The 57,671-nt window shown below is 45.1% G+C and carries 51 protein-coding genes, 1 tRNA gene and 1 pseudogene (2 of these 53 running past the window's edge); 36 read left to right on the forward strand and 17 right to left on the reverse strand.

The window, feature by feature from the left end; all coding sequences use genetic code 11:
* The 7 genes from NL646_RS00800 to choV form a co-directional block, all read left to right on the forward strand.
* Positions 1-1,030 carry the 3' portion of a GGDEF domain-containing protein gene (locus NL646_RS00800; protein ID WP_024700722.1) on the forward strand. It extends 1,019 nt beyond the left edge of the window, so the window shows 1,030 of its 2,049 coding nt (coding positions 1,020-2,049); its start codon lies beyond the left edge, outside the window; its stop codon occupies positions 1,028-1,030.
* 593 nt (positions 1,031-1,623) lie between these two features.
* Complete coding sequence (gene betI / locus NL646_RS00805) at positions 1,624-2,223, forward strand: transcriptional regulator BetI (RefSeq protein ID WP_005463648.1); 600 nt, start codon at positions 1,624-1,626, stop codon at positions 2,221-2,223.
* A gap of 18 nt (positions 2,224-2,241) precedes the next feature.
* On the forward strand, positions 2,242-3,702 hold the full coding sequence (gene betB, locus NL646_RS00810; RefSeq protein WP_025790913.1) for a betaine-aldehyde dehydrogenase: 1,461 nt from the start codon (positions 2,242-2,244) through the stop codon (positions 3,700-3,702).
* Positions 3,703-3,722: 20 nt separating this feature from the next.
* Complete coding sequence (gene betA, locus NL646_RS00815) at positions 3,723-5,453, forward strand: choline dehydrogenase (RefSeq protein ID WP_253663720.1); 1,731 nt, start codon at positions 3,723-3,725, stop codon at positions 5,451-5,453.
* A gap of 48 nt (positions 5,454-5,501) precedes the next feature.
* Positions 5,502-6,440, forward strand: a complete 939-nt coding sequence (locus NL646_RS00820; protein WP_253663721.1) for a choline ABC transporter substrate-binding protein — start codon at positions 5,502-5,504, stop codon at positions 6,438-6,440.
* 54 nt (positions 6,441-6,494) lie between these two features.
* A complete protein-coding gene (choW, locus tag NL646_RS00825; protein ID WP_005487988.1) occupies positions 6,495-7,337 on the forward strand; it encodes a choline ABC transporter permease subunit in 843 nt (280 codons plus the stop codon).
* Positions 7,338-7,339: 2 nt separating this feature from the next.
* Complete coding sequence (gene choV / locus NL646_RS00830) at positions 7,340-8,524, forward strand: choline ABC transporter ATP-binding protein (RefSeq protein WP_025509673.1); 1,185 nt, start codon at positions 7,340-7,342, stop codon at positions 8,522-8,524.
* Positions 8,525-8,638: 114 nt separating this feature from the next.
* Here choV and NL646_RS00835 read toward each other — a convergent pair whose 3' ends face one another.
* Positions 8,639-9,295 (reverse strand): NAD(P)H-dependent oxidoreductase, encoded by a 657-nt coding sequence (locus NL646_RS00835; RefSeq protein WP_005499154.1) that lies wholly within the window; start codon positions 9,293-9,295, stop codon positions 8,639-8,641.
* A 314-nt stretch (positions 9,296-9,609) separates the two neighbouring features.
* Here NL646_RS00835 and NL646_RS00840 point away from each other — a divergent pair, with 314 nt between their 5' ends.
* On the forward strand, positions 9,610-10,038 hold the full coding sequence (locus tag NL646_RS00840; protein ID WP_218752408.1) for a globin: 429 nt from the start codon (positions 9,610-9,612) through the stop codon (positions 10,036-10,038).
* Positions 10,039-10,165: 127 nt separating this feature from the next.
* Here the strand turns inward: NL646_RS00840 and NL646_RS00845 are convergent, their stop codons facing one another.
* The 3 genes from NL646_RS00845 to NL646_RS00855 form a co-directional block, all read right to left on the reverse strand.
* Positions 10,166-10,951 carry a slipin family protein gene (locus NL646_RS00845; protein ID WP_005463674.1) on the reverse strand — a complete coding sequence of 262 codons (786 nt, stop codon included), beginning with the start codon at positions 10,949-10,951 and terminating at the stop codon, positions 10,166-10,168.
* 9 nt (positions 10,952-10,960) lie between these two features.
* Positions 10,961-12,340: a nodulation protein NfeD gene (locus tag NL646_RS00850; RefSeq protein ID WP_021449505.1), complete on the reverse strand. Its 1,380-nt coding sequence runs from the start codon at positions 12,338-12,340 to the stop codon at positions 10,961-10,963.
* 199 nt (positions 12,341-12,539) lie between these two features.
* Positions 12,540-15,263 (reverse strand): EAL domain-containing protein, encoded by a 2,724-nt coding sequence (locus tag NL646_RS00855; RefSeq protein ID WP_029853210.1) that lies wholly within the window; start codon positions 15,261-15,263, stop codon positions 12,540-12,542.
* A gap of 319 nt (positions 15,264-15,582) precedes the next feature.
* Between NL646_RS00855 and NL646_RS23335 the strand changes: the two genes are divergently transcribed.
* From NL646_RS23335 to NL646_RS00880, 6 genes are all read left to right on the forward strand, one after another.
* Entirely contained in the window at positions 15,583-15,705 is a 123-nt protein-coding gene (locus NL646_RS23335) for a hypothetical protein (protein ID WP_017447435.1), read from the forward strand.
* Positions 15,706-15,888: 183 nt separating this feature from the next.
* The gene (locus tag NL646_RS00860; protein ID WP_253663722.1) at positions 15,889-16,851 is read left to right on the forward strand and encodes a cytochrome-c peroxidase; all 963 of its coding nucleotides are present in this window, start codon (positions 15,889-15,891) and stop codon (positions 16,849-16,851) included.
* Positions 16,844-19,201, forward strand: a complete 2,358-nt coding sequence (locus NL646_RS00865) for an ATP-binding protein (protein WP_253663723.1) — start codon at positions 16,844-16,846, stop codon at positions 19,199-19,201. The genes NL646_RS00860 and NL646_RS00865 overlap by 8 nt, the downstream gene beginning before the upstream one ends.
* 89 nt (positions 19,202-19,290) lie before the next feature.
* On the forward strand, positions 19,291-19,764 hold the full coding sequence (locus tag NL646_RS00870; protein WP_029833911.1) for an OsmC family protein: 474 nt from the start codon (positions 19,291-19,293) through the stop codon (positions 19,762-19,764).
* Positions 19,765-19,943: 179 nt separating this feature from the next.
* Positions 19,944-20,954: a DUF2804 domain-containing protein gene (locus NL646_RS00875; RefSeq protein ID WP_193271652.1), complete on the forward strand. Its 1,011-nt coding sequence runs from the start codon at positions 19,944-19,946 to the stop codon at positions 20,952-20,954.
* Between the two features lie 8 nt (positions 20,955-20,962).
* Positions 20,963-21,820, forward strand: coding sequence for a sterol desaturase family protein (locus NL646_RS00880; protein WP_253663724.1), 858 nt, complete (start codon positions 20,963-20,965; stop codon positions 21,818-21,820).
* A 34-nt stretch (positions 21,821-21,854) separates the two neighbouring features.
* Here NL646_RS00880 and NL646_RS00885 read toward each other — a convergent pair.
* A tRNA-Gly gene (locus NL646_RS00885) sits at positions 21,855-21,929 on the reverse strand.
* 314 nt (positions 21,930-22,243) lie between these two features.
* On the opposite strand from NL646_RS00885, the gene NL646_RS00890 reads away from it, so the two are divergent.
* The 3 genes from NL646_RS00890 (at position 22,244) to NL646_RS00900 (ending at position 24,017) form a co-directional block, all read left to right on the forward strand.
* A complete protein-coding gene (locus NL646_RS00890; protein WP_005463686.1) occupies positions 22,244-22,762 on the forward strand; it encodes a DUF4136 domain-containing protein in 519 nt (172 codons plus the stop codon).
* A 110-nt stretch (positions 22,763-22,872) separates the two neighbouring features.
* On the forward strand, positions 22,873-23,289 hold the full coding sequence (locus NL646_RS00895) for a hypothetical protein (protein WP_253663725.1): 417 nt from the start codon (positions 22,873-22,875) through the stop codon (positions 23,287-23,289).
* A 50-nt stretch (positions 23,290-23,339) separates the two neighbouring features.
* The gene (locus NL646_RS00900; protein WP_020837984.1) at positions 23,340-24,017 is read left to right on the forward strand and encodes a DedA family protein; all 678 of its coding nucleotides are present in this window, start codon (positions 23,340-23,342) and stop codon (positions 24,015-24,017) included.
* Between the two features lie 114 nt (positions 24,018-24,131).
* Here the strand turns inward: NL646_RS00900 and NL646_RS00905 are convergent, their stop codons facing one another.
* The 3 genes from NL646_RS00905 to NL646_RS00915 form a co-directional block, all read right to left on the reverse strand.
* A complete protein-coding gene (locus NL646_RS00905) occupies positions 24,132-24,455 on the reverse strand; it encodes a hypothetical protein (RefSeq protein ID WP_025509265.1) in 324 nt (107 codons plus the stop codon).
* A gap of 81 nt (positions 24,456-24,536) precedes the next feature.
* The gene (locus NL646_RS00910) at positions 24,537-25,010 is read right to left on the reverse strand and encodes a hypothetical protein (protein ID WP_045587835.1); all 474 of its coding nucleotides are present in this window, start codon (positions 25,008-25,010) and stop codon (positions 24,537-24,539) included.
* Between the two features lie 284 nt (positions 25,011-25,294).
* Entirely contained in the window at positions 25,295-25,936 is a 642-nt protein-coding gene (locus NL646_RS00915) for a murein L,D-transpeptidase catalytic domain family protein (RefSeq protein WP_005499139.1), read from the reverse strand.
* A 1,283-nt stretch (positions 25,937-27,219) separates the two neighbouring features.
* Here NL646_RS00915 and NL646_RS00920 point away from each other — a divergent pair.
* Complete coding sequence (locus NL646_RS00920; RefSeq protein ID WP_005463697.1) at positions 27,220-27,978, forward strand: 5'-methylthioadenosine/adenosylhomocysteine nucleosidase; 759 nt, start codon at positions 27,220-27,222, stop codon at positions 27,976-27,978.
* 80 nt (positions 27,979-28,058) lie between these two features.
* Here NL646_RS00920 and NL646_RS00925 read toward each other — a convergent pair whose 3' ends face one another.
* A complete protein-coding gene (locus tag NL646_RS00925; RefSeq protein WP_005463698.1) occupies positions 28,059-30,422 on the reverse strand; it encodes an EAL domain-containing protein in 2,364 nt (787 codons plus the stop codon).
* Positions 30,423-30,897: 475 nt separating this feature from the next.
* Here NL646_RS00925 and rbsD point away from each other — a divergent pair, with 475 nt between their 5' ends.
* The 9 genes from rbsD (at position 30,898) to NL646_RS00970 (ending at position 39,060) form a co-directional block, all read left to right on the forward strand.
* The gene (rbsD, locus tag NL646_RS00930; RefSeq protein ID WP_015313345.1) at positions 30,898-31,317 is read left to right on the forward strand and encodes a D-ribose pyranase; all 420 of its coding nucleotides are present in this window, start codon (positions 30,898-30,900) and stop codon (positions 31,315-31,317) included.
* A 22-nt stretch (positions 31,318-31,339) separates the two neighbouring features.
* Positions 31,340-32,845, forward strand: a complete 1,506-nt coding sequence (rbsA, locus tag NL646_RS00935; RefSeq protein WP_015313344.1) for a ribose ABC transporter ATP-binding protein RbsA — start codon at positions 31,340-31,342, stop codon at positions 32,843-32,845.
* Positions 32,842-33,825 (forward strand): ribose ABC transporter permease, encoded by a 984-nt coding sequence (gene rbsC / locus NL646_RS00940; RefSeq protein ID WP_005463702.1) that lies wholly within the window; start codon positions 32,842-32,844, stop codon positions 33,823-33,825. The genes rbsA and rbsC overlap by 4 nt, the downstream gene beginning before the upstream one ends.
* Positions 33,826-33,910: 85 nt before the next feature.
* Positions 33,911-34,789 (forward strand): ribose ABC transporter substrate-binding protein RbsB, encoded by an 879-nt coding sequence (gene rbsB / locus NL646_RS00945; RefSeq protein ID WP_005463703.1) that lies wholly within the window; start codon positions 33,911-33,913, stop codon positions 34,787-34,789.
* Positions 34,790-35,017: 228 nt separating this feature from the next.
* Positions 35,018-35,935: a ribokinase gene (gene rbsK, locus NL646_RS00950; protein WP_020837978.1), complete on the forward strand. Its 918-nt coding sequence runs from the start codon at positions 35,018-35,020 to the stop codon at positions 35,933-35,935.
* 34 nt (positions 35,936-35,969) lie between these two features.
* Positions 35,970-36,977, forward strand: coding sequence for a substrate-binding domain-containing protein (locus tag NL646_RS00955; protein WP_025636529.1), 1,008 nt, complete (start codon positions 35,970-35,972; stop codon positions 36,975-36,977).
* Between the two features lie 229 nt (positions 36,978-37,206).
* On the forward strand, positions 37,207-37,425 hold the full coding sequence (locus tag NL646_RS00960; RefSeq protein ID WP_005499106.1) for a hypothetical protein: 219 nt from the start codon (positions 37,207-37,209) through the stop codon (positions 37,423-37,425).
* Positions 37,426-37,585: 160 nt separating this feature from the next.
* The gene (pnuC, locus tag NL646_RS00965) at positions 37,586-38,317 is read left to right on the forward strand and encodes a nicotinamide riboside transporter PnuC (protein ID WP_024700702.1); all 732 of its coding nucleotides are present in this window, start codon (positions 37,586-37,588) and stop codon (positions 38,315-38,317) included.
* Between the two features lie 11 nt (positions 38,318-38,328).
* Positions 38,329-39,060 carry a nucleoside phosphorylase gene (locus NL646_RS00970; protein WP_029843875.1) on the forward strand — a complete coding sequence of 244 codons (732 nt, stop codon included), beginning with the start codon at positions 38,329-38,331 and terminating at the stop codon, positions 39,058-39,060.
* A gap of 125 nt (positions 39,061-39,185) precedes the next feature.
* Here the strand turns inward: NL646_RS00970 and NL646_RS00975 are convergent, their stop codons facing one another.
* From NL646_RS00975 to NL646_RS00985, 3 genes are all read right to left on the reverse strand, one after another.
* The gene (locus NL646_RS00975; RefSeq protein WP_020837975.1) at positions 39,186-39,464 is read right to left on the reverse strand and encodes a hypothetical protein; all 279 of its coding nucleotides are present in this window, start codon (positions 39,462-39,464) and stop codon (positions 39,186-39,188) included.
* 316 nt (positions 39,465-39,780) lie between these two features.
* The gene (locus NL646_RS00980) at positions 39,781-40,077 is read right to left on the reverse strand and encodes a hypothetical protein (protein WP_005463715.1); all 297 of its coding nucleotides are present in this window, start codon (positions 40,075-40,077) and stop codon (positions 39,781-39,783) included.
* Between the two features lie 158 nt (positions 40,078-40,235).
* Positions 40,236-41,429, reverse strand: a complete 1,194-nt coding sequence (locus tag NL646_RS00985) for a DUF5666 domain-containing protein (protein WP_025628617.1) — start codon at positions 41,427-41,429, stop codon at positions 40,236-40,238.
* Positions 41,430-41,519: 90 nt separating this feature from the next.
* Between NL646_RS00985 and NL646_RS00990 the strand changes: the two genes are divergently transcribed.
* From NL646_RS00990 to NL646_RS01005, 5 genes and pseudogenes are all read left to right on the forward strand, one after another.
* A complete protein-coding gene (locus tag NL646_RS00990) occupies positions 41,520-42,188 on the forward strand; it encodes a response regulator transcription factor (protein WP_005463721.1) in 669 nt (222 codons plus the stop codon).
* Positions 42,160-43,401: a HAMP domain-containing sensor histidine kinase gene (locus tag NL646_RS00995; protein ID WP_005463732.1), complete on the forward strand. Its 1,242-nt coding sequence runs from the start codon at positions 42,160-42,162 to the stop codon at positions 43,399-43,401. The genes NL646_RS00990 and NL646_RS00995 overlap by 29 nt, the downstream gene beginning before the upstream one ends.
* A gap of 140 nt (positions 43,402-43,541) precedes the next feature.
* Positions 43,542-43,921 (forward strand): annotated as a pseudogene (locus NL646_RS23420) (SRPBCC family protein); the annotation flags it as partial.
* 168 nt (positions 43,922-44,089) lie between these two features.
* Positions 44,090-44,470, forward strand: coding sequence for a GyrI-like domain-containing protein (locus tag NL646_RS23425; protein ID WP_367618098.1), 381 nt, complete (start codon positions 44,090-44,092; stop codon positions 44,468-44,470).
* A gap of 131 nt (positions 44,471-44,601) precedes the next feature.
* Complete coding sequence (locus NL646_RS01005; RefSeq protein ID WP_253663726.1) at positions 44,602-45,891, forward strand: alkaline phosphatase; 1,290 nt, start codon at positions 44,602-44,604, stop codon at positions 45,889-45,891.
* Between the two features lie 116 nt (positions 45,892-46,007).
* Here the strand turns inward: NL646_RS01005 and NL646_RS01010 are convergent, their stop codons facing one another.
* The 5 genes from NL646_RS01010 to NL646_RS01030 form a co-directional block, all read right to left on the reverse strand.
* Positions 46,008-46,463 (reverse strand): hypothetical protein, encoded by a 456-nt coding sequence (locus tag NL646_RS01010; RefSeq protein WP_005463738.1) that lies wholly within the window; start codon positions 46,461-46,463, stop codon positions 46,008-46,010.
* Positions 46,464-46,475: 12 nt separating this feature from the next.
* On the reverse strand, positions 46,476-48,254 hold the full coding sequence (locus NL646_RS01015) for a S8 family peptidase (RefSeq protein WP_253663727.1): 1,779 nt from the start codon (positions 48,252-48,254) through the stop codon (positions 46,476-46,478).
* Between the two features lie 281 nt (positions 48,255-48,535).
* Positions 48,536-48,877: a hypothetical protein gene (locus NL646_RS01020; RefSeq protein ID WP_253663728.1), complete on the reverse strand. Its 342-nt coding sequence runs from the start codon at positions 48,875-48,877 to the stop codon at positions 48,536-48,538.
* A gap of 28 nt (positions 48,878-48,905) precedes the next feature.
* Positions 48,906-50,819, reverse strand: a complete 1,914-nt coding sequence (locus NL646_RS01025; RefSeq protein WP_253663729.1) for a diguanylate cyclase — start codon at positions 50,817-50,819, stop codon at positions 48,906-48,908.
* Between the two features lie 624 nt (positions 50,820-51,443).
* Complete coding sequence (locus tag NL646_RS01030) at positions 51,444-52,700, reverse strand: aromatic amino acid transport family protein (RefSeq protein WP_005499076.1); 1,257 nt, start codon at positions 52,698-52,700, stop codon at positions 51,444-51,446.
* 366 nt (positions 52,701-53,066) lie between these two features.
* Here NL646_RS01030 and NL646_RS01035 point away from each other — a divergent pair, with 366 nt between their 5' ends.
* From NL646_RS01035 to NL646_RS01050, 4 genes are all read left to right on the forward strand, one after another.
* Positions 53,067-53,504, forward strand: a complete 438-nt coding sequence (locus NL646_RS01035; RefSeq protein WP_253663730.1) for a GNAT family N-acetyltransferase — start codon at positions 53,067-53,069, stop codon at positions 53,502-53,504.
* Between the two features lie 307 nt (positions 53,505-53,811).
* Positions 53,812-56,475 carry a nitrate reductase gene (locus NL646_RS01040; protein WP_253663731.1) on the forward strand — a complete coding sequence of 888 codons (2,664 nt, stop codon included), beginning with the start codon at positions 53,812-53,814 and terminating at the stop codon, positions 56,473-56,475.
* A 20-nt stretch (positions 56,476-56,495) separates the two neighbouring features.
* The gene (gene cobA, locus NL646_RS01045) at positions 56,496-57,401 is read left to right on the forward strand and encodes a uroporphyrinogen-III C-methyltransferase (protein WP_025575340.1); all 906 of its coding nucleotides are present in this window, start codon (positions 56,496-56,498) and stop codon (positions 57,399-57,401) included.
* Positions 57,398-57,671, forward strand: the 5' portion of a protein-coding gene (locus NL646_RS01050; RefSeq protein WP_025575342.1) for a glycosyl transferase family protein. The gene runs 680 nt beyond the window's last position; the window shows 274 of its 954 coding nt (coding positions 1-274); it begins with the start codon at positions 57,398-57,400; the stop codon falls past the right edge of the window. Before cobA ends, NL646_RS01050 begins: the two co-directional genes overlap by 4 nt.

The raw sequence follows: 57,671 nt of genomic DNA on the forward strand, positions 1-57,671 counted from the left end.
TGAGATCATCGAGAGTCGCTATATCAAACAGCAGCAAATGGAGCTGTTAAAAGTCGCTGCTATGGCTTACGCCGGAGATCAAAACTTCGAATTGGCCTATCAAACCTACGGTCAATATCATGAAAAATTCATTCAATTTAGTAATCAGCGTGAAGTCGAGAACTTAGAGCGACAACAAACCTTGTTTGAGCTAGAGCGATTAGAGTACGAGAACGAAAACCTCAACTGGAACAATGTGCTACAGCGTCTAGAGCTGGAGAATAATCGCCGAACGTTCTATCTGTTGGGTGAAGTGTTATTGGTAATGATTGGTATTTTATTGCTTATGGCGTTGGTATTTTTGTACGTGAACCGTTCGCGTTTACGTATGCGTCGTTTGGCGAAAACCGACATGTTAACGGGCCTATTTAACCGCCGATTCTTGGAAGAGTGGTTTGCGAAACCTGCAGAGCAAAAGCCTAAGCTGATTGAAAAGCCAATTCCAGAAACGAAGAAAGGTAAGTTGGTTCACAAGCTAAACAAGCAAGTCATGCGTGTTCAATACGGCTATTTGGCGCTCAATCATTGGGTTGAAAGAAAGCTTGATAAGCAGAAAATGGTAGCGAAAAAGCCGGAAACAGGGCCTATCACGCTGGTTATGATGGATGTCGACCATTTCAAACAGGTCAACGATACCTATGGCCATGTGTTTGGTGACGTCGTATTAACTGGCGTAGCCAAAGTGCTCGATTCGTCAGTACGTGAGAGTGATATTGTGGCTCGTCTTGGTGGGGAAGAGTTCGTTATCGTTCTTCCTAATACTGATCTTGAAGAAGCAACCGCGCTGGCTGAACGACTGCGTATTGCGCTTTCTCAACGTGGCTTTGTAACGGAGAACAATCAAGCCGTGAATGTCACTTGTAGTTTTGGTGTGATCACTTCGGATGACGTCGACGTTGCATTTGAAGTGCTTTGTAGCCAAGCAGATAAGTTGTTGTACGAAGCCAAATCCAGTGGACGAAACTGTGTGAAAGCACTGTCGTTTAGCTGATCATTGCACAATAAGAGTCGCGCAACGCGGCTCTTTTTTTGCCAGTTTTATGTGCTCATCACGTCCCTCTTAGGTTCTGGCAGAACTCGACTTACTTATCTACCTGAATCTTATCAATTCGCCTTCCTGCAAGTGCAGCACTTGGATATGCGTCCATTTTGCCAGGTGCTCCCATCTTTCATTTAAATCTTCTAATTTACGTAGTTGTGGTTGGTAACAATCTAGCAACTCACGGGGCTGGGTAGTTAATTGGAATTACTTACCTATCATTCAGAAATGACACAGCACAAATAATTAGTGTTCGATGTAAATGTTTCCTAACACTTCTACGTTGCGTTGTTCGCTTCGTTGGTGTTGAAGTTCAATTTAACTGCTTCTGTTAATTAAATTGTTGAAACTAATTGCGTTAATTTGTTTTGTTTCTTCTTTTTGGGTGGTTCTTTGAATAGGTGATAGGGTGTAATTTGTCATCTCATGGCGTGTATTTAAATCTCATTATCACTATTTTTAACAATAAATGATTTGAGTTCGAACTAATTTTTTGGCATTTTATATTTAACTAACCGTTCAATTAAAAATAACAAGGACGCAAAATGCCAAAGGTGGGGATGCCTGAAATCAGAAAACCGCAGCTTGTAAAAGCGACCATGTCAGTGATTGACAGAGTCGGTTTACATGCTGCGAGCATCTCGTTGATCAGTAAAGAGGCTGGAGTATCAACGGGGATAATTAATCACTACTTCGGTGGTAAGCATGGGTTGTTAGAAGAAACCATGCGCGAGATCCTTCGTCAGCTTTCTTCAACAATCACTGGGAAGCTTCGTGCGTTGCCAGCAGATGCTCATCATCAGCGTATCAACGCCATTATTGACGGCAACTTTGTTGGTTATCAGGCAGAAAACAAAGTGGCTAAAACGTGGCTGGCTTTCTGGTCTTACTCTATGCACGACGAACAGCTCAAGCGTTTGCAGCGAGTAAATGAGCGACGTTTGTTATCCCATCTGAGAAGAGAACTAAAAGCACTATTAAGTGCGGAGCAAGCAGAACTGGTTGCTCACGGGATTGCGTCACTGATTGACGGTATATGGCTGCGCGGCACGCTCAACCCGCAAGGCATCGATGCTGATAAAGCGAGGATTATCATCAACGATTATCTCGAAAAGCAGCTAACGTTTTACTCTCATAAAATATAAAAGTCACAGGTCTTCACTATGGAAATGAAAACACATTACATCGATGGTGCAATGTATATCGGATGTTCTGAAGAGCATTTCACCACTTACAATCCGGCAAATGGTGAGCCATTGGCCAATATTAAACAAGCAAACCAGAGCGATATGGAAGCCGCTATTGAATCTGCAAAGCGCGGTTTTGAGGTTTGGTCTGCAATGACGGCCATTGAACGTAGCCGGATTCTTAACAAAGCGGTAGCGATTTTGCGTGAACGCAATGACGAGTTAGCCGCTTTAGAAGTGGCAGACACGGGTAAGCCAATTCAAGAAGCCATCGCTGTTGATATTACAACAGGCGCAGATGTTATCGAATATTACGCTGGCCTTGCACCAAGTTTGCAGGGTGAGCAACAACCTCTCAATGAAAGCCAGTTTTTCTATACGCGCCGTGAACCTTTGGGAATTTGCGCAGGTATTGGTGCCTGGAACTATCCTATTCAAATCGCAATGTGGAAATCAGCACCAGCACTGGCTGCGGGTAATGCAATGATCTTTAAGCCGTCGGAAGAAACACCGCTTACAGCACTTAAGCTTGCGGAAATTTATTCTGAAGCGGGCCTTCCTGATGGTGTGTTTAACGTCGTGCAGGGTGATTACCGGGTAGGGCAGATGCTAACGGCGCATCCGGATATTGCTAAAGTATCGTTCACAGGTGAGTCAGGTACTGGCAAAGTTGTTATGGGTGACAGTGCAAAAACGCTTAAGCAAGTCACAATGGAGCTAGGTGGCAAGTCACCACTGATCGTTTTTGATGATGCGAAGTTGAATGATGCGGTATCGGCCGCCATGGTCGCTAACTTCTACACTCAGGGTGAGGTATGTACCAACGGTACCCGGGTATTTGTTCATGAATCTATCTACGACGACTTTGTTGCACAGCTTAAAACTCGTACTGAGAAATTGGTTGTTGGCGACCCACTTGATGAAAATACACAAATCGGTGCCTTAATTTCAAAAGAACATGAAAGCAAAGTGCTGTCAGCGATTGAGAGCGCAAAAGCGAGCGGTGCCACTCTGCTGACCGGCGGTTACAAAGTAACAGATAATGGTCTGCAAAATGGTAACTTCGTTGCTCCAACCGTATTTATCGACTGTGACGACAGCATGAGCCACGTACAGCAAGAGATCTTTGGTCCTGTAATGTCCGTGCTTAAATTCAGCGACGAAGCTGAAGTTATCGAACGCGCTAATGATACGGATTATGGCCTAGCTGCTGGTGTCTTCACTCAGAATCTCTCTCGTGCTCATCGCGTTATTCACAAAATTCAGGCAGGTATCTGCTGGGTTAATGCTTGGGGTGACTCTCCGGCAGAAATGCCAGTTGGTGGCTACAAGCAATCCGGCATTGGCCGTGAGAACGGTGTCGAAACACTGAAGCACTACACGCAAACTAAGAGCGTGTTGGTTCAGCTTAGCGACTTCGAAAGCCCTTATCTCTAAACCCTCCTAGGAGACACAAAATGAAACAACACTACGATTATATTATCGTCGGTGCGGGTTCGGCCGGCTGTGTGTTAGCGGATCGTTTGAGTGAGAGCGGCCAGCACTCAGTATTATTGTTGGAAGCGGGTGGTACGGATAAGAGTATTTTCATCCAAATGCCAACAGCACTTTCGTACCCGATGAATACTGAAAAATACGCTTGGCAGTTCGAGACCGTACAAGAAGATGGTCTTGATGGACGCCAGTTACACTGTCCTCGCGGTAAAGTTCTCGGTGGTAGCTCTTCTATCAACGGCATGGTTTACGTCCGTGGCCATGCTTGCGACTTCGACCAGTGGGAAGAAGAGGGAGCAAAAAGCTGGAACTACCAGGCGTGTTTACCGTACTTCCGCAAAGCTGAATCTTGGGTCGGTGGTGCTGATGAGTACCGCGGTGACAGTGGTCCGCTAGGCACATGTAGCGGCAATGACATGAAGCTGAACCCGTTGTATGAAGCCTTTATTGAGGCTGGTAAAGAGGCGGGCTATCCAGAAACTGACGATTACAACGGTTTCCAGCAGGAAGGCTTCGGTCCGATGCACATGACCGTTGATAAAGGCGTACGTGCTTCAACCTCTAATGCATACTTAAGCCGTGCCAAAAAGCGCAAGAACTTCACGCTCATGAAGCGAGTGACTGTGCGTCGTGTATTACTTGAAGAAACAAGGCTTGGAGATAAAGGGCCGGAAGGGAAAAAAGCGGTCGGCGTTGAATTTGAGAAAGCGGGTTCAATTCAGCAGTGTTTTGCGAAAAATGAAGTCATTTCTAGTGCAGGCTCAATCGGCTCGGTACAGCTACTTCAACTTTCCGGTATTGGTCCTAAAGATGTACTGGAAAAAGCGGGCATCGAGTTGAAACACCAGTTGGAAGGGGTAGGTAAAAACCTGCAAGACCATCTGGAAGTGTACTTCCAATACCACTGTAAGCAGCCAATCACACTGAACAGTAAACTAGGCTTGGTGAGCAAAGGGCTAATCGGTGCCGAGTGGATTCTGACTCGAAAAGGTCTTGGCGCAACCAACCATTTTGAATCGTGTGCGTTTATTCGCTCGCGTGAAGGGCTGAAGTGGCCAAATATTCAATATCACTTCCTACCTGCAGCAATGCGTTATGACGGACAGGCTGCCTTTGATGGCCATGGTTTCCAGGTACACGTCGGCCCTAATAAACCAGAGAGCCGGGGCACTGTAGAGGTGGTTTCTTCTAACCCGAATGATAAGCCAAAGATTGAGTTTAACTACATCTCGACCGAGCAAGATAAACAGGACTGGCGTGACTGTATTCGTCTGACGCGCGAAATTCTCAATCAACCTGCGATGGATGAGTTCCGTGGCGATGAAATCCAGCCAGGTCTCAATATCACTACCGACGAGCAAATTGATGAGTGGGTGAGGCAGAACGTTGAAAGTGCTTATCATCCTTCATGTAGCTGCAAAATGGGTGCAGACGATGATCCGCTAGCCGTACTGGATGAGCAGTGTCAGGTACGCGGCATCCAGGGTTTGCGTGTTGTGGACTCGTCGATTTTCCCAACCATTCCAAATGGTAACTTGAACGCGCCAACCATCATGGTTGCAGAACGGGCTGCGGACATGATCTTGGGTAACGCACTAGAAAAAGCAAATAACACTCCGGTTTGGATTGCACCGAACTGGCAAGAGATGCAGCGAATGCATCCACCGAAAAGAGACTTGGAATCGATCTCTTAATCTTTAAAAACTGAGAATAAAGTCAGAAATTATTAAAAGGAATTCAACATGTCTAAGATGACGAAAATACTATCGACTATCGCGTTAAGTTCTTTAGCTACCGGCGCTTACGCAAACCAATGTGAAACCGTTCGGTTTGCCGATGTAGGCTGGACAGACATTACCGCAACCACTGCTGTGACCACAGAAATCCTGAAAGGCTTAGGTTACAAAACCAAGACGGATCTGCTGTCTGTACCAGTAACTTATTCTTCTATGGCGAACGGCGACATTGATATCTTCCTTGGTAACTGGATGCCAACGATGGAAGGTGACATTGCTAAGTATCGAGATGCTGGCACTGTCGAAACAGTAAAAGCGAACCTTGTCGGCGCGAAATACACTCTGGCAGTACCAAAATACGTTTATGACGCAGGTGTGAAGAGCTTTGCTGACCTGGAAAAACATGCCGACAAATTTAAAGACCGCATTTACGGCATCGAACCAGGTAACGATGGTAACCGCCTGATTCAATCCATGATCGACAGCAATGCGTTTGGTTTAAAAGACTTCAGCCTGGTTGAATCAAGCGAAGCGGGCATGGTGTCACAAGTATCACGTGCGGTACGTCGCAATCAGTGGATCGTTTACCTGGGTTGGGCGCCGCACCCAATGAACAGTAATGTTGAAATGGAATACCTATCGGGTGGCGATGATTTCTTCGGCCCAAATTACGGCGGTGCGAACGTTTATACAAACGTACGTCAAAACTACCTTGCTGAGTGTCCGAATGTGGGTCAACTAGTGAAAAACCTAGAGTTCAGCCTAGAAATGGAAAACGAGCTGATGGAAGCGATTCTCAACCAGAAGCAAAAACCATCTAAAGCCGCACAAGCTTGGTTAAACGCGAACGCAGACAAAATCGAAGCGTGGCTGAAAGACGTGAAGACCGTCGATGGTCAAGACGCACAGTCGGCAATTGCTCGTTACCTTAAAGACAACGCTTAATTGATTTTTCTTAGTGGGCAGCGATGCCCACATCATCAACACAAAGGTTTTATTGTGAATTTTATTACGGACAACAAACTACCGTTGGGCCAATGGATGGAAACGGGCGTCGATTGGTTAACCATCAATGCATCCGGCTTTTTCGATGCAATCTCTATTACCCTAGAAACCATCATTATGTTTGTGGTGGACATCTTTAAATGGATGCCGCCAGCCGCTCCTATCATTATGACTGCTGCGTTAGCGTGGTTTTTGCACCGCAGTCTCCCGTTGGTCGTATTTATTGTATTGGCTCTGTTGGCAATTCTTAACCTTGGCTACTGGCAAGAAATGCTGGAAACCTTTGTTCTCGTGTTTGCAGCGACAACGATTTCCGTATTAATTGGCGTTCCACTGGGGATCATGGCAGCGCATCGTCCTTGGTTGTACACGTTACTCAGACCTATTCTGGACTTGATGCAAACCGTACCGACATTTGTGTACTTGATCCCGACATTGGTTCTGTTTGGTTTAGGCATTGTACCGGGACTGATTTCAACCATCATTTTTGCCATTGCAGCACCAATCCGATTGACGTATTTGGGCATCATCAAAGTGCCAGAAGAGCTGCTGGAAGCGGGTAAAGCATTTGGCGCAAGCCGTATGAAATTGCTGTTTAAAGTGGAGTTACCTGCGGCACTACCTAGCATCATGGCGGGGGTTACCCAATGTATTATGCTATCTCTTTCGATGGTGGTTATTGCCGCACTGGTAGGTGCAGATGGTTTAGGTAAGCCAGTTGTACGCGCACTGAACACGGTAAATATCTCACAAGGTTTTGAAGCTGGTTTAGCGATTGTTCTTGTTGCCATCATTCTTGATCGCTTATGCAAAGCGCCAAACCAGAAGGAGGCTTAATCATGGACGCTATTACTATTGAAAATCTTGATGTGGTGTTTGGTCAGCAGCAATCACAAGCTTTGGCTTTGCTGGATCAAGGTAAGTCTCGTCAGGAGATCATCGACGAAACCGGTCAGGTCGTCGGTGTTGATAATGTTTCTCTGACGGTCAAACGCGGTGAGATTTGTGTGTTGATGGGTTTGTCGGGTTCTGGAAAATCCAGCTTGCTTCGCACGGTGAACGGGCTCAATGATATTTCTCGTGGTTCGCTGAAAATTCAAGATGGCGACGATATGGTGGAGCTTGCTAACTGTAATGAGCAAACGCTTCGTCATCTACGTACTCATCGAGTGTCGATGGTGTTTCAGAAGTTTGCTCTGATGCCTTGGCTAACCGTACTGGATAACGTTGCCTTTGGCCTGGAAATGCAAAGCATCGGTAAAGCAGAGCGCCGTGCAAAAGCACGTGAACAGTTAGAAATGGTTGGCTTGTCAGAATGGGAGAGTAAGTTTCCGCATGAGCTTTCTGGAGGTATGCAGCAGCGTGTGGGCTTAGCGCGCGCATTTGCGATGGACACAGATATTCTTCTCATGGATGAACCGTTTTCAGCACTTGACCCACTGATCCGAGCGCAGCTGCAAGATGAACTGATTCTGCTGCAAGAAAAGCTCAATAAAACCATTTTGTTCGTGAGTCATGACTTAGATGAAGCACTCAAAATTGGTAACAACATTGCCATTATGGAGTCGGGTAAACTCATTCAGCATGGTAAGCCAGAACAGATCATTCTGGCACCAGAAACCGATTATGTGGCGGACTTCGTTGCACATACGAATCCTCTGAATGTGCTTAAAGGTCGTTCTCTAATGAAGTCGAGTGATGCTCTGGTACGTGAAAAAGAGCGTGTGCTTATTTGTCCTGATAAAGAAATTTGGGTGACGCAAGAGTCGAAAGGGCTGAGTTTGTCGGACTCTGAACAGTCACTGATTCAGTGGGTGAGCGAATCATCGAACCTCGATGATGTTGATGCTAACTCACTGGTACAGGTTAATCCGAACATCAGTATGCGTGAAGCGATAGAGCTCAAGCAGCGTAGTAATCAACCACTCTTGATGGTGGAAGACGATAAGTTGGTCGGTGTGTTGAGTGATCACGAACTGTATGACGCGCTGCTTGGTAATTTTAAATCCGAGCAAGTGGCTTAGTCGATATAAACGTCTGAACTGAAAGCGATACTCAACTCAAATTACACTCAAAACAAACAAGCCGCACACCAATGTGCGGCTTGCTCATTCAACAATGATGATTTCAATCAGCTTTTATAGCGTGGTGATAACATCATCCAATGCCATACGCGCTTTAGGTAGGCCGTGATTGTAGTCTTCACCATCTTTGTGGTAACCAATCGCCAGCGCAACTTCACAAACGTGGCCTTCCAACTCGTCTTTAAATTCTTCGCCAATCAGCTCAGGATCAACGCCTTCCATCGGAGTTGAGTCAATACCAAGGCGCGCTAACGTGTGCAGTAGGTTACCCAGCGCGATGTAAACTTGCGCCTTAGTCCAATGACCGTTGAAGCCATTTTCATCGGTGTTCGCTTCGGCAAATGCGTATGCGCCCATAAAGGTGTTGTACATATCTGCTGGTAGGTGACCTGAAGTGACTTCGGCATCCACGCGTTTTGCAAACTTCTCTTTTGTGAACTTAGGATCGTAAGCAAGAAGGATAGTGTGCGACGCCGTGGTTGCGTGGGGTTGGTTAAATTGGTGTTTGTTCGCGAACGTGCTGTGGAAGCGTTGTTTCGCTTCATCACTTTCAATCACGATGAATTTCCATGGTTGCGAGTTGATTGACGATGCAGACAGACGAATGGCTTCTTTGATGATGGCCATATCTTCTTGAGAAATGCGTTTTTCTGCGTCGTATTTTTTCGCTGTGTAGCGGCTGTTTAGATCTTTAATGATTTGATGAGACACGTTTTTATCCTCGTTATTCAGTTTTATATCGGCCGCTTTTAGCTTCGACAACCACGCGTACCTCGAAAGTGAGTTCATAGTACCGAATAACCAGCAATTGATAAGATGGCTTTTATTTAAATCACTTTTAACTTTTTGTTGAAAATCGAACAGAGAACTTGGGAGTGATGTTTCAAACTCTGCGTAGAGAACGTGGTCTTTGCTGTTTCTTGGCCAAAATTACAAGCTTTGAGATATTCGCTTGCCCCTTGTTTGAGATATTAAATTACACTCATAAAATATGAGTTGTACTCTGGTTTTCGTTTGGAGTAGTCATGAATGTGATTGAGGTTTTCAACGACAGTTACGAGCGTTGTGTTCTCAGTGAGTACTTTTTCGAGCGGTTTTATGCCAAGTTTTGGTCGAAAGGAGAGAGCTTTCGGCAGAAATTTGAAGGCGTAGATATGCAAAAGCAAGTTCGTATGCTCAAAGGTTCGATCGTCTTTTTTATGATGACAGACACGTCTTCTGATGCGCGAAAAATGATGGAAAAGTATGGCAAAAAGCACGGTATCGGTAACATTGGTGTCAAACCCGAAGACATTGATATTTGGTTTGAAAGCTTATTGGAAACAGTACGAGAGTGTGATTATGAGTACAACTCAGACGTTGAAAAGGCATGGCGCGCTTGTTTTAAATCGGGTCTGGAAATCATGAAACGCGAATGTGGTACACCGCCAAGTAAATCCGACACGGATCAGTGATCGAAAGGTTTGTGATATCTAATATGAAGAAGCGGCCTTACTGTTTACACCAAACTCAACGAGACCAAACTAAGTCCGCTCAAGTTAAACCCAAGCCGCTTCCGCCCTTATTTGAAAATTAATGTGGCTATTCTTCTTTATCCTGCCCCTGATTCTTTTTAACGGCGTTGGCAATGTCCGTCACCGCTTCGACCAAATTAATTGGCATTGGGAAGATGATGGTTGAGGTTTTGTCCGTCGTAATTTCGGTTAAGGTTTGCATATAGCGTAATTGCAGCGCGTTTGGCGCTTCGTTTAGCATTTCTGCGGCTTCTTTCAGCTTGTTCGACGCTTCCAATTCACCCGTTGCGTGAATCACTTTCGCTCGGCGGTTACGTTCCGCCTCGGCTTGTCGAGCCAGCGCGCGAACCATGCTGTCGTTCAAATCGACGTGTTTGACTTCGACGGTGGAGATTTTAATGCCCCAATCGTCGGTTTGTTGATCGAGGATGGACTGTAAATCCTTGTTGAGTCGTTCTCGTTCGGACAGCAGTTCATCCAACTCGTGTTGGCCCAGCACTGATCGCAGCGTTGTTTGTGCTAACTGGCTGGTGGCATCGCTGTAACTTTCAATATTGTTGATTGCCATTTGTGGGTCAACCACACGAAAATACACCACCGCGTTAACGCGCACAGAGACGTTATCTTTGGTGATCAAATCTTGTGTTGGTACATCCAGCACAATGGTTCGTAAATCAACACGAACCATTTGTTGGATGAAAGGAATCAGAATGATCAAGCCTGGGCCTTTTACTTCTTGAAATCGCCCAAGAAAGAACACAACGCCTCGTTCGTACTCGCGCAGAACCTTAAACATTTGTGTCGCTAATGCGAACAGCAGCACCACGATCACAGCAACAGTGTAGAGCATCATAAACGCCTCCTATTCTTTAGGGCGGTCATTGGGCTTCACCGTTAAGGTTAGCCCTTTAACATGAACAATGGTGACCGATTCACCTTGTTTGAGTTCTTGATCTTGTTCGGTCTTCGCTTGCCAAAATGCACCTTCAAACTGCACGCGGCCTTGTCCGTCGATGAAGTCGTCACTCACAATGGCATGTTTACCGGGGTAGGTCTCTAAACCTGTGGTGACGCCTTTTCCTCGAATCCTGAGTAAGAAACCAATAGTGAGAAGAATCAACGCGATAGAGAAAATGGCGATACCGAAAATCAACGGTAGGGCAATTTGGAAGCCCGGGAGTTCGCTGTCCATCAGGAATATTGAACCAAGCACAAATGCTACTACGCCGCCCAAGCCTAAAATGCCAAAGCTTGGGCTAAAGGCTTCGGCAATCATGAGCGCGATACCGAGTAGCAGCAGTCCTAAACCTGCGTAGTTGACGGGCATCATTTGCAGTGCGTACATCGCAAGTAGTAAGCAGATGCCGCCAAGCACACCGGGTAAACCCACTCCGGGGTTATAAAACTCGAGTAATAGGCCGTAAATGCCGATGAGCATTAGAATGTAGGCGACATTAGGATTGGTGATCACCGCAAGCATTTCTGCGCGCCAGTCCGGTGTTCTTTCAACCCAAATGGGATTGTCGAGTGACAATGTCACGGGGAGATTGTTCACCTTGACGGATTTACCGTTTATCGCGGTGACCAACTCTTCTGGCGAGTTGGCGATGACATCAATGACATTGAGTTCTAAGGCTTCTTCTGCGTCTAAACTGGCGGCTTCACTGACGGCTTTTTCTGCCCATTGCGCATTGCGGTCATGTAATTTTGCGAGCCCTTTAATGTAGGCTTTTGCGTCATTGATGACCTTTTTCTCCATGGCGGTTTTAGCCGGAACTTGATCGCCGCTCTTTTCTGCATTGGGTTTGTTTTCATCCGAGGCTTCTTTGTCTTTGCCGTCATCAGAAGAGGGTGCTTGTGGCGCACCACCTATGGCGACAGGGGTTGCTGCGCCTAGGTTGGTCGCTTCTGCCATTGCCGCAACGTGGCTGGCAAGCAGAATGTAGGTGCCCGCGCTCGCGGCTCTTGAGCCTGAAGGCCCAACCCAAGTCGCAATCGGTGTGGTCGAGGTTGTGATGGCGTGAATAATGTCTCTCATCGCGCTATCTAGCCCGCCAGGGGTATCCATTTTGAGAATCACTAGGCTCACGCCGTTGATTTGAGCTTGTTCAATTTCCCTAGTGAGGTAGTCACTGTTGGCTGGGCCAATTGCCCCTTTTACGGGCACAATCCAAACCGTATTTGCCAGTGTTTGGCCAGCAAATAGAAGCAGCGGTAGTAGCCATATCCATGTCCGTTTCATGCAGTCCTCCTTGTCCGGTGACTGGGACTTATTGAAAACCTTGTTTAAAGTATATACGCAGACATTTATATCGGGTTGAAACCGTGTTCGATCATCAGTGCGATGCAATACTGAGTCTTACTTGGCAAGAAGCAGAGAGATTGGGGAACAAAAAAGGCAAAGCGACAGAGGCCGCTTTGCCTTAGGAGAGGGAGCTAGATTAACAGTGGGGCAAGCCAGAAAACTGAGCGAATGCGTCTTCTCGAGTCATCGGTTTATAGAAGTAGAAACCTTGTAACTCATCTATATTCCACACTTTTAGTTTGCGGACTTGGCTGGCCGTCTCGACGCCTTCTGCGACGATGGTTAATCCCAACTCTTGAGACATATTGGCAATGTTTCGCACGAGCGTTTTGGCTCGGTCGTTGGTTTCAATTTCATCCACGTACGATTTGTCGAGTTTGACGATGTCTAACGGGAAGTTGCACACGCTGCTGAATGATGCGTAGCCCGTACCAAAATCGTCCAACGCCAGTTGTACGCCCAGTTGTTTGATTTCGTTGATGCAGTGGATGGATTCCGTTTCGCCGCCCATCAGCATACTTTCGGTGATTTCTAGCACCAAATGACCTGCAGAGATGTTGTGCTCTTCAATCATGGTTTGCAGGAATGAAATCAGCCGTGAATGGTAGAAATGCTGCGCACTCAGGTTGACGTGCACCGTCAGTGGCGGCAAGCCTTGGCTGTGTCTCTTTGTGTTCAGTTTGCCGATAAAATCGCAAGACTGATTGAGGATTGATTCTCCAAGCTCTACAATCAGTTTCCCTTGCTCTGCAAGCGGAATAAAGATCAACGGCGAGATAATGCCAAGCGTTGGATGCGGCCATCGAGCCAATGCTTCAAAGCCAATGATTTCACCTGATTTCGCGTTCACGATTGGTTGAAAATAAGGAATGATGTTGTCTTGTCGAATCGCTACTTCTAAGTCGCGATGGATGATCATCGACGTTTCTGCCTGCTCAGATAATTCACCATCAGCGACCAACACTTCATGCATGTGACGCCCGCTCATTGACTGCGCTGAGTAACGAGCAACAAGCAATAGGTGCTCGAGGGACTGGTGGGTGATTTTAGGGTCAACCATCACGGCTTTGCTGTCGAGCGACAACATAATCCCAGAGAGTTCGATTTTGTAAGATAGCTGATTTAACAGTCGGTTTGCCGCTTCCAACGCGTCGCTGTGACCGCTTGCGTTGGGAAGAATGACGATGAACTCATGCTCACTAATCCGACCAATTTGGTGAGTGCCCAAATGGTCGCGCAACAAAGTCGAGATGTACTGAATCGCCTCATCAAAGATCAGGTGTCCGTACACTTCAGCGATTTGCTTGAGGCTCTTACTTGTTATGTAGATGAACGAGAAGTGATTCGGCTGGTGTTTCACCAACTCTTCAAGTGCACCTAAGATCACTGGGCGATTACAAAAGCCGGACACAGGATCAAAATCGGTCAGCTTTTGAATCATCTCAGCTTGTTGTTTGTTTTCACTCAAATCTTGCAACAGCAGCATCAAGGCGGTGTGCCCGTTGTGCTGAATCAGTGTTGCTTCTATTAAACAATCGATGGTTTCGCCATGGCTGTCTAGCATCTGTGCTTCAAACTGATTGCGGCCATGTTGAAGCTCTCGATACATTGCATCAACACGACACTCATCAGCAGTCGTAGGGCAGAGCGTGTCTAATGGCTGCTCAAGAAGGTCGGATTTTTTATAACTCAGTAGTTCAAGCGCTCGATGGTTGGCGTCGACGATTTCACGTTCAATAACGATCAGCATGCCTAACGATGAGCTGTGGTAAAGTGCGCCGAATTTCTCCATGGAGTCTTTCAGCTGTAACTGAGTCATAGACGTGTTTTCAGAGAGCTTTTGCACAAGCTTTGTCGCGAGTTCTAACTCATCGAACTTTACGGACTGCAAACCTTCAAGCTGATATTGGGAGGCGATTTCGTTAATGCCTTCTGCAAAGTGGCTAAAGCGTGTTGCCACCTTTCTTTTGAAGATGAAAAACGTGCTGGTAGCAATGACTGACGCTACCACCCCAACCGTCGCAAAGAGGTAAATAAAGAGCGTATTACCTTTTGAATAGTGTTCACGTTTGGTTTGTGTTTTCAACCACGCAATCGGCTCACCCGCGAGATCGCTGATTGGGGTCCATTTGATGATGGACTCTGAGGTTTTATCGATGCTTTTAGTTTTGGCATGATCGACAGGATTAAACGACTTGGTCACGAGCGTATTGTTGGCAGACATCATCGCTTTAAAGTCGCCAGGGAAACGCTCAGACAGATTGCGTCCCCACAGCATCCAGCCGTTCGAAGGACGATCTCCTTCGCTGTTGCGAACCGGCGCTAAGCTCAACCCCCAAATGTTGTCATTGATCTTAAATATGCCCGCCAAACTTTCGCGGTGAACATCAAGCTTACTGTTCATCGCCAAAATATGCTGTTGGAGGAGTGGCACGGACACGACTTTATTGTTTAGTGAGGATGAAGACTCTGGTGTGTTTTCACGACTCAATGACACTAAGGACTGCCCATCCAGTGTGATAAACGACATCAAATCGAGGTTCAGCGCATCAAGGGTTTCGACATATAAGTTGCGTTCGCTGTAACCTGCGATGTCACGGTGTGCGAAAAGGTCATAGGTCTCATCCCAGTAAGCCCAATCATAGGAACTTCCTTCTTGCTGAGTCACCATCATGTCAATTACGGCTATAGCTTGCTGACTTGAGTGGTCAATTTCCATGTTTTCCAACTCATCTAAGCTGTACAGGAAAAAGTATCGGCTGATAAAAAGAAAACTAATTATCATCCCGAGCAGACCGAGCGAGAAATACAAGGCAGTCTTGTAGCGAAGATTTAAGTTAAACAAGCGAGGTGTTTGCATTAAAAAATAGTTATAAGTATTAGTTTTAAAAAAGTGTACGACATATCATATTTGAAATAGTTGATGCTCGTCCAACTTGTCGACATCCATTTTCGCTCGCTTATCTAGGTTATACAGTTAGTTAACCGATTGCTTTTTAAGCAAAGCGAGCAGTAAATTAATAAAAAAGTAGATAGTACAATCGCTTAGATAACAGCGCTTCTAGCACGTCATTTTTTGCAAAAAATTTTGTTGATTGTTTAACACGCCTTGATACAAGCATCCGTTTTTCATTCGCCTGTTGACGTAGTAAACTGCGAAAAAACAACAGGAAATTGTGATGTTTATAGTTCAACGCTTGGTCAAATTGGCCATCATCTGTGTCATCTTCTTCACCATCTTTGATTTGATTGCTTACGGTGAAGTCACTTGGTTTTATCGCCTGCTTGCCTTCATCAACTAGCCACGCTCTATTGCCTTCCTGACGCGAGTTCGAATTCTATTGGACTCGCTCTGTCTGTTTTTATCTCTCTCCCTCTTGAGCTTTATACGAAACAAAATCATACCTTTTACTCTCGCCTGAAAATGGCAAAAAATCGCATTTGCAACTAGGTTCATAATTAGGGCGTTCTAGGAAGTTCAAGTTATGAGGCTGAGTACAGCTATCAAATGGGGTGCCGCCGTGCTATTCGTTTGTACCGCATCATCCGTCAGTGTTGCAAAAGCAGAAGTCGAACTTGTTTTGCCTATCGAGGGCGATCCGGTCGTCGACGTTACGTTAGCGCGGATTGGTTGGCATTTATTTAGAGATCCCAACTTGTCATCGAATGGTAAAGTCAGTTGTGAAAGTTGCCACAATCTACAAACGAATGGCGCGCAAAACACAGCCGTAGCAGCCGGTGTAAAAGGGGCAGGAACACGGAACGCGATCACGGTTTTTAATGCGTCACTGAATTACCGACTGTTATGGGATGGCTCGTCGAATACGTTAGTCTCTCAAATGGATGGCCCAATTCACGACCCGTTAGAAATGGATTCCAACTGGCCGAAGATTGAAAGCTACGTTCAAAACAACGAGCAGTATCAAGCGCTGTTTAAACGCGCTGGAAACCTGCCAATTTCTATCGACAACATCAAAGCGTCCATTGTTGAGTTTGTGAAAGGGCTTGAAACTCCAGGCGCGCCGTTTGATGCCTACTTATTGGGTTACACGCATGTTTTGAATGAGAAAGCGAAACGAGGTTGGAAAACCTTCAAGAAAGCTGGGTGCGTACAATGTCATCAAGGGAAAAATGTTGGCGGCGCGATGATTCAACGCTTCGCTTACTTTGAGCATAAACCCGTGCAGAAAGACACAGGTCGCCATTTACTCACAACGGAAGGGGATGAGGGGTATTATTTCCGTGTTGCCAGTTTAAGAAACGTCGCATTAACGGGGCCGTATTTTCATAACGGGCAAGTGACCACCCTTGCTGAGGCCATTCAAATCATGGCACAAACGCAGCTTGGTATTACGATGAGTGATAGCAATATCGAAGACATCGAAGCGTTCTTGACGTCACTCAGCGCCCCAAGGCCAGTAATTTTAGAGGTGCTGGAAAATGAATAAGTTTAGGTTGGTCAATTCATGCTTATTTATTGCGATGCTGGTGGCGTGCACCTTTGCCTACATGGCTCACATTAACTCCAAGAGTACGCAACAACTTCATAGCGCGCTTTCTGAGGTCGGCCATCAGCTGATTGAAGAACGCGATGTGATTGTGAATCAGTATGCCATCAAGGAGCGAAAGAACTTCGAGCTCACTAAATCGTTGGTTGATATTGAAGTTGAAGCGGAAAAATTGGCTGATACCTTCGATAATGCCGTTTGGTTTCCCATCTCACCCAACCGCCAGAAAATACAACAGACGTTAGCCAAGTTTGAGCAACGGGTTGTTCAAACCACTTCGCAATTAGACATGTTGATTGGGGTACAAGTCGAAAATCAATATGCCTTGCTGATGCTGTTGGACATCTATGAAGAGGAGTTTTCGACGCACATTGGTGAAACGCAATTAGATAAACATTACGTCGAGTTTTTTAGCCGCGACTTAGTGAATCAAAGTGGGGAGCAAAGCGAAAGTGGCGCGAACTTTTTGGGGCGCTTACATGAAAGCGATAAAAAAATCGAGCTGTTGACCAATGAGCTACTGGATCACAATTACTTTGTGTTTGTGGAAGAGGCCGAGCACTCACTTCTTGATCTCGCCCAAAATGAGGCGCGCTTCACTTGGCTGTTTGTGTTTGTCGCAGTGATGTTGTTAGTCGGGTCGTTCTTGTATCAACTGCAATACCGAATGCACAACTTGAAGCAGCTTAACTCGGAGTTGGAAGCCGAGACTGACAAAGCAGAGCGAGCCGCTAAGGCTAAATCCAGCTTTCTTGCTGCTATGAGTCACGAATTAAGAACGCCAATGAATGGTGTGCTCGGGATTTCTCAGTTGATTGCAGAGGAAACCAAAGAGCCCGTCACCAAAGAGCACATTAAGGTGATTCTGGATTCAGGGCAGCATTTAATGACTATCCTCAACGACATCTTGGACTTTTCTAAAGTTGAGGAAAATAAGCTAGAACTGGAAGAAGCCCCGTTTCATCTTGAGCAAGTCTTAACTCCGGTTTGCAGCGCCATACAACCGTTAATTGATGAAAAAAGCATTGAGCTGATTGTTGAGAACGACGTTCCGAACAACACCGAGTTCACAGGCGATTGTGCTCGACTTCGCCAAATTCTGTTTAATTTGGCGGGTAACGCCGTGAAGTTTACCAATGAAGGGCACGTACTGATTCGTACCGAGTTAAATGGTGAAGACAAACAGCTGTTGATCATCGTCAGTGATACGGGGATCGGTATCGCGCCCGATAAACAAGGGCGAGTATTTAACTCCTTCGAGCAAGCAGATTCTTCAACTACAAGAAGGTTTGGAGGAACGGGTTTAGGGTTGGCCATCGTTAAAAAGCTCACTGAACTTATGGGTGGTTCTATTACCTTAAAGAGCGTAGAAGGGGTCGGCACGCAGTTTATTGTCACTTTGCCGATACCATGGAATGAGAGCGAAAAACCGAGCCCGCAACATACGCCAGTTCAAACCCGAAGCACTCAGAACTTGCGTATTTTGTTGGCAGAAGATAACCGCGTAAATGCTTTGGTGGCGAAAGGCTTTTGCGAAAAGTTAGGGCACGCAGTGGATGTCGCAGAAAACGGGCTGGTTGCTGTAGAAAAGGCACGCGACAACGATTATGACCTTATCTTGATGGATAATCACATGCCAGAGATGAATGGTGTGGAAGCGACTCGTTTTATTCGCGAAAAGCTAGGGGTAAAGACGTTGCTGTTTGCCTATACTGCGGATGTCTTTCGTGAGGCCCATGATCACTTTATCGCGGCAGGTGCCGATCATGTCCTAACCAAGCCTCTGCAAAGGGAAAGTTTTGCTGACGCTTTGAAGCAATTCAGTGCGAGGCTCAAAGTGAAACAAACCGAAGAGGTATCGCCAGCGAGCAATGTATTGCAACTGCAACGTAAGCCGATTGAAAACTTGAGGCTAACGGAAGAGGAATTGTCGAACTCCGAAATGTTGGCGTCCCTCAAAGAACATCCGAATGAGTTACTTGATCTGCTCAACAGCATCATCACCGATTTTGAACTGGCAGTTGATGACCTGATTGAAAACTTTATGCAGAGCGATTTCGACTCTCTCAAATTGACGATGCATACGACCAAGGGAATGGCGTTGAATTTAGGGCTGAAGATACTGGCTAGCCAAGCGCTGGAACTCGAAACACAGTTAAAAATGAACCAAGTGCCAGCGATTGAACAGCTACAGATGTTGATTAATCGCCTCCAAGTGAATATTCATCAAGGACACCGTTTGAGAGATGAGTTAGTAAAAGCGCAACAAAACTCAGAACAGGTGCTTTGAAGTGGCTTTTCGCTCATTTCACTCAGTGTCTGTTTTCTTTCCGTATTGAGCTGTGATTTACTACACCACTCAACAATCAGGGAATGAGTATGAGTAAGCACACGGCATTAATAACGTGGCAACGCCAGGCCAATGAAATCTTTAGCGATAATCAATACAGTCGAGCGCACACTTGGCGCTTTGATGGCGGTTTGTTAGTTCCTGCTTCGCCATCTCCTCATGTTGTCCCGTTGCCGCTGTCGGCAGAAGAAAACATCGATCCCGAAGAGGCGTTGGTTGCGGCACTTTCTAGTTGCCATATGTTGGTTTTCCTTTCGATTGCAGCAAAGCGTCGTTATGTGATCGACTCTTATGTTGATGCTGCTGAAGGGGCGTTGACCGTTGGTGAAAATGGAAAAGAGTGGGTTTCGAGAGTGGTGTTAAATCCGAAAGTTGTATTTTCTGGTGATAAGCAGCCAAGCTATGAGCAATTGGAAAAAATGCACCACATGGCGCATGAAAACTGTTTTATCGCGAATTCGGTGAAAACGGAGATCGTGACCAATATTCTTTATTCTGATTAATGCTCTATAGCCAAGCTAAAACTCTAAATCGCAGTGATAGTGATGAGATATGAGTGATCTGTTTCACACTATTGCTTCGTTGCCTGCCTTAAATGCGTGATTGTTGTGCAGTCGCGCAATTCGCTTGTTGTTAACTTAATGTTAATATTGTGCCATGTGTGATTAGCCAAGTCAGAATCATGGACGTAATTAAGCATTTGGACTCATTTATTCAGCAAGATGGTATGCCGGTTTTTGGGCACTTGTCGGCGATTCCAAGATCACTCGATTTAGAGTCATTTCAATATCTCGATGAGATGGACAATCCTGTATCGAAGTGGCGAAAACATTTCGATTACAAGCAGTTCCAGTTCGTGTCTCTCGTGACGCCTGACTATGTCGTTGGGATTGCTATTGCCGATATTCGCTATTTGGCCTCCGGATTTTGTTATTTGTTCGATATTAAGCGCAATGCACTCACCGAGCAGCAATGGCTTAAACCTTGTCAGCTTGGTTATCAGACTCAACCATCGAGCTGGTTGAGCAAAGCACATCTCGCGAACAATACAATTCAGTTCTCCATTGAGGAGGGGCAGTGGCATGTTCAGTTTGTGACGCCTTCCGTGAACGCCAACATTACACTGCATCCACAGCCACAAAGTTTGCCTCTTATGCTCTCTACGCCAACGGGTTACTCCGGATGGACGTATACGCAAAAACACAACGCGCTGACGGTAACAGGGAATCTATTTATTCTGGGTGAAGAGCAAGATCTGTCACAGGTTGCTGCGGGTTATGATTTCTCGGCGGGTTACATGCGAAGGGAAACGAGCTGGCGCTGGGCGAGTGTCAACCATAAAGACGGCGACAAAAGCTTGGGTCTCAACCTCGCCGCTGGCGTAAACGAAACCGGGTTTTGTGAAAATGTACTGTGGGTGGATGGTGAAAGGCATTTGCTTAATCCGGTGCAGTTTCAACTTTCACGTCAGAACCCGCGTACTGATTGGCGCATCACCTCCGAAGATGGTTGCGTAGACTTAGTGTTTGAGTCTATCAATCAACGTTCTGAGAAAAAGAACTTCTGGTTTTTGAAAAGTAACTTTCGTCAATATATCGGCCACTTTTCAGGGTTTGTTGTGGATGGCAATGGCAGTAAGCACGAACTCGACGGTGTTGTGGGTTTAACGGAAGATCACTACGCAAAATGGTAGATAAGACAATGGATTGGTCACAAATCATGGAACGACCGGAGCTCTTGCTTATGGCTTTGGCTCCCATCTTTTTTCTCTGCATCGCCGCGGAATACGGTTTGGGACAGCGTCGAGGTAAACTGCCTGACAGCGCACAATATTATTTGCCGGAAGTGGCGTGTAACTTTGTGTTGGCGGGATTACATCAAGCTACTGATATTTTAACGGGGCTGCTGATTGCGCACTTCTACTTGTGGATATTTGATTGGCGATTATTTGATATCGAAATGAGTGTATCGGCCTTCTTGCTTCTTATGTTGCTGCAAGACTTTTTCTATTACTGGTTCCACCGAGCTAGCCATCGTATTCGTTGGATGTGGGCGGCACATGTGGTGCATCACAGTTCAGAAAGAATGAATTTTAGTACGGCGTTTCGCCAAAGCTTGATGTACCCATTGGCGGGGATGTGGCTGTTCTGGCTACCTTTGGTCATTATTGGCTTTGACCCTAAATGGGTTGTATTCGTGGTGTTGTTGAATCTAGGTTTGCAGTTCTTTGTGCACACGCAGTCGATTCGGTCACTTGGCCCACTGGAGTGGGTATTCAACACGCCGTCTCACCACAGAGTGCATCACGGGATCAATCGTCAATATATTGATAAAAATTACGCAGGTGTTTTGATTCTCTGGGATCGAATGTTTGGCACTTTTGAACCAGAAATAGAAACGGTTCGTTATGGCATTTCTAAACCGGTAAACAGCTTCAACCCAATTAAGGTGACGTTTGCAGAATGGAAAGATATGTTCAACGAGGTACGTCGACCAAATTTAACGTGGCAACAACGTTGGCGCTGTTTGTTTGCTCCGCCTTCGGATTCAACTGAGTAACTTAGAAAAGAATTTCTTGGGAGTAGATAGATATTGGAGCGGGCAGCGGGAATCGAACCCGCATCATCAGCTTGGAAGGCTGAGGTAATAGCCATTATACGATGCCCGCGCATCGATAGGACTCAGCTAATATGCCACATTGATTTCAAAAGAAAAGTCTTTTTTCATCAGTCGCTTGTCAGTTGTATAAAAAATTGTCTTCTTGGTGAAAAAATACGCTTTCGATGAGCTTAAATGGCTTCCTGATGATGCTCGACGAAAATGACACCGTTATGTGACAGAGCTGGCTCATTAATCGTCAATCCATTTGATGGTTTAATCATCACGTGACATTGAACACTTATCATTCATGGTCAAGACTCAATATTGAAATGACACAACCTTATTGTCAGCCGTATAAGTAAAAAAACGAGGAGAGCGCGTATGTGGAAAACAGTAACAATTGGGGCGATGGCGCTTTTGATGGCCGCTTGTACGACAGTAACGACAGACGTGGATAAACAAGCGGACTTCGCTTCTTACAAAACGTTTGATTTTGGCACTCAAAATGATGCCCCAGCAAGTATCGACGGACGCCGTATAGAACAAGGTTTGGCTGCTCAACTGGAATCGAAAGGGCTTTCTCGAGTTGCAAGTGGTGGTGATTTATACGTTCATCACGATATCGTTGAGGAGTCGGAGTTGGTATCGTCTGGTTCTTCTTTTAGCGTCGGTTATGGATGGAACAGCTTTGGTGTGATTACATCAAGCCCTGAACGATATAAAGAACGCAAATACGGGAAGTTAGTGGTAGAGCTGGTGGATAGTAAGGCGAACCAAGTTGTGTGGAAAGGCGTTTCAAGCCGCAAGTTAACCGAATCAATGAGTACTGAGAAAAGGGAAAATTTGATCACAGAAGAAGTGGCGAAAATGTTCGAAAACTACCCATACGGCAAGAACTAAGTCCTCAGTTATATCAAACTAAGTGGCTAAAACCACGAGGCGAGAATTTCGATTGCAAATTCTCGCCCTCAGAGTTAAAAGTACGTATTACTGTGATGTAGGTGAACGTTGTGCGTGCTCTTCTTATTAGCTTTTTCGGGCTATTTCTGAGCTTATTGGCGGTTTCTGTCGGCCAAGAGTCAACGTCGCCTGAAACTGTTCACCAATACACCGTCGGCAGTGTGTTTTATGATGAAGACGCACAAGTTTCCGAAACGCCACTAGCACCACCATTTCATTCGTTTGCTAGCCTGTTAAATCGCAATGCACTGCGAGTTCATGATTCAAAATCAGATCTTGATGAGCTCGATATTGGTTGGTTCGAAACGTTGGCTCCTCATTGGAACCGCGCTTTATCAGAAACGCCATATTTGAACGCGGGTCTGACGGTTTTTCTTGGTCTTGCGAAAGACTTCTCTCATTCAAAATACCAAATTGGAGATGGGTTCGGCTCTAATCTTATCTATCGGTTTATTCACGCTCGATAGTTCTAAGCATCTACCTTGTTGTTATTTAGTGATGTTTAGGAGCTCTTTTTATGTTTGATTCAATGATGGGCGTCTTGCTTGCCTTTTGGCATCAAGACTTTTCTGCACTTATGGCGCCAGGAAGTGCAGGGATTATTTATATTGTCGTGGCGACATTAATCTTTTTGGAAAGTGGTTTTATTCCTGCTGCGCCATTTCCATGCGATAGTGTGGTGGTGTTGTCTGGCACACTTGCGGCGGTAGGCGTGCTTGATCCTATTGCCATCATGTTGGTGATTATTGTGAGTGCGGGCTTAGGAAGTTGGGCGGCATACTTGCAAGGAAAATGGCTAAACCGCCTACCTAAAGTTCAAGGCTGGGTGAATGCTGTCCCACAGAAAAGACTCGAACAAGTCGATGTTCTTTTGGGTAAACATGGCTTAGTTGCATTGTTTTGCGCGCGTTTCATTCCGGTGGTGCGTTCGCTTTTGCCATTGATGATGGGATTACGTGTGAAACGCGTGTCAAAGTTCCATTACTTTGCATGGCTGAGCGCCATATTGTGGACGTTGTTACTGTGCGGCTTTGGCATGCTCCTGCCTTTACTTCCGGAGAATATCAGCAAGATGGTGACGATGGGGTTAATGGCTGCGCCAGTGATTACTCTTACTATTGCTGTGATGAGTTTTGTGATCCTCAAGGTGCGCAAAGCGCGGTTTAAATCTAAGGCGGCGTCTCAGCTCTCTTAACATTGGTTTACTCATGTGTAACTAGGATATTGATGTAAGCAAAAGGCGCAGAGAATGCGCCTTTTGTTTTTTGGAACTGTTGACCCTTTACCGATTTCTTCATTCTCGCTGGTGTCAGTAGCCCACGCGGTAGAGCTGCTCACCAACTTCTTTACACTGTGTTTGATAGAACTGTTCTATCTCAGAATCGTTGTTGTCTTGTGCTTTAAACTCGGTTTCGGTGGAAGATAGTTGGCTAAAGCTGTAACCACGTTCAGACATCAAGTAGTGACGAAAAACGGCTCGGTGCTCTGGTATCGCGTTACGAGCATTGGAAGCATTTGCGCATTCCAATAGCGTTTCGTTTGTCATTTTGTCCGCGTTTGTGTCTGTATTTGCAAATGTTGGTACTGCAGTGAAAAGTAGGGCCGTTAACGCTGCTGCTGTGAATTTTTTCATAAATAGACCTCGAATCAGATCAGATAAATTTGAGGACATCCATGCCTGGTGTGACATGCTTCCTTGTTTTTCTTTGTGGTATCAAACTGTGATGATCGATTCGCGGCCGTGTTTAAACACGTACACTAAATTCGCCTCTTTCCGCCCTGATAAACGATAGAGAGAACGTTGGTTTTTTAACATGCCATAGCTATCAGTAGGCAACGGAATAGTTTGCCACGCTAACTCTTTTAATGGAGGAGGCAAAAACGCGACAAGTAGATGGTATTCAGATTCAAAGCTGAGGGAGAGCGATCCGTCATCAGTAGACGTTCGGCGGTAACTCACCAGAGCGAACAAGTCTCGCTTGATGTGGCGCTCAAACCCATCAGAACCCCAATAGTGTTGTTGTGCTTCTGAATGTGGTGCGTTGACTACGGATTGAAAATCAGATTGCAAGAGTTTGTCGAGGCGTTCTGACGTCACGTGATTTGTATTGTGGTGCTGCGCTGCATGCAAATGCCCAGAGAGCATGGACAGTGTCAGCACAAATAAAATACGAAGAAGATAACGCAAAAAACAATCCTAAACGTCAGTGGGTATAGACTTGGGCAATACATCAGTCGGTAAGTGACCAATTGTGCGTATACTAACGAGACGAAACAGGAATGAACAGTGTTTTAAGCGAATCTAACCAACACCTGAAAAAGCGCTCATAGATTCATGACGTGATTGACTCTCCAAGAGCACACAAATATTAGCGTTGTTCGGCTCGACAAGAGATTTTACTTGCGACTTGTGAGAACATCAGGCAACAAAAAAGGGAGCTAGGCTCCCTTAGTATTGGTGTGCTGCGTGGTTTACGCGCTGGCGTAGATCACACTGCCACCTTTAATCGTGTCAATGATTTCGCGTGACAGCTTTTGAGGTAACGCTGGGCAACCCCAACTGCGTCCCAAGTAACCGTTCTTTTTAATGAAAGAAGGATTCGCATAGTCTGCGCCGTGTACAACGATGTAGCGCTCGCGAGCTTTGTCATTAAGGCCAGAGCTAAGACCATCTAGGCGCAGCGAATAGCCGTTAGAGCCGTAGTATGTTGTGTCTGTTAAAAACGTGCCAAGTGATGTTTTGCGAGAATTCACGACATTCGAAAACTGTGTTGCTGTTTTCTTTCCGCTATTCACACCATGAGCCACGTAAGTGTTGTAGATCAGCTTCTTTTTGTTTACGTCCACAACATAAAAACGTTTTTCGGTCGATGGTTTGCTGTAATCAATAATGGTTAGTATCGACTTTTTTCTGTCAGGTGTTTTTTGGTAAGCGATGAAGGCATCGCGAAACAGTTTAAAGTCGATGACGCCATTGAGTTTGGCTTCTTTATATGTTTTTTCAATAACTTGTTGGGATACGCGGTTCTCGGCCTTGCTATTTGGGTGTTGCGCCATTGCAAAAGGAGAAACCGACAAACATGTCCATATCAACAATAAAAATAACTTTTTCATTTTGACTAAATAAAAACTCTTTGGTGTTACAAATTTATCGATTGCTTCATGCACTCGTTAAAACAACTTGCACATCAATATAATTATATTCCCAATGTTTCTTATTATGCACAAAAGCACGTAATGTTGGGATTCCATTAAGTTTCAAGGGTTCTGTCTAACCAATTGAAACTGCTTAATATTAATAAGTTAATCGTTGCTTTTGAAAAACTTCGACGTAAATACTAGCCGATTTCGCTAATTAATAAAACTGTGTTTAGCAATATTTTTGATAGAGTAAAGTTAAAAAACAATGTTTAATTAAATGGATGTGGAAAATATCTTTTAATTTCAAAGTATTTATTAGAACCATGAGCGGAGGACAAAAAGTTTACTCTGTGATCCAGCTCGAAACGCCGCGCTATTTAAGGGGCTGTCTCTGGTCGTTGTGATTACGGTTTTATAAGTAGAATAAAGGATGTAGAACGGAAAGATAGATAAACAGCTCTTCATATGAGCGTTTCACTCCAACTGAAAAAAGTGAAAAAAATGTGATGATGATTTTTATAAGGTACGGATATGGAACGAATGGAAACTCTAAATCAAGCATTTCTATATAAGGAAAAACGAAAATGATGGGTATCCATTATTTTTATGTTTGCTTTGTATGAACTGAATAAGTAATTAGACTTTTCTTATAAATAAATTAACGATCGGTTAAGACAAGTTAAAACGGAATTAGTTTCATTTTTTAAAATTGCTCTTATTCGATAAATAAAATTTGTGGTCTGGATAAAACATTATTTTGTATTCTCTGAATTTGTTTCTTAAGTTTTTTGAGAAAAGTACGGTTATAAGTCAAATCTTCACTCAGAACATTGTGTTAGTTTCTAAACACTAATTTGGCTAGTTGAGGTCGCTATCGAGTTATAGAATTACTTTTAACGACCGCTTGCTTATCAATAAGATCATTTTCAGGGAGAAGAATTAATGACGAATAAATGTGGCCAATGCCGACAATTCACGAGAGTGAAATCAAGCGATCAGGATATATGTGGCGCTTGGGGACATCCTACCTGCGCAACTAGGATAGCTTGCGAATTTTTTATGCCTACTATTTCAGCGAAACTGCGTGTCCCGACAAGTCAAGAACCCAAAAACTGAGGTTGTAGAGAAGCTCTCATTGCCTCATTGCTGATTGTTTTGACTGATAGCGTACGGAATATTCCCCCTTTAAATCTCAAGGGTATATAATGTGTAGCGCGTCGCAAAAGGGCGGCGCATTGCTACACTTCAGGACTCGTATGTTTAAGAAATCTCTTGTTTTCATTCTTGCCGCGTTTTCACTTCCTACTTTTGCTGCATCAACGATAGGTATTGTTGGCGCGATGGATGTAGAGGTTGAAGCTCTGCTGCCAAAAATTCAGAATCAACAAATCAAAAAAGTTGCGAACCACACTTTTTATATCGGTGAGCTTGAGGGCAAATCCGTTGTGGTAACGCAATCTGGTGTTGGCAAAGTCAATGCTGCGATGACGACCACTTTGCTGATTGAATCTTTTGGTGTGAACCAACTGATTTTTACTGGTATAGCAGGAGCAAGTGACCCGAAACTTGATCCATTGGACGTGGTTATTTCTACTCGTACTGTACATCATGACGTTGATTTAACCGCATTCAACAAACCGAAAGGGTTATTACCGGACTATCAAGAGCGTTACTTTTATGCTGACAAAGCGCTACAAAATTACGCGTATGAAGCAGCGGTGGAGACGTTAGGCAAAGAGAGTGTGTTCCGAGGCATCATTGCTTCTGGTGACCAATTTATCGCCAGTAAAGTAAAAGTCACGGGCATCTACCAAGAGTTCAACGCGATGGCCGTTGAAATGGAAGGTGCAGCATTGGGACAAGTTGCAACCGCCTTTAAGGTTCCGTATGTTGTCATCCGCACGATTTCCGACAAAGCGGATGGTTCTGCTGATGTGGTTTATTCTGAGCTGAAAAAAGCGACGGCAGATAACTCAGCAACTATTACGCTCAACATGCTTAAGCGCATGCAATAGGGTGAGAATACGAAAAGCAGCACATTAAGTGCTGCTTTTTTTATGAGTTCGTCAAAGTAAACATTATCGATTCTTTACCTTCAAATTCCACCCTCAGCCGCGAGTTTGGTTGTAAGCGGCTGAGAGAATCGATTGTCATCGTTGGCCGATTTCCACCACAAGCTAAGTTGCTCTTTGTCCATTGGCTTTCCGAACAAGTATCCTTGCATGAAATCACATCGATAAGCGGACAACCATTTGTGCATAACGTCGTGTTCAATGCCTTCGGCGGTCACGGTTTTGTTTTGGGCATGGCACAGCTCAATGATCGGTTTGATCACGTGTCCATTATTGGTATTCATCAACGTCAGTAGAAACTCTCGGTCAAACTTAATCTTTTGTACTGGATATTGAACAAGTTGAGTGAGCGACGTGTAGCCAGAGCCGAAATCATCAATAGCAAGTCGATAACCCAGTTTCGAAAGCTCATCAAGCAATGCCGTGCCTTGCTGTTCCGCGGCAAACGTCTCGGTAATTTCTAGTTCGATACATTCTGGTTTGATGCCATTTCTCGTTACGTGTTTATGAATAAATTGCGCCATTTCTAACGAGTTTAGTTCGGCCGATGAAAGGTTGATGGACAGGACAATGTCTTTGCCAAAAATGCTTCTTAAATGATGGTATTCCTCGGTTGCATTGGCAAACACCCAACGGTCTATTCTGTCAAACAACCCAGCTTGCTCGGCGATTGGAATAAATTCGGTTGGTGGCACTGGCCCCAAGCCTTCTGCGTCCCAACGTAGAAGCACTTCCAAGCCTTCAATTTCGTTGTCTTTGTTATTCATGTAAGGTTGAAACACAAGCCTAAACTCATCTTCAACGTTGCTTTTACGCAGTGCACGTTCGATCTGACTGCGTCGCTGAGATTCCAAATTTAGCTCTGCTGAGTAGTACGCGTACTGATTTTTTCCAGCACGTTTGGCTTGGTACATTGCTGCGTCTGCATTGGACAACAGTTTCGCGATGTCTTGCCCATCTTGCGGGTATTGAGCGATGCCAACACTGGCGGTCACCGGGAAGGCGTTCGCCCAAGTTTGGCTGAGGTTGCTAATTGGTTTTAATAGTTCTTTGGCGAGTAAATCTGGGATGCTGCCTACGTCTTTATTGGAGCTGAGTAGAATGGCGAACTCATCACCAGATAAACGCGCACCAAAACAAGGGCTGTCGTATTGCTGAGAGAACTTTTGACAGGCGTTTTTAATGTGAGTCGAGAAGACCTTTAGCAGGTTGTCGCCAAGTTCATGGCCATATTTATCGTTCACGTACTTGAAGTTATCCAGATCGACATAAATCACCCACAAATGAGAAGGTGGCGAGGCTAGTTCACGCGTGGCAAGTTGGTGGAATCGATGACGGTTAGCCAACTGAGTAAGGTGATCAGTTTCTGCGAGACGTTTGGTCTTTTTGTAAATGACGTTGAGTTCTTCGTACATATCAAAAAAGCGTGATGAAAGACGGCCAATTTCATCATTGGTTCCGAGCTTTTCGATGTTGTCTCGCTGATTCGATTCTAGCTCACTGAGTTGTTTATCGAGGCGAGAGACTGGATGCAAAACGTAACGATAGAGCACTAAGACGATCAGCGTTATGGTACAAAATGCCGCGATACCAAAAGAAAGTGCAAGCTCTAGCCATACTTTGTCCACTTTGTTCCACATCAGATACTCCGCAGGGGAGAGCACCGCATAAAAGTGGGGCAGAAGTTCAATGGTTTGCGCAAGAGGGATGTCTAGATAAATGGGTTTATCGGCAAACGTAATCACACTATGAGTATCAAATTCGACGTCGTGTTTGATGTCGTTAAACACTTCTAAAGATACGGACACGACAACAAAAAACACGTTGCTAGGATCGAAGCTAACTGGCGGTGCGCCCGTTCGTTTGTCAATGAGTTCGTATCGCAACAAGATGCTTTGGCCACTGGAGTTATAAATGAACCCTGTGTGACTGTATTCACCACGAGCCGCGAAGCTGGTTGCTATGTACTCCAGCACCTTTGGGTCAACAACGCCGGACGATTCATAATATTGGTTTTCGGTGTAATAAAGCAGATTTTGCTTGCCGTCGAGGATCGCCATGCTCGCATCCCCTTTATAGCCATGACTCAGGACATCAGCGGTTTCATCCAAGCGGCTAAAAAGCACTCGCTCACGGTAGGGATTGTCGTGATTGATAAAATAGTCCTGCAGCACATCACTTTTACTCAGCGTGTACGCATAGCTGTTAAGAAAAATATTGGCTTGTCGAAATTGCCCCGCCAGTTTTTCCATCTGAAGTTGTATGTAGCTATCTTCGCGCTTGATGAGTGTTACTTTTTGAATGCTATAGATGATGTAACTCGATACCAGCGCACTCAAAATGATCACGGGTGCGACAAGCAAGATAACTCGATTGCTTAATTTCATTATGGTTCTTCGACTTCCGTTTGTGTCCCTACAAACGTTGCTTACCTAAACGGTACTGAACGGATGATATATTTTTTGCAAATTGTAACCAGATTGTAAGGTGGGTGTTCTCGAAAATCAGACAACCATTTTAGAAATGTGATGATGTGGCAGATTTCCTTCCCGTTAACTAGAGGCTTTCTCAGTAATTGGACGTATTTCTGCTTTCGCGGGCACAAACCGTAGGGTTTTTGTGGGCTTTAAAAATGCTCATCGAAACGTTTCGATGGGTAAAGTGTGACTTGGTCGGCCTTTTCTTTCTCTTAGTTGGAAAAATCACGGATCATTCTCACACCTTACCGATCGGTGACTGGTGAAATCTCGCAAGCGTCTTATTATTGCATCGAAACGTTTCGATGAGTTTTCTGTTAATAATGAAAATTTCCTAAAACAGGCACTCATTGTTGTATGAACGTGTAACCGAAAGGTCGATGAGATGAAAAAAAGTACCCTTATTAACTCAGATATTTCTTACTTAGTGGCAACGCTAGGCCACACCGATGAAATCACGATTTGTGACGCGGGGCTGCCGATTCCTGATCATGTACAGCGCATCGATTTGGCGCTAACGCATGGCGTACCAAGCTTTCTTGATACCGTTCGCGTGATTTTGTCTGAGTCACAGATTGAAGGGGTCATCATTGCAGAAGAATTTTCCGATGTCAGTCCTGTTCTTCATGAAGCACTGCTTAAAGAGTTGAGCAAAGAGAGTGAGGAAACGGGCAAGTCGATTGAAATCAAATACGTTTCGCACGAGGCTTTTAAAGCACGCACAGAGCAAAGTCGCGCAGTGGTTCGAACCGGTGAATGCACACCGTACGCGAACGTGATTTTCCAAGCGGGCGTGGTTTTTTAAGCCTGAGAATTGAGGACAGATTATGACTCAAGCCATTCTACAACTGAGCGAAATTGAAAAAGCGTTCCCAGGTGTAAAGGCGCTAGATAAAGCGAGCCTGAACGTATACCCAGGTCGTGTTATGGCGCTCATGGGCGAAAATGGGGCAGGCAAGTCAACATTGATGAAAGTGCTGACCGGTATTTATCATATGGATGCAGGTAGCATTCAGTATCAGGGTCAACCTGCTGCATTTAAAGGGCCGCGAGATTCTCAAGAAGCGGGCATCAGCATTATTCACCAAGAGTTGAACTTAATCCCTGAACTGACAATCGCTGAGAACATTTTTCTCGGTCGTGAATTTACCGGTTCTATGGGGCGCATTCAGTGGAGCAAAATGTACGCGGAAGCGGACAGACTTCTACAACGTTTGAACGTGAAACACAGCTCGAAAACCTTGCTTGGTGATCTAAGTTTGGGTGAGCAACAAATGGTAGAAATTGCCAAAGCGCTCTCGTTTGAATCGAAAGTCATCATCATGGATGAACCAACCGATGCGCTTACTGATACAGAAACCGAATCTCTGTTCAAAGTGATTAATGAGCTTCGTGAGCAAGGCTGCGGCATTGTATATATCTCACACCGCCTGAAAGAAATCTTTGAAATCTGTGACGACATTACGGTGCTTCGTGACGGTAAATTTATCGGTGAATGCCGAGTAGCAGACACGGATGAAGACGGCTTAATCGAAATGATGGTTGGCCGTAAATTAGAAGAGCAATACCCGCGTATTGATGTGAAGCACGGCGAGACATGCCTTGAAGTGATTGGCTTGACAGGCTCTGGCGTTCACGATGTGAGCTTCACGCTTAAACGCGGTGAGATTTTGGGTATCTCTGGTTTGATGGGCGCAGGCCGTACCGAGTTAATGAAAGTGATTTATGGCGCGCTGCCAAGCGAGCATGGCGTTATCAATCTCGATAACAAAACCATTAATCCGGTTAGCCCGCAAGATGGTTTGGCAAATGGCATCGCTTACATCTCGGAAGACCGCAAAGGGGATGGTCTGGTGCTGGGTTTATCCGTGAAAGAGAACATGTCTCTGTGTGCATTGGATAAGCTAACTAAGGGCGTACAAATCCAGCACGATGAAGAAGTCATTGCGGTGGAAGATTTCATCAAGTTATTCAACATTAAAACACCAACTCGCGACCAAATTATTGGCAACCTTTCTGGTGGTAACCAACAGAAAGTGGCGATTGCGAAAGGGCTAATGACCAAGCCTAAAGTTCTGATTTTGGATGAACCAACGCGTGGTGTTGACGTTGGTGCTAAGAAAGAAATCTACCAACTCATCAACAAATTTAAAGCCGACGGCATGAGCATCATCTTGGTTTCTTCTGAGATGCCAGAAGTGCTAGGCATGAGCGATCGCATTCTTGTGATGCATGAAGGTCGCATAACTGGCGAATTTGATGCGAAAGACGCCGACCAAGAAAAATTACTCGCCTGTGCCGTAGGCAAAAAGATCAATGAGGAAGCAGCATGAGTACCAATACCATGAGCAAACCGACCGAAACAAGCAGCAAAAAGCTGTTTACTAAAGAGTGGTTGATTGAACAAAAATCACTGATTGCACTGTTATTTTTGATTGTTGTAGTGTCTTTTTTAAACCCGAACTTTTTTACGGTAGACAACATTCTTAACATCCTTCGTCAAACCTCAGTCAACGCGATCATCGCCGTAGGTATGACTCTGGTTATCTTAACTGCTGGTATCGACTTGAGTGTCGGCTCTGTCCTTGCGCTTTGTGGTGCATTTGCCGCGAGCCTAATTGCGATGGAAGTGCCAGTTTTAATTGCGGTTCCAACGGCTCTATTAGCTGGTGCGGCACTGGGCGCAATCAGTGGCATCATCATCGCTAAAGGCAAAGTGCAAGCCTTCATCGCGACGCTGGTCACCATGACATTACTGCGCGGTGTGACCATGGTTTACACCGACGGTCGACCAATTTCTACTGGCTTCACAGACACGGCAGACGCATTCGCATGGTTTGGTACAGGCTACGCCTTAGGCATTCCAGTGCCAGTTTGGTTGATGGTTGTTGTATTCGCAGCGGCTTGGTACCTACTTAATCACACTCGCTTTGGTCGCTATGTTTACGCACTAGGCGGCAATGAGTCTGCGACTCGCCTGTCTGGTATTAACGTAGATCGAGTGAAGATTGGTGTGTACGCCATCTGCGGTATGTTAGCTGCACTTGCGGGCATCATCGTGACATCTCGTCTATCTTCTGCTCAGCCAACGGCGGGTATGGGATACGAACTAGATGCGATTGCAGCTGTGGTACTTGGCGGTACGAGCTTGATGGGCGGTAAAGGCCGTATCATGGGGACATTGATTGGTGCGCTAATCATCGGCTTCTTGAACAATGCACTTAACCTACTGGACGTTTCTTCTTACTACCAAATGATTGCAAAAGCAGTGGTTATCTTGCTGGCGGTATTGGTAGACAACAAAAACAAGTAATTCATAACAATCTACATATCAATATGTGAATACAAACCGAGCCAGTAGGCGTGTGCTGGCTCACCCTACACAAAGGACTAGAACGATGAAAAAACTTGCAACTCTTATCTCTGCTGCACTTCTTTCTTCCACTGTATCAGTAGCGGCGCAAGCCCAAGATACGATGGCGATTGTGGTTTCGACCCTAAACAACCCGTTCTTCGTAACGATGAAAGACGGGGCGGAAGCTAAAGCGAAAGAACTGGGATACGATTTGATTGTACTGGACTCGCAAAATGACCCGAGCAAAGAACTGTCAAACATCGAAGACCTAACCATTCGCGGTGTAAAAGCGATTTTGATCAACCCAACGGATTCTGACGCAGTGTCTAACGCGATTCGTATGGCAAACCGTTCTAACATCCCTGTGTTAACGCTAGACCGTGGTGCAAGCCGTGGTGAAGTAGTGAGCCACATCGCATCTGACAACGTTGTAGGCGGCGAGATGGCTGGCCACTACATCATGGAAAAAGTTGGCGAGAAAGCAAAAGTGATTCAGCTGGAAGGTATTGCTGGTACGTCTGCGGCTCGTGAGCGTGGTGAAGGCTTCATGACCGCTGTGAAGGGAAGCGATATGGAGCTTCTGGCTAGCCAACCGGCTGACTTTGACCGCACGAAAGGTCTAAACGTAATGGAAAACCTACTGGCTGCTAACCCGGATGTTCAAGCGGTGTTTGCGCAGAATGATGAGATGGCTCTAGGTGCACTACGCGCGGTTCAAGCGTCGGGTAAGAACGTCATGATCGTTGGTTTTGACGGCACAGAAGACGGCATCGCAGCGGTTAACCGTGGCAAGCTAGCAGCAACCATCGCACAACAACCTGATCTTATCGGCGCGTTAGGCGTTGAAACGGCTGACAAAGTACTGAAAGGCGAGAAAGTGGATGAGTACATCCCAGTTCCTCTAAAAGTGGTAACAAAATAAGCCTGACGCGCGATAACGCGTCCTAATTTCTTTGCTCTCTCCTCTGTTTACATCTGTCGTTTAGGGGGAGAGGGCAAGGTTTATCTAAGCAGCCATGCATCTTGAGGTTGCTTGGGTATAGATGCCTTTGACTTTTTATAGCGACTCAAACGAGAAGTTAAAGTCATCTAAGTATTTTCCAAAAACAGTTTTTCAAAAAAGGGTTCATTCAGAACCGAGGATAACCGTATGAATAAGTTAGTGGTGTTAGGTAGTGTAAACGCTGACCATGTTCTTCAAGTGCCTTCTTTCCCTCGCCCTGGCGAGACGCTGCATGGTCGCAACTATCAAGTTATCCCAGGTGGCAAAGGTGCCAACCAAGCCGTCGCGGCGGCGCGATTAAATGCAGACATTGGTTTTATTGCTTGTGTAGGCGATGACTCTTTCGGCATCAACATTCGTGAAAACTTCAAAATGGACGGCATCGATATCACTGGTGTTAAGATGCAACCAAACTGCCCGACAGGCATCGCGATGATCCAAGTGTCGGACAGTGGTGAAAACAGCATTTGTATATCAGCAGAAGCGAACGCCAAACTGACAGCAGAAGCGATTGAGCCAGATTTAGAGCGTATTCGCCAAGCAGATTACTTGCTAATGCAATTGGAAACGCCGATGTGCGGCATTGAGAAAGCCGCGCGTGTGGCAAAAGATGCAAAAACCAACGTAATTTTAAACCCAGCTCCAGCTCGTGAATTGTCAGATGAACTGCTTGCTTGTATTGACGTGATCACGCCAAATGAAACGGAAGCTGAAGTGCTGACAGGTGTTACTGTAACAGACAACGAAAGCGCGCAAGAAGCGGCGAATGTGCTACATGGTAAAGGTATTGAAATTGTCATGATCACTCTCGGTGCAAAAGGCGTTTGGTTGAGCCAAAATGGCCGAGGTGAAATCATCCCCGGTTTCCGTGTCGAAGCGACCGATACCACCGCGGCCGGAGATACGTTTAATGGGGCATTCGTCACTGGTCTCTTAGAAGATTTACCTTTAGAATCAGCGATTAAGTTTGCACATGCGGCGGCTGCAATTTCTGTGACCCGCTTTGGCGCGCAAACGTCGATCCCAACTCGCGAAGAGGTGGACGCGTTTCTCGCTGAACAATAAGGCGCACAACGCCTCTTAAAATAGGAGTAATAACATGGCGACGATGAAAGACATCGCAAAACTGGCAGGGGTTTCCACTTCAACAGTGAGCCATGTTATTAACAAGACGCGTTTTGTGAGCGAAGAAATCTCTGAACGTGTTAACAATGCAGCAAAAGAACTCAACTACTACGCGCCATCTGCTTTGGCGCGTAGCCTTAAAGTCAATCGTACCAAAACCATTGGTATGCTAGTGACAACCTCTACCAACCCATTCTTTGGCGAAGTCGTAAAAGGCGTGGAACGCAGCTGTTACCACAAAGGTTATAGTCTCATTCTATGTAACACTGAAGGTGACAACGAGCGCATGCGCCAATCCATTAATACGCTTTTGCAAAAGCGTGTCGATGGCTTGATCTTGATGTGCTCGTCGTTAGAAGGGGAGCGTATCGATGTATTTGAGCGTTATCCAGATATCCCTGTCGTGGTGATGGACTGGGGGCCGATGCTGTTTACAAGCGATAAAATTCAAGATAACTCACTTCGTGGCGGTTACTTAGCGGCAAAATACTTGATTGACTGCGGCCACACTGAAATTGGATGTATCACTGGCCCTTTGATTAAGCACCAAGCGCAAATGCGATACGAAGGTTATAAGCGAGCAATGAACGAAGCTGGCTTGGAATTTAATGCCAATTGGATCATTGAATCGGACTTCGAATGTGAGGGTGGGTATCAAGCGTTCAAGAAAATGGCTGAACGAGGTAAGTTACCCAGCTCGATTTTTGTCTCTAACGATATGATGGCGATGGGTGTGATTAACGCCGCAAATGAGCTCGGTATTAAAGTGCCAGATGATCTTTCCATTATTGGCTACGATGACATTCATATCGCGAAATTTATGTCGCCTTCCTTAACGACCATCCACCAACCCAAATATCGACTCGGCCAAGCCGCCGTCGAAACTCTTGTCCGAAGACTGGACGACAAATCTAACGAAGCTCAAGTCGTTCAACTGGAACCAACATTGGTTGTACGCAACAGTGTGACGAATTTCTCTTAATTAAAAATAGACGCATGGTTAACAAATTTAGCGCATATAATTTATAAAAAATGGGTTAAAAATAAATAAGCATGCAAAACAGATGTTCGAATTTATTAACTCAATATTTGAAAAGTGTGATTTTTTGCGAGTAACTCGAAAGATTTCGTGTCGATAGTGCTTAAAAAGCTTATTATTAATAAAGCCTATAATTAGATTTATAAATTATTGAGATGAATGGAAAATCTTTATGTTAGTTAAGAGATATGCACAGTATTCAGTAAAGAGGCCGTGGTTTCACCGTTTCAATATTTCACTAGTATTAACGGTGTTTGTTGTGAGTGTTTATGAGCTACTTGCGAATGAAGAGTATGTATACTTGGCTGGCGTGGTGTTTACATTTGCTTCGACTTTACTGTTCGCGTCAGCATCGACGTTCAAAAAGCGCTACCTAGGACACGAGTCCTAGTTCACTTAGAATGAATGGTTGATATAAATAGGCGCTTTCAAGTAAGTAATGATCTGATTTATGATCGAGTGCATCAAGAGGAGGACAAATGTCCTCCTTTTTGTTTGTTGCTGCACCCTAATATGGGCGTATTCCAAACAAAATAATAAAGGACATCACCATGGACCTATTTGCCTTACTCGATATCAACAATACCCTCGTTAACATTCCGATTGGAGACGGCTACGCAATGAGCTGGATCGAAGCATTCGGAACCGTCTTTGGTTTGCTTTGCATTTGGTTTGCGAGCCAAGAAAAGACCATCAACTACGTATTCGGCTTACTGAATGTCACGCTTTTTGCTGTTATCTTTTTCCAAATTCAGTTGTACGGGTTGCTACTTCTTCAACTGTTTTTCTTCTGCGCCAACATTTACGGTTGGTACGCATGGACTCGACCAAATGCACAAGGTGAAACGTTGGAAGTTCGTTGGCTTAGCAAGCAAAAGCTGATGGCGACTGCGGTTGTTTGTGTGGTCTCGATTGCATTGTTGACCATCTACATTGACCCATTCTTCTTCGCGCTGGCAAACATTGCTGTTGATAGCCTAAACATTTTCGGTGCAGGCCTGTCTGAGCCAGTACTTGAGCCTGATGCGTTCCCGTTCTGGGATGCAACCATGACGGTACTTTCTGTTGTTGCACAAATTCTGATGACACGTAAATACGTCGAAAACTGGATTCTATGGGTTGTGATTAACATCATCAGTGTGGGTATCTACGCGACGCAAGGTGTTTACGCAATGTCTGTTCAGTACGCGATTCTTATGTTCATTGCTGCCAATGGTACGCGTGAGTGGGCTCGTAGTGCCAAGCGCAATGGCGATAAAACCTTAGCTCAAGCAACGGCGTAAGGAACAAGTCAATGGCTAAACAACCTCATATCGGTGTTGATGAAACACAAGTTGCTCCTCTTGTTATTGTATGTGGCGAGCCAGATCGAGCGAATCGTATCGCGGCATTATTTGATGATGCAGAAATGGTGTCGGAAAACCGTGAGTACCGTGTGTTTACCGGCAACTACAAAGGTCAGGCTGTTTCTGTATGCAGCACAGGCATCGGCGCGCCATCGATGATCATTGCGGTAGAAGAGCTCAAACAGTGCGGCGTAACTCATGTGTTACGTGTTGGATCTGCGGGTGCAATGCAATCGCAGATTCAGCTTGGAGAATTGATTGTTGCTGAAGGTGCAGTAAGAGACGAAGGTGGCTCCAAATCGTACGTCGATTCTGCTTACCCTGCGTACGCAAGCTTTACTCTACTGAAAGAAGTCGAGCGTTATTTGTCGACGCAAACTACGCCATATCATTTAGGCGTAGTACGTTCTCACGACAGTTTCTACACCGATGACGAAGAGGCCATTTGTCAGTACTGGAACAAGAAAGGTATTCTAGGTGCAGACATGGAAACCTCGGCGCTGTTTACGGTCGGTCGATTGAGAGGTCTACACGTGGCTTCGATCTTAAACAACGTCGTGCTTTATCAACAAGATGTGAAGGAAGGGGTAGGTCAGTACGTAGATGAAGCTAAAGTGATGATGGAAGGAGAAAAGCTTGCATCTATCACGGCTTTAGAAGCGTTGATTGCTCAAGCATAGTGTCATCCCTGTCTAAGATTAATATCCAAAGCGGCCATGGTTGTCGCTTTTTTACAAATCAGATGCGATAGCCAATAGAGATGTTTTTTTGCAGCCTTTGTTGATAGCTATCCAACCCGATACAACTAATCTCTTTCTGCCTTAAAACGATATTGTTCCGACAGGCAGACCAAAAGACCAACTAAAGCCGAAACAATAATTACACATACTTGGTAGGCGACTTCCCCAGCCCCAAGCTCGTTCAAAATCTCGGTAGCCGCAAGCATAGGAAGCGTTACCGTGATAAATAAGCTTAATAATCGAGGAACCTTAGATTTCTTTCCATGTCGCTTAGTGTAGAAGTAATGCGCATAATCCGAGTACATGATAAACAAGGAGATCAAAAGACCCAGTATCCAAAACATCGCTTACAAATCCTCTCGCGTCTGCTCACTATAACCACTAACCATTGTTAGACCTCCTTTCTTTAATAAATGTTAATCGTACAATATAGGTAAGTGATTCATATGCAAGTTGTGGCTTTTGTTGTTAGGCTCAAAATCTCAAAGTTAGGAGAGGCTATTACTAATTAATGAACTTGTTTTGCAAAAAAATATATGTGGTTAAAGTCCGATCTTGAAATATGAAAGAACAAGATTGAACGTGGGTACCAAACAACAAGTAAATAAACAATTTATTTCAAGAACATATTTTTTACGCCCGAACTCAATGGTGTAGGTGTTAATCTTTATCGAGCTTTTTGGTCACGTCTTTCACCGTTTTCTTCTCTTTTTCTGGTGTCATTGCATCAACGGCTTTGCCTGCCATCCCTTCATCCGGCAGTTTGTCTTTTCCTGCATCAACTGCGGTATCTTTCAGTGCTTCTTTAGGCGTACAGCGACCGCCAACACCAACCACGGCTTTTGTTGCTGCGGCTTTGGCTGCTTTTTCTGCATCGCAGTCGGGATCCATCACGCTAGCTAAGCTGGTGGTTGAACCAAAAAGCAAGATAAGCAGAGCGAGGTTACGTTTTTTCATGGTAGTCACCGATGTTGTGAAACATAGGTAAAGTGTAATTGAGGGAAAAGAGTTTGGCTGAGAATTTGCTGGTTTAATCTAGGGATGCAAAGTAAGAAAAAGTGCCACCGAAGTGACACTTTTATTGGGCTTTGTTTAAACGTGGTGGCTGACCTAGTTTAGTCGTCGTAGCCTTCTCGCTCGATTTCGCGAGCGACGTTTTGATTATTGATGATCACACCATCGACTTCGACACGAGCACCATTCAAGTTCAGTTCTTCAATGCCTTGGAATTGAGTTTGCGCATCGATAACCACTAATTTGTTATTTAGCCGTTGATCAGCATCATTCTCACAACGTTCGATTTCAAATGTTCTTGCATTCGCATCATAATTTGACACATAACCTTCGCATTCAAACTCTTTGCCTTGCCATTGATGGTTGTCATCAAAATCTGGCGCTTCAAACTCAACGACGGTGGCAATGCGTTTGCCATTTCTCAAGACAGAAGAAACGTCGACTTCTTGGCCTTGTTTTAAACTCATTTTGCTACCGTCTTCGAATCGAGTTGCGTTATCAACAAAGAACGCACCGCGGTAGTTTAGTGAAAACTCGCTGTAATCGTTCGCAACCCAAGTGACGATGCCTTCCACATCGCTGTCGTTTTCTAGGTTGTCATAGCCTTCTATTTCGACGTCAGAGGCGACAAAAGTACCCCCTTCCATTTTGCCTTCCGCTTCTACCCATTGACCTACTTTTAGTTGGTCAACACTGTGGTAAGACACGGTGATGTTTGCGCCCAGTTTGAAGGTGCCTTGGTTTGCATCAATGCTTGCGATTCGGCCTTCAATTTCGTACATGTCGCCTAGGCTTGGGTAGTGGTCAACGTCAATTTCCACCACAGATAAGACTTTGTAGCCAGCATCAGCAGTTGGAAGTGAAGACACCATCACCCATTCACCTAAATCGATCTCGTTACTTAAGCCATCAAACTGCAGTTCTACACCATTTACGGAGAAGGTTTTCTTTGCGTAATCAATGGCAGTCACTCGACCAGTAATGGTTGGTTCTAGTGACACAACGGCGTGGGCATCTGCTGTTTTTTGGATGTTTTCATCCACTTTTACCATCATATTTGGTTGCACGACAGTCAACGCTAATGGAGTGTTACCGTAAACTACCTTTGAAACGCGGTAAGTATATCCATTGACGGTTAATGTGCTTTCTTTAGCATCTACAGATTCAACAGACCCAATAGCCGCACTTGGTTTTGCTGCTGGGAGTGTTGATGAGCTGTCGTTATTGTCGCTGCCAGAACCACCACAACCAGACAATGCCAAACCTACGACAGAAATAAGAGCCAGTTTTTTCATTGTATTAACCTCAATTTACGAGCTAGTTTAGGAATTTGGCGGTATCTTATGAGGCATACCGTGAAGAGATCGTGAAGAAATGTGAGTCGTATGAAAATTTTAATTGTTGATGATAACCACAATGTTTCCGAGACCATTGCTGACTACCTAGAACTCGAAGGTATGACGATAGATTGCGCGTATCACGGAGAGGCTGCGCTGGCGTTGTTGGAAGATAACCATTACGACGTGATTATTATGGACATCATGATGCCAAAACTCGATGGCATCAGTACCGTGCAAAAGCTGCGTCAGGAACAGTTTTGTGGAACGCCCATTCTTTTTCTAACCGCAAAAGACACATTAGATGACAAAATAGCGGCATTTAAAGCGGGTGGGGATGACTACTTAATGAAGCCGTTTGCGATGCAAGAGCTCAGTTTACGTATTCATGCTTTAGCTAGTCGTGGCCCACGCCAAGACATTGGTACGCTGACGTTCGCTGATATCTGTTTAGATGCGCGCACTGGTAAAGTCACGCGCGATGGTAAAGAGATCAAGCTAAGTCGCATCCAAACCAAAATCTTAAAGCTGTTGTTGAAGTACGCGCCTGCGTCAGTATCACGAACGGAAGTGATCGAAAGTGTTTGGGGCGATGAGCCACCTAGTAGTGATGCATTACGCAGTCATATTTATGGTTTGAGAACTGCACTCGATAAAGGTTTTGAAGAATCACGATTAGAGACTATTCATGGACAAGGCTACCGACTTAAAGCATAACGAATACCCAAGTATTTATCGCAAGATTCGCTGGGGTTTTGGCGTGATGACGTTCGTCATGTTTACGCTGTTTTGGTCACTGATTTATGTCGCAGAAAACAAACTTGAGGTATTGAGCCTCCATCACTGGCTCGATACAGAAGCGGCGCTCTACACCGAAAATTTTCAAAAGCAGGGCTGGAAAGCCCCGTTACCAAACAAGTTGGAATTTAACTCCTATTGGAGCAAAGCTCCGACGCCAAGTTGGTTGCTCGCGTTCAAATCTCCAGGCTTTTATGAATACTTGTTGGGCGAAGAGGATAAGCACTTTGTGGTGTTTGATCATCCTTCTGGCGAAGGCTTGATGTACATCGTCTTCCAAGATGACTCGGACGATTATCTGGATGAATACGAAAGCTCATTGCACCAGTTCACTCTGTTATTGGGCGGGTTGTTTTCCTTGATTATGCTTGGTTACGGCATTTATATGGTGAAAATTTTGTCTCGACCGCTCGCTAAAATAGAGTCAAAAATCAGCCAGATGCCACCCGACCAGCCTGCATTTGAAGTGGAAACGAAGTTCAGTGAAACGCGCCATATTGAGCAGACGTTGTTAGACAGTAAGAACGACATTGCGGGCTATTTCCGCCGCGAACAAGAGTTTAGTCGTTTTGCCTCTCATGAGCTTCGCACGCCTATTATGGTAATAGCAGGCTCAACAGACATTTTATCTCGAGTGCCTGACCAGCCAAGGGTGGCACAAAAAGCGATTGCGCGAATGCAAGCTGCGTGTGAAGACATGCGCGTTTTGACCGAGGCGTTTTTGTTGTTAGGTAAAGAGAAAATTGAGCCGCAGCACTTTGGCGATCAAACGCTTTTAGTTTGTTTACACCAGCAACTGGAAGAACTTGCTCCGTTGTTTGCAAAGCAAGATGCGCATTATCAGCTTAACGAACAAAATAGCGGCGAAGTGTATGCGCCAGCAAGCTTCGTGACGATAGTCATCAACAATTTAATCAAAAATGCATTCAGTTATAGCGTTGGGGACATCGAGATCGATCTACAGCAAAACACGCTGATTATCACCAATCGTCATGACGGTAACGAAACGTATAATGCGGGTTATGGTTGCGGCTTAGTGATAGTGCAACGCATTTGTGAACGGATGGGGTGGCCGTTTGAATTAAACGATGATGGCGTCCGATTTAGCGCGAAAGTGACGTTTGTTTCTTAACGTCCCAATTTGCCAATGAAGCCAGAGTTAACGTTCTGGCTTTTTTGTCTCACTTTTTACCTCTAACTCACAGTGAAACAAGAAAAAACTAGGATTTGATTTAGAATAAGTAGAGCGAAACAGAAACTTAAGGAATGGCTATGCTTGCTTATCAGGTCAGCAAAAGTATTGAAATCAACAAATCTCAAAGTGAGATCATCGATTATCTAAAGGATTTTAAAAACTGGCCTGAGTGGTCTCCTTGGATCATTTTGGAGCCAAGCTGCGAGCTGACTTACAGTGAAAATCAAGGTCACGTTGGTGCTGGTTACCAATGGAATGGGCAACGAATTGGAACGGGGGCGGTTGTTCTGGAAAGCACACAAGAACATCGTTTAGACATGGAGCTGCATTTTTTCGCCCCATCAAAAGCCACGGCAAGGTGACGCTCATCGTGACGCCGTCACAAGATGGTTGTACCGTAGAGTGGCAAATGCAGTCTCGTGTTCCTTGGTATCTGTTTTTTCTGAAAACGATGTTCAAATCCATGGTTGAAATGGATTACGATCGTGGACTCAAGATGCTAAAAAGCCAGTTAGAAACTGGGCAAATATTGTCGCAGTTGAGCGAAATCGGCACTCGTCATCAAGATTTGATTCATTACGTTGGTTTGCAAGGTTCAGGGACAATTCCTGAGCTTGGTCCAATCATGAAAAAGCAAACTCAAAGACTGTACGAACTGATGCAGAAAGAAAGTCTGCCCGTCAGCGGCGAACTGTTCTGCTATTACCTTTCAATGGATATGAAGCTCGGTCATTTTGAATTTGTAACCTGCTTGCCCGTGAGTGAAATGGTAGAGGTACCAAATGGTTTTGTGTTTGGCACGATTCCAGCGTGTGAAACTTTTGTGATTGAGCACAAAGGTGACTACCAGTTTTTGGGCAATGCGTGGTCGTTAGGGATGAATTTGACACGCCAAAACGGCATAAAAGTGAAGAGCAAGCCTTTGGGGATTGAGCGCTACTTGAATAACCCGAATGAGACACCTAAAGCCGGCCTACGTACAGAAGTGATCCTATTTAAGAAATGATTTGGGTTGCAAAACCATGATGTAACACGCGGTTTCATCCTAACTGAATGATAGTATTGATGAATACTTGTAAGCAAAACAGTAATTAAAGTGACGGCTTATATTCGCAGTCACTTTTTCATGGATGAAATATGACAATCAGATACTCTTTACTTGCGGCCAGTTTACTGGCCGGGTTTGTTCACGCCAATGAAGCACCGAAAAATATTATTTATATGATCGGTGATGGAATGGGCCCTGCCTACACAACCGCCTACCGTTATTATCAAGATAACCCAGAAACTAAACAGATTGAGCCTACAGTCTTTGACTCGATACTGGTTGGCATGGCTCACACCTATCCCGATGATGATACTTATGTCACTGACAGTGCAGCAGGCGCGACGGCCTTAAGCAGTGGTATAAAGAGTTACAATGGCGCCGTCGCTGTCGATACCCATAAAAAGCCAGTTAAAACGATGTTGGAAGTAGCGAAAGAGCAGGGCATGACAACCGCTTTGGTGGCGACTTCGCAAATTAACCACGCGACGCCCGCAAGCTTTGCCGCGCACAACGAATCTCGTCGTAATTATGATCAGATAGCAGACGACTACTTGGATAACAAAGTAAATGGAAAGCTGCCCGTCGATCTGTTACTTGGTGGAGGTGTTCGATACTTTGAGCGTGAAGACAGAAACCTGATTGAAGAATTTAAAATGCAGGGTTACCACTACCTAACGGATTTTGATACCTTGCCTTCGTTGCAAACATTGCCTGCGATTGGGTTGTTTGCCGACAAAGCATTTCCGTTTGCTTTGGATGACAATCCCAACCGACTGGAGAATATGACGAACAAGGCGCTGTCGTTATTGTCGCGCTCAGAGCATGGCTTTTTCGTTATGATCGAAGGAAGCCAAATCGACTGGTGCGGTCATGCGAATGACATAGCATGCGCGATGGCAGAAATGGATGATTTTGCTAAGTCGATTACTTTAGCCAAGGCGTATGTTGATGCTCATCCTGACACTTTGCTCGTTGTCACCGCCGATCACTCCACGGGAGGTTTAACTATCGGCGCAAATGGTCAATACGACTGGAAAACGGATGTGATCAAAGGCGTGCATCAAACGGCGTGGCCATTAGCAACGTCACTTGCAAAGGGTTCAGACATCAAACAAGTGTGGTCAGAATCAGTAGATTGGGCGCTATCAGATGTGCAAATTGAGCTCCTCATTGACGCGAAGAAGAGTGAAGAGCCCGCGAAAGCGCTTTATCAAGCCGTAAAGTCAATCATCAACGATCAAAGCCTTACAGGTTGGACGACAAAAGGGCATACCGCGGTGGATGTTCAGGTGTTTGCTTATGGTAAGGGGTCACAAGCATTCGTTGGCTCTCAGAACAATACCGATATCGCAAACAAGTTGATTGGTTATCTTCAATAAGAGACATTTTTTAGCCGAAGATAAGTTAGAAGTTACTCTGTAAACGAAAGAACAAAGAAAATGCCTCAGCAATTGCTGAGGCATTGTTTTAGAAGCCAACTTCTCTTGCTAGAGAATTATTGTGCACGGTATTTACCGCTGTTTAGTTCAATTTTAGACGCTTTGACGCGACTGTCAGCATTCAAGTAATCGCTGATGCTAAGCAAGTCTTGTCCTTCAGAAGCTTTTAGCACCGCAGATTCACCATCTGCAAACACAACGTCTAGCTTTAACTCTTTTGCTACTGCTTTGGCATCAGCGGCGTTGTTTACGGTGATGTAGATAAGTCCCGTCGCTTTAGACACATTGCCAAACGCGTTCTTAAACACCTCGTCACCGGCTTGCAGTTTAACTGCTTCAGAGAGATTGCTCACTGTGTTCGTTTGCACTTTACGATACGCTTCACCATTCACCTCAACTGCATCAGAAGGAACAAACAACTCGGGATTTGGTTGTTGCGACAACTGCGTTTCGGCATAGGCTGCGTTGGCTATTAGTGAAAGAGCCAAAATAGAAAATGTCTGATATTTCATGTAATTGACTCCTTAGTGGCCAAAGATACGCATAGACCAGTTTTTGATAACTCCTGGTTTTGCGTTGTTCGCCATCGGTACATCATAGATAGCGGATGAGTTGAAGTAAGCGATAAATGAGAAGACTTCATCACCGTTTGTATCGATAGCTCTCAGTGTCCATTCTCCCTTAGCATTCTCGCCGTAGAATTGGTTAGACAACATCAGTTGGTTTTCGTAACCCGTAATGTTTGGATCAAGAGACTGACCAACAAGGCCGTTACGTGGTGTTTGCAATACGGAGCGAGTGCCTGATGGGGAAACAAGCTCGATTGCCAAATCAGGTAGACGCGAGTGCTCTAGCGTCAGCTGCACCTGTACAGACTCAACGGTAATGTCGTCAGTAATTGCGATGTTTGACGAACCACCAGCAAGGCTTGCATCTGGCACACTGACTTCTGTTGCATTGTTTGCCCACGGTGTGATGATTTGCGCTGGCAGAACATTATTTGTCATGCGAGCGCGTTTCATCGCTTCATCCAAATCAACGGCACCAAAACCATAGAAGGTATGGAAGTTCACGCCAGCCGCGTTTTTCTGCCAAGGTGAGATCGCTTCGTAGCTCACCAACTCGCCTTTATCATTGGTAAATTCAAGTTGAACACCCGGATGCTCGGCATCGGTAACGCGTGCGGTTTCTGCCAGCAACGCACGAACATCACGGGCAGATAGAGCGTGGTTGGTTGACATGATAGCGGCGATTGCACCAGAAGTGTTCGGCGCAGCCGATGATGTGCCGTTCATGGTGCTGGTGTAATTACAGTTCGGGTCAAGCTCTGTACCACCGTGTAGACCATTAATACCAAGGCCGTCACTGGTGTTTTGTCCTTCTTCACATCCCATCAGGTCAGTTGTGACCATCGCAGGGAAGTCTTGCCCGTATTCCCCTGCTGGCGCGGCAACCCACACGTTAGCGCCAATAGAAGAGTAACTTGCTCGGGTGCCATCTGCGCGTAGCGCGCTGGTGACAAGGTTGAAGTAGCTAGAGTTGTCGTAAGATTGCGCCGAGTTGTGCATCGGTAAACCTTGGTTTCCGCCTCCCGCGAAGAAATCGCTAGGAAGAACGAAGAATCGTCCAGTGTTGAAATAGCGGTAACCATTACCCGCAGACTTGACAAACAGTGCACCGCGGCCCCAAGCGTTCGTTTCGCTGACGTTCTGCATGACATCCATTTCAAGCTTGAACTGTGGGTCATTCTCATCAAACGCGATTGGGTTGATCGGACTAAAGCCATAGCTTTGGTTAAATACGCGTACATCTCGCGTCGCTGGGTCCATACCGTGAGAAATTAACCAACCTTCTAATGTTTGGTTTGCAAGCCAGTTAAAACCAACAAGCGAAGAGCGAGAAGCAACGCCGCGACCACCTTCACCATTGTTACCTACGGCACTAATCAAACCAGCAACGGCAGTACCGTGGCCGTTGGTGTCTACGGGATAACTGGATGGGAATAAAGAGTCTTCAACGAAGTTTCTGCTACCTGTGACTACGTTACCTGCAAGGTCTGGGTGATCGATCTGCACACCAGAATCAATGACCGCAACTTTAACGCCAATACCGGCAATGCCCATGGCTTGCGTAAGTTTGGTGTTTAAGTCATTACCTGCAACAGCAGGGTTTGCTGCGAATGCAGTTTGACCAGTGTTGTCGAGATGCCATTGTTCTGAATAGAGCGGATCAAACGCCGAGACGGCAGGTGCAAGGCCCACAGCCAACATAGCGGCAAATAGGCGAGTAAAGCGTGTTTCCATTTGTGACCTCATGTCTTTGTTTGGAATTTTTGTCCCTGTTCGATACTCCTTTAAACAGGAATGAATAAAACTAGCGGCAAAGAATGAGGACGCAAACTGTTTACAAATTGTTTACGTTGTTTTTTCGACGGACTGCGTAAATTGATGTTAACTCACTGAAGTAAAGGAAGGTTTTGGCTGATCTTGATCATTGTTAGATGTAAAAAAGCAGAAAGTTGGTAAGGACTTTCTGCTTTCTATCTCATCTGTTAGCTAGAGAGAGGTGATAGCTACTACAGTTACTATTTGGTGGAGGCTGGCTGAATGGTTGCCATCGGTTTGCGCGGTGCTGGCTTTTTCTTTGGTAGCACGCTATCGACAAACTTCTCCAAATACCACTTATTCAATTCGTTATCGCACCATTTTTTATTGAGTCCACGGCGGTTGAATTCTGCACCAATCGCTACTTTGGTTTGGTTCGTTGAGCGATTGTAATACAGCGTCTCACACAGTTGAGTATTGCTCATTTGTTGAGCGTACATGTTCACACTGCTGCTACGCATGCTCATTTGCGACGCTTGTTGATTACTACAAGCGGATAAAACAACAGGTGAAAGCAGGGCGAATATTAATTTTTTCTTCATGGAAGTATCTATTTACTCGTGGACGCCACTAAGACGTCGAGTGAATCTTAAATTGGTTCCTGCCCGCTTGTTTTGCGTCATATAACGCTTGGTCGGCCAAGAAGAACCATTGGTCCCACTCTTGTTTGATGGTTTGGGCTGATAACCGGTCGACCGCACCAAGCGAAATTGTGGCGTTTATTGGCTTAGAGTCAATGATTAATGGCGTATTTTCAATGACATGTCTCAAACGCTCTAGCGATTTCGCACAATCATATGGATCGTTCACCTCCACCAACAACACAAATTCTTCACCGCCCCAACGAATCAGCAGGTCACCTAAACGAGTAGATTCGTTGAAGATAGAGGCAATGTGCATCAACATTTGGTCGCCGATGTCGTGACCATAAGTGTCGTTAAAAGCTTTGAAATGGTCGACATCAAGAACCGCAAGCGCGAAGGTTCTATCTGGAGTGCGGCGGGCCATCTTCTCTAACCACACTTCTAAATAGCGGCGATTGTGAAGGCCAGTCAACAGATCTGTAGTACTTTCTTGCGTCAGTGCTTTATTGATCTTTTTGACTCGCAAAACATAACGGAAACCCACCACACCAATGGCTGCAATAGCGATAAAGTAGAACATTTCGCGGTAACGTTGCGAGCGCAACTCAGAGGCTTGAAGTGCGTTTTTCGTCTCAAGCAAATTCAACTCTTTTTGAGCCAATTTCGCTTCAAGGTCAAACTTAATGTTGATCATTTCTTCGCCGTGAATGTGCTCAGAAAATTCTTCTTCAAGTGCTCTCAACTGAGACAAATAGCGGAAGGCGGCTTCATAATTTTGCAGCACTTGGTTGGCGTTAACCAAAACCGACAACATATCGATACGCTGTTTTAGCTCAAGCTCATTGGTTGATTTGGTTTGTTCTAGGACGAGGAGAGCGGTTCGAATCGCTTTGTCGTATTGCTTGTCGGCGAGATACGCTTCGGCAAATGCTTCATGGCATGGCATCTTAATGATTTCGATGCCGTCTGGGTTAGGTAACTCAACACAGCGTTGTGCGAGCAGTAGGGCATCGTCTGTTTTACCGATGCTACTTAGCATTTGAGAAAAGTTGGACAATGAATGATGTTTAATGACATCCGACCCTGTTTGCATTGAGTGTCGAATCGCCTCATGGAAGTAGTATTCGGCCTTCTCACTGTCTCCTAAGCCAAGATGAACAATGCTTAAGTTGGCATAGATTACGCCAATAAAGAAACTGTTGTCGTACTCATATTCACTGCTCTCATATACATCGAGTGCTTGTTTTAGATAGTTGCTTGCGCGATTCCAATCGGAGGAGTCTAAATAGACAGTACCGATGTTGTTAAGCGTCATCGCAACTTGAATCTCAAACACTGTATTTTCGAGTAACTCGTAGGCGGTACGATAATGTTTTAATCCGTTGTGGATTTGGTTACGCGCAATTTCTAAATTTCCCATCCAGCGATAAGCGCGGCCTTGCAGCGCCAGATAGCCAATATCACGAGACTCCCCAATCACATCGTGGAGCAAAAGCTCTGCGTGCCAATCGTCATCCAACTCAATCATTCGAATCGCTTTGTTCAATTTTGCTTCTGCGACAACCCAAGGCATATTGTGTTTTCGACCAAATTCGATCAAATCTGGCATATCGTCAGGTAGGGGAACACCTTCATAGCGTTCTAAATAAATACGAGCAAAATAGTAGAGGGCGAGCGATTCGGGAGAAGCATCTTGCGGAACCGTGAGCACATTTTCTTTGATTGAGCGAGGCTTACCCATAGAACGGAAGTAGGTACTCAACATGGGTTGGCTTTCGGGCGAAATGTGTTCTTCGAGATAGATATGTTTATCTGTATTGGCGAAGACATAACCAGTCTGGAAGAAGAGTCCAATCACCGCTAATAGAGCGCAAGACAGCGTTTTAATCGGAAAGTGCATGAGCTTATTAATAAATTGTGATCTCGTTAAGTAGCAGTACTTGCTAAGTCTATCACTTCTTATCTATTAAGTGCTTATGGATTCCCCAAGAATAAGGGATTTTAAGGCGAGTATAATTGATTGATTTGATTTAATTTTTTGATTTATAAAGAAAAGTGCTTTTTATAAGTTGGGAAATAATTTTAATCGCAATATAAGGGAGCCGGAGGTTTTGACTGAGAAATAGCGATAATCGATGAAGATATTTCCATGTGAATTATGTGTGATGCAGCTCCCAAAAGTAATTCCGATCTCCAAAAGATGATTTTGGTGTCATAAATATTTAATGTTTGTATGGGTTGTTAAAAAAATGGATATTCGACATAGTGTCATTAAGCCAAAGTAAATTGGCTGTTCATAACAAACAGGAGATTATTTATGCATAACGAAATGATTCAACCGTCGCACTTCGGCATCATTGCTCGCACTTGTATCGCCTCAGTAGTAATGTTGGCGGGTGTTTTCGCTCTTATTTAGTGGAGTGATGTAAGCTAGATTACGTTTTAGAAAACAAAAGCAAAATTCAGGGAATTACCTTTAGGTGTAAACGGTATTCCCCTGAAAATCACTCAAAGTAACCCCTTCTTAGCTGAGTAAGCTAAAAACCAAAGCACTTACCGCAACAATACCTGTGATCAGAACAAAATAGGTAGAGAGCTTTCCACGATACTGCTTCATCGACTCAATCTTATGTACCGCCAACATCGGCATAATGAACAAGATCATTGCGATAACTGGCCCAGATAACGCTTCCATCATGCCTAAAATGCTTGGGTTCATGATTGCTGCAGCCCAAATTGACAAGAAAAGAACCACTACGCTAATACGATCAACACGTGTTTCAGACAAATTTGAGTGCTTTGTGATTAAGCCGTTCAAGCTTTCACGTGCGCCTAAGAAATGACCAAGGAAAGAAGAAGTGATCGCGACAAACGCCACCAAAGGACCAAGTGTTGCGATGAACGGGTTATCCGTTGCGTTTGCAAGGTAAGAGAGTACGGATACGTTTTGCGCTTTTGCCTGTGCAAGTTGCTCTGGCGAAAGTGCTAATACGCACGAGAAAACAAACAATAGTACGAATGCGATAAGCATGATGCTCGTGCGACGTAAAATCAGTTCGGCTTTTGCATCGGCATCATCGCCGTAGTGTCGGCGCTGAACATTGGCAAAGCTAGAGATCGCTGCTGCATGGCTAAACGAGAAAATCACAACAGGAACGGCTAACCACATTGTGCTCGCAAACGCACCCATGTCCGGTGTATCAAGCACGGGCATTGTCCAGTTTGGCATTAAGTAGAATGAGAGGAAAGCTAGAATCGCAACAAGCGGATACACCATAACGGCAAACGCGCGCAGCATCACTTTTTCGCCCGCCATCATAATGGCAATCAAAGCGAACACTAATACGCCCGAAAGTAGCTCGCGTGGTAAGGCTTCCATTCCCGCTTGGTTCACCATAAAGCTGTCTACAGTATTGGTGATGCCCACGCCGTAAATTAACAGGATAGGAAAAATCGATAGGAAATAAAGCAGAGAGATTGAACGTCCCGCTTTTGCGCCAAAGTGTTCTTCAACCACATCGGTAAAGTCGGCATTTTTGATCTTAGAAGACAATACAAAGCGCGCTAAACCTCGGTGGGCGAGGTAAGTCATTGGAAATGCCAAAAACGCCATTGCGACTAGTGGCCAAAATCCACCAATGCCCAAGTTGATTGGCAGAAACAAAATACCGGCACCAACGGCGGTCCCGAATAGGCTAAGTACCCAATGTGTGTCATGTTTTGACCAAGAGGTTGTTGTGTTTAATTCACTAGAATTTAACGTATTTCGAGATTCTTTCACTTAAGACTCGCCTTTATAAAAATAATAATGTGGCGGATGGTATCTGTTTTAGTGATTGTTATCACATCAACTATGTGGTGAATCGTGCTGATAAAAAGACAATTTTGTAAATTATCAAGCTATGAATATTTTTAAAAACTAGATTTATGCTCTGAATTTTAGTGTGTAAATTGAAGTTATTTACCAAATTTTCAATATTTTTTGGTTTTAGATTTTGTGATTAAAATGTATCCATGGTGGTATTTGCTATGGATGAGGGCAAGGAAAGTGTTCCGCTCCAACTGTTTGAGTTGACAGCAAAAGTTGGGTTTAACGAAGGATTCCTCTATATTGCCGCAAACAAAGGAGTTTAGGAGTAGAGTTGAGATGGACATTTTGTCTGCGCGTAAAGAAGATTTAGCCGCTGTTTATGCTTTAGAAAACAAGTTGTTTGGAGAACATTCGTATCCTCAGTTTTTTATACGACAAGCGTACGATTGTTGGGGTGAAAGCTTGTTAGTTGCAAAGGAAGGAGAAGCAGTTGCTGGTTATGTGCTTTTAACCACCAGCAATGTCGCGAAGCACTATTGGATAATGTCGTTAGCCGTAAATTCGGAATTTCGCGGTCGAGGAATTGCGAGATCATTAGTTGAAAGGGTGATGGCACCTCTGGCCGAAGGTTCTAGTGTTAAACTGACGGTTGATCCTCTCAACCAACCTGCATTGTCTCTCTATCAATCTATGGGTTTTACCGTACTAGAAGAAGAAGAAGCGAATTACTTCGGTGATGAAGAATCCCGCTTGGTGATGGAATTCGTAAAGTAGGCCTGCACAGAAATGAGTCTAATCTGCACTTAAAATGTGCGGACTTAAAAATGTGCCGTTCATCATTTTTCATAATACCTTGTAATTAAAGCATTTTCATTATTGGCACTTTGTTTGCTATTTGTAGAATGTTCATCGTTAACTCGATGACCGCTCTCCAGAGCAGGCGGAGATGCGGGTTAGGGTATTACTTTTTAAAAATGTACTTACAGCGTTAAAGGCATTGCAGCCTCTCCAGTTTGGAGAGGCTTTTTTTTGCTCGCATGGTTGGGTTTGTAAGTCGTGTTGGTCAATAGCAGGAGGCGTAATGTCGCAAGGATGCAGAAAAACGACCTGTCCTTATTGCGGGGTAGGGTGTGGGGTTGAAGTAAACTCAAAAGGAATTGTTGGGGACGATAACCATCCTGCGAACGCGGGAGCCTTATGTGTGAAAGGTGTTGCGTTGGCTGAAAGCTTAAACATGCCATCACGCCTTTTGTATCCGAAGCTTGTCACCAAAGAGCGGCCACAAGGTAAAGAAATTCACTGGTCGCAAGCCACAAACATGATTGCTGAAAAGATCCATCAAGCTAAAGCGGAGTTTGGGCCTGATTCCGTCGCGATGTATGTGTCAGGTCAGTTATTAACGGAAGACTATTACGTTGCTAACAAGCTGATGAAAGGGTACGTCGGCGGCGCTAATATCGATACGAACTCGCGTTTGTGTATGTCATCGGCAGTTGCCGCACACATTCGCGCTTTTGGTGAGGATGTTGTGTCGGTCAATTATGACGACATTGATAGCACGGAATTACTGATTATCTGCGGAGCGAATACAGCATGGACGCACCCGGTGTTATTTCGTCGAATTCAACAAGCGAGAGAGAGAAATCCAAGTCTCAAGTTAGTGGTGATCGATCCACGAGAAACTGTTACGGCGCAGCAAGCCGATTTACATTTAGCGATAAAAAACGATGGGGATGTGTCTCTTTTTAATGGGCTGCTCAAGTTTCTTATCGAAAAGCAATGCATTGACTCTCAGTACATAAATTCCTATACCAGCGGGTTTGATGCGCTTGCAAAAGAAGTAACTCAACAACGTTACGATGTCACTAATTTAGCAACTGATGTAGGCGTTTCACAAGACAAACTTACAACGTTTTTCCAATGGTTTGCCCACAGCCCGACTGCGATTACGCTTTTTTGCCAAGGGGTTAACCAAGCCGAAAATGGTGTCGATAAAGGCAATGCGATCATCAATGCGCATTTAGCAACGGGTAAAATTGGCAGGGTGGGCTGTGGCCCGTTTTCCATTACCGGGCAACCTAATGCAATGGGCGGGCGAGAAGTTGGCGGTTTAGCTAATCAATTAGCGGTGCACCGAGGGTTTGATGGCGAATCCATTCAACAAGTACAAGCGTTTTGGGAGTCACCAGAAATCGCTACAAAACCGGGGCTAAAAGCGGTTGAACTGTTTGAAGCGGTTGAGCTTGGTGAGATTAAAGTTCTGTGGATCATGGCGACCAACCCCGTTGTCTCTTTGCCAGACAATCAGCTTGTTAAGAGGGCGCTAGAACGCTGTCCGTTTGTGATTGTCTCGGATATTACCGTAGAGTCGGATGTTGCGCGTTATGCCGACTTGTTGCTTCCGGCGGCTGGATGGGGTGAAAAACAGGGGATGGTGACGAATTCTGAACGTAGGATTTCAAGACAGCGTCGGTTCCAAAACCCTCCCGGTGAGGCAAAATCGGACTGGTGGGCAGTGAGCCAAGTCGGGCAAGCATTATGCACCTTAGAAGAGACAAAGAATGGTTTTGATTTTGACTCTGAACACGAGGTGTTTTGCGAGTACGCTGCCATGACAGGCATGAATAAAAAGTCGCCTTTAAAGCTAGATCTGTCTCAATACGCCAATTTGAATGAGCAAGAGTACGAAGAGTGGCGGCCAACCCAATGGGGTGGCGAGCGACCGTTTTCCGATGGCGTGTATTCTCACCCAGATGGTAAAGCGCGGTTTGTAGTAACTTGCGAATCGCCACAGCGTTTAGCCAGAACGAAAGGCTGGTGGCTCAATACGGGTAGACAACGAGATCAATGGCACACCATGACACGTACAGGCCATATTGCACACCTTGCCGCCTCTGAGTTAGAACCAACCGTGTACATGAACACACTCTCTGCCACTCAAAATCGTTTAAAAGCAGGACAACTCACCAAGCTGTTCCAGCCTACTTCAAACACCAGTATTTATGCCAAAGTTGCCATTGATGAAGGTTTAGGTTTTCAGGAGCTGTTTATGTCAATGCACTGGGCGGGTCGATATGGCGGTGAAAGCAGTGTTAACGCGATAGTAAACAGCGCAAAAGACCCTATTTCTGGGCAACCTGCGTTTAAGTCGTCTTATGTTGAAGTGAAAGACGCAGCGGTAAAAACCTACGGTATGTTCATCGGGACACAGTTTGATTCCAGCAAGTTTCTCTACAGCGCATTTCAAGCAGAAAGTAATTTGGGCATCTGGCGCTTTGCGCACGATAAACGACCAAAAAAGCAGAGTTTTTGTCGAACGGAAAAGAGCCGCAGAATTGCGATAGATATTGCCCAAGGTTGGCTAGCGGTGGATTACGACCTTGTTGGAGACGTTCGTATCATTCGTTCGGTTTTGGTGGTGTCTCGCGAACCGATTCAAACCGACTACACCAACTTTACCGGCTTGATTGGCAAGCCGATGGAGCTATCGCAACTGCTTACCATCACTCAATCGCAAAGCAGCGCCAAACTGATCTGTAGTTGTTTCCGCGTCACTGATAAACAAATACATGACGCGATGGAGAAACAAGACTGCACGTCAGTGACCCAACTTCAAAACAAACTCAAATGCGGTACTAACTGTGGCTCGTGCGTTTCTCAAATCAAACAGATGGTCGACAGTCATCAGCATCAAAAGGGCAAACAGCAAGCGAGCCAGCAAAGTCTGGCTATTCAAATAAAGTAAGTCACAAAGAGGATAAGCACATGGAAGCGCCTTATCAAAAGTCTTGGTTTAAGAAAGGACAAGCGGATCAGAATCAAGTACGTTCGTCTCGCTTTTCTAGGCATGACCAAGCAAGCAAACTGAACAAGCTTTTAGAAGACCAATCCGTAGATCTCGACGCGAACCACAAAGGTTTTGTGTGGATTGTCGGAGCAGGGCCGCACGATCCTGACTTGTTAACAGTAAAGGCAGTGAAAGCGATTATGTCGGCAGAGGTGTTGTTATACGACCGTTTGGTTAACAAAGATATTTTGGAGTTGGCTTCGCCACAAGCCGATTGGATTTACGTGGGCAAACGATGCGGACAACCTAGTATAGGTCAGGAAGAAATCTGTGACTTGATGGTATCGCTCGCTCAACAAGGAAAGCGAGTTGTGCGCTTAAAAGGGGGAGATCCTTTTGTATTTGGCCGTGGAGGCGAAGAGGCGTTAGCTCTAGTCAAACATGCGATTCCGTATGAAGTCATCCCCGGTATTACTGCAGCGATTGGTTGTTCCGCAAATAGCTTGATTCCGCTGACTCATCGTGGTGTTGCTCGCAGCGTTACCTTTGTAACAGGGCAAGTGGTCACGGGCGCATTTGATGCTTGGAGCCAACTGATGCAAAGCGGCCAAACATTGGTGTTCTACATGGGATTAGAAAAATCGACAGATATACAAACCGGTTTAATTGGTGCTGGTTTGAACCAAGATTTCCCTGTCGCGATTATCACTCATGGCTGCAGCCCTCAACAACAAGTTCATGTTACCCAACTCAATCAGCTCAATGAGTTATCGATTACACTCAAAGGCATCAGCCCAGCATTGATTGTGATGGGAGAAGTTGTCAAACTGCGCGAACAACTAATAGAAACCGTACAGTCGGTGACGGAATACGAGGGAATATGAGCAGCATTTTGGAATGTATCAGAACAGTCGGTCGTGGCGAGCGTGGTAGAAAACCACTGAACTTTGACCAAGCGTTTCGAGTTATGGATGAATACCTAAACGGTGAGTGCGGCGATGATCAGATGGCGATGTTATTGATGCTGATCCGCGTACAAAACGAGACTCAACAAGAAATCGCTGGCTTTGTGAAAGCATTCCAATCGCGCATGCCTGCCATTGGCGCAGACATTGACTGGCCATGTTACGCAGGCAAACGTGAGGCGGCAGGTC

Origin of the sequence: Vibrio sp. Y20_XG_PY13, from assembly GCF_024181925.1 — a bacterium.
Lineage (GTDB): Bacteria > Pseudomonadota > Gammaproteobacteria > Enterobacterales > Vibrionaceae > Vibrio > Vibrio parahaemolyticus.

Coding starts and splice junctions, on each gene's coding strand:
- betI (WP_005463648.1), top strand. CDS start 1,624: ATGCCAAAGGTGGGGATGCCTGAAATCAGAAAACCGCAGCTTGTAAAA.
- betB (WP_025790913.1), top strand. CDS start 2,242: ATGGAAATGAAAACACATTACATCGATGGTGCAATGTATATCGGATGT.
- betA (WP_253663720.1), top strand. CDS start 3,723: ATGAAACAACACTACGATTATATTATCGTCGGTGCGGGTTCGGCCGGC.
- NL646_RS00820 (WP_253663721.1), top strand. CDS start 5,502: ATGTCTAAGATGACGAAAATACTATCGACTATCGCGTTAAGTTCTTTA.
- choV (WP_025509673.1), top strand. CDS start 7,340: ATGGACGCTATTACTATTGAAAATCTTGATGTGGTGTTTGGTCAGCAG.
- NL646_RS00840 (WP_218752408.1), top strand. CDS start 9,610: ATGAATGTGATTGAGGTTTTCAACGACAGTTACGAGCGTTGTGTTCTC.
- NL646_RS00845 (WP_005463674.1), bottom strand. CDS start 10,951: ATGATGCTCTACACTGTTGCTGTGATCGTGGTGCTGCTGTTCGCATTA.
- NL646_RS00850 (WP_021449505.1), bottom strand. CDS start 12,340: ATGAAACGGACATGGATATGGCTACTACCGCTGCTTCTATTTGCTGGC.
- NL646_RS00855 (WP_029853210.1), bottom strand. CDS start 15,263: ATGCAAACACCTCGCTTGTTTAACTTAAATCTTCGCTACAAGACTGCC.
- NL646_RS23335 (WP_017447435.1), top strand. CDS start 15,583: ATGTTTATAGTTCAACGCTTGGTCAAATTGGCCATCATCTGTGTCATC.
- NL646_RS00860 (WP_253663722.1), top strand. CDS start 15,889: ATGAGGCTGAGTACAGCTATCAAATGGGGTGCCGCCGTGCTATTCGTT.
- NL646_RS00865 (WP_253663723.1), top strand. CDS start 16,844: ATGAATAAGTTTAGGTTGGTCAATTCATGCTTATTTATTGCGATGCTG.
- NL646_RS00870 (WP_029833911.1), top strand. CDS start 19,291: ATGAGTAAGCACACGGCATTAATAACGTGGCAACGCCAGGCCAATGAA.
- NL646_RS00875 (WP_193271652.1), top strand. CDS start 19,944: ATGGACGTAATTAAGCATTTGGACTCATTTATTCAGCAAGATGGTATG.
- NL646_RS00880 (WP_253663724.1), top strand. CDS start 20,963: ATGGATTGGTCACAAATCATGGAACGACCGGAGCTCTTGCTTATGGCT.
- NL646_RS00890 (WP_005463686.1), top strand. CDS start 22,244: ATGTGGAAAACAGTAACAATTGGGGCGATGGCGCTTTTGATGGCCGCT.
- NL646_RS00900 (WP_020837984.1), top strand. CDS start 23,340: ATGTTTGATTCAATGATGGGCGTCTTGCTTGCCTTTTGGCATCAAGAC.
- NL646_RS00905 (WP_025509265.1), bottom strand. CDS start 24,455: ATGAAAAAATTCACAGCAGCAGCGTTAACGGCCCTACTTTTCACTGCA.
- NL646_RS00915 (WP_005499139.1), bottom strand. CDS start 25,936: ATGAAAAAGTTATTTTTATTGTTGATATGGACATGTTTGTCGGTTTCT.
- NL646_RS00920 (WP_005463697.1), top strand. CDS start 27,220: ATGTTTAAGAAATCTCTTGTTTTCATTCTTGCCGCGTTTTCACTTCCT.
- NL646_RS00925 (WP_005463698.1), bottom strand. CDS start 30,422: ATGAAATTAAGCAATCGAGTTATCTTGCTTGTCGCACCCGTGATCATT.
- rbsD (WP_015313345.1), top strand. CDS start 30,898: ATGAAAAAAAGTACCCTTATTAACTCAGATATTTCTTACTTAGTGGCA.
- rbsA (WP_015313344.1), top strand. CDS start 31,340: ATGACTCAAGCCATTCTACAACTGAGCGAAATTGAAAAAGCGTTCCCA.
- rbsC (WP_005463702.1), top strand. CDS start 32,842: ATGAGTACCAATACCATGAGCAAACCGACCGAAACAAGCAGCAAAAAG.
- rbsB (WP_005463703.1), top strand. CDS start 33,911: ATGAAAAAACTTGCAACTCTTATCTCTGCTGCACTTCTTTCTTCCACT.
- rbsK (WP_020837978.1), top strand. CDS start 35,018: ATGAATAAGTTAGTGGTGTTAGGTAGTGTAAACGCTGACCATGTTCTT.
- NL646_RS00955 (WP_025636529.1), top strand. CDS start 35,970: ATGGCGACGATGAAAGACATCGCAAAACTGGCAGGGGTTTCCACTTCA.
- NL646_RS00960 (WP_005499106.1), top strand. CDS start 37,207: ATGTTAGTTAAGAGATATGCACAGTATTCAGTAAAGAGGCCGTGGTTT.
- pnuC (WP_024700702.1), top strand. CDS start 37,586: ATGGACCTATTTGCCTTACTCGATATCAACAATACCCTCGTTAACATT.
- NL646_RS00970 (WP_029843875.1), top strand. CDS start 38,329: ATGGCTAAACAACCTCATATCGGTGTTGATGAAACACAAGTTGCTCCT.
- NL646_RS00975 (WP_020837975.1), bottom strand. CDS start 39,464: ATGTTTTGGATACTGGGTCTTTTGATCTCCTTGTTTATCATGTACTCG.
- NL646_RS00980 (WP_005463715.1), bottom strand. CDS start 40,077: ATGAAAAAACGTAACCTCGCTCTGCTTATCTTGCTTTTTGGTTCAACC.
- NL646_RS00985 (WP_025628617.1), bottom strand. CDS start 41,429: ATGAAAAAACTGGCTCTTATTTCTGTCGTAGGTTTGGCATTGTCTGGT.
- NL646_RS00990 (WP_005463721.1), top strand. CDS start 41,520: ATGAAAATTTTAATTGTTGATGATAACCACAATGTTTCCGAGACCATT.
- NL646_RS00995 (WP_005463732.1), top strand. CDS start 42,160: ATGGACAAGGCTACCGACTTAAAGCATAACGAATACCCAAGTATTTAT.
- NL646_RS23425 (WP_367618098.1), top strand. CDS start 44,090: ATGAAAAAGCAAACTCAAAGACTGTACGAACTGATGCAGAAAGAAAGT.
- NL646_RS01005 (WP_253663726.1), top strand. CDS start 44,602: ATGACAATCAGATACTCTTTACTTGCGGCCAGTTTACTGGCCGGGTTT.
- NL646_RS01010 (WP_005463738.1), bottom strand. CDS start 46,463: ATGAAATATCAGACATTTTCTATTTTGGCTCTTTCACTAATAGCCAAC.
- NL646_RS01015 (WP_253663727.1), bottom strand. CDS start 48,254: ATGGAAACACGCTTTACTCGCCTATTTGCCGCTATGTTGGCTGTGGGC.
- NL646_RS01020 (WP_253663728.1), bottom strand. CDS start 48,877: ATGAAGAAAAAATTAATATTCGCCCTGCTTTCACCTGTTGTTTTATCC.
- NL646_RS01025 (WP_253663729.1), bottom strand. CDS start 50,819: ATGCACTTTCCGATTAAAACGCTGTCTTGCGCTCTATTAGCGGTGATT.
- NL646_RS01035 (WP_253663730.1), top strand. CDS start 53,067: ATGGACATTTTGTCTGCGCGTAAAGAAGATTTAGCCGCTGTTTATGCT.
- NL646_RS01040 (WP_253663731.1), top strand. CDS start 53,812: ATGTCGCAAGGATGCAGAAAAACGACCTGTCCTTATTGCGGGGTAGGG.
- cobA (WP_025575340.1), top strand. CDS start 56,496: ATGGAAGCGCCTTATCAAAAGTCTTGGTTTAAGAAAGGACAAGCGGAT.